Genomic DNA, 55802 nt, shown 5'->3' with positions numbered 1-55802 from the left:
AGAGGTCCGGGTCGTCGGGTGCCCGGTCCGGGTCGAAGACGAGGCTGAGGGTGTGCGGGAAGCGTTCGCAGAGCCGGGCCATGGGGTCGTCGGGGCGGACCGTGTCGGTGAGCGTCGCCTCGACCCAGGCGTCCTCGTGGCGGGCGAGCTCCGGGTCGGCGAGCAGGTCCTCCAGGGTGCCCCTGACGCGGGCGAGCGCGCGCGGCACCGGGCAGTCGACGCGCTCGGCGGTGATGTCCCCTTCGGGGCCGAGGTCGACGAGCCACATGCTCTTGCGGTGGTCGGCTTCGGAGAACGAGTACGGCAGCGGGGATCCGGAGTAGCGCACGCGCGCGTCGAGGGTCTGGCTGCCGTGCAGGTGGCCGAGTGCCGCGTAGTCGACGCCGTCGAAGACCGCGGAGGGCACGGCGGCGACTCCGCCGACCGTGATGTCCCGCTCGCTGTCGCTGGCCCGGCCGCCGGTCACGAACGCGTGCGCCAGTACGACCGAGCGGGTGCCCGGCGCGCGGGTGGCGAGGTCGGCGCGGACGCGCTCCATGGCCGCGCCGAGCACCGCCTCGTGGCCCGCCTTCGTCACCCCGAACTCGTCCTTGACCAGGGCGGGTTCCAGGTAGGGCAGGCCGTAGAACGCCACGTCGCCGTGGGTGTCGGCGAGCACCACGGGCTCGGCGCAGGCCGCGGGGTCGGTGCGCAGGTGGATGCCCGCGCGGTCGATGAGGCCCGCGCCGACGCCGAGGCGCCGCGCGGAGTCGTGGTTGCCGGAGATCATGACCGTCGGGACGCCGAGGTCGGCGAGGCGGTGCAGCGCGTCGTCGAACAGCTCGACGGCCGCGAGCGGCGGCACCGCCCTGTCGTACACGTCGCCGGACACCACGACGGCGTCCACCTCCCGCTCCCGGACGGTGCGGACGAGGTGGCCGATGAACGCGGCTTGGGCATCGAGCAGGTTCACGCGGTGGAGCGATCGCCCCAGATGCCAGTCGGACGTGTGCAGCAGCCTCATGATTCCCGAGACTAACGGGCGGGTCGGACATCACGGGCGGCTACTCCCGTTCCGGCCTGCCTCGCGGCACCACCCGCGACCCGTCCGCGCTCCCAGGCCCCGGTCACACGGCCCCGCTCACGCGTCCCCGTACGCCTCTCCCCCGAGCTCGAACACCGCGCTGCCCGCCGTGGCGTCGGCGAGCCAGCCGCGGAAGGTGTCCACATCGGCGTCGGGCAGTCCGATCTCGATCGTCACCGCTTCCCCGTAGCTGACGTCGCGCACCTCGCGCCCGGCCGAGCGCAGGTCGTTCTGGAGCTTGCCCGCGCGTTGGTGGTCGACCGTGACCGTGGCGAGGCGGAAGCGGCGGCGGGTGACGGTGCCGAGGGTGTCGAGGGCCTCGCCGACCGCTCCTCCGTAGGCGCGGATGAGTCCGCCCGCGCCGAGCTTGACCCCTCCGTAGTAGCGGGTCACGACCGCGGCGACGTAGCGCATGTCGCGGCGCGTGAGCATCTGCAGCATGGGGACGCCCGCGGTGCCGCCGGGTTCGCCGTCGTCGCTCGCCTTCTGGACGGCGGCATCCGCCCCGATGACGTACGCGAAGCAGTTGTGGGACGCGGTCGGGTGCTCCTTGCGGATCCGGGCGACGAAGGCCTGGGCCTCCTGCTCGGTGGCCGCGGGCGCGAGGGCGCACAGGAAGCGCGAGCGGTTGATCTCGATCTCGTGCACGCCCTCGCGGGCCACTGTGCGGTACTCGTCCTGCATCGGGCCAGCGTAGGCGCTCGGGAGGTGTCTCCCCGACCCGGCCCCGGCCCGGGTGCGGTGCGGGCGGACCGCACACCCGCGCGCGGCGCCCGCCGGGTACCGTGATCTCTCGTGACGTCACCCTCGATACCCGTGCGCCAAGTCCCGGACTCCTCGGGCCTCTTGGCAGCCCTGCTCAGCTCCGTGCCCGTCACCGTCGTCGAGACCAGGGTCGACCCGGCCGACGCGGTCCTCTTCCCGGAGGAGGCGGCCGTCGTGGCGAACGCCGTGGCCAAGCGGCGCGACGAGTTCACCACCGTGCGGCACTGTGCGCGAACCGCGCTGGCCCGCATCGGAGTGCCACCCGCGCCGATCCTGCCGGGGCAGCGGGGCGCGCCGCGCTGGCCCGACGGCGTCGTCGGCAGCATGACGCACTGCGCCGGGTACCGCGCCGCGGTGGTGGCGCGGGCGGCCGAGGTCGCCTCGCTCGGCATCGACGCGGAGCCCGCCGAACCGCTGCGCGACCCGGACGTACTGAAGCTGGTCGCCGACGACACGGAGCGCGCCGCGCTCAAGGCGCTCGGCGTCTCGCATCCGGGGACGCCCTGGGACCGGCTGCTCTTCAGCGCGAAGGAGTCCGTCTACAAGACGTGGTTCCCGCTCACCGGGCGGTGGCTCGGCTTCGAGGAGGCCCGGGTCGAGCTGGTTCCCGACGGCACGTTCCGTGCGCGCCTGCTGGTGGCCGGGCCCGTGGTGGAGGGCGTCGAGCTGAAGGTGTTCTCCGGGCAGTGGGCGGTGCGTGACGGGATCGCCGCCACCGCCATCGTGCTGCCGTTCACGGCCGGTCCTGCCGCTCCTCCCGGTACGTAGGGCGGCCGCCGAGCCAGGTGCCGAGCACGCGCGCGTGGCGGATCTCCATCGGGTCCACCACGCGCGGGTCGGCGGAGAGCAGGACCAGATCGGCCGGGGACCCCGGGGCCAGGGTCAGCCGGTCGTCGGCGCCCGCCTGGTGGGCGACGCCCGCCGTCGCCGCCGTCAGCGCCTCTTCGACGGTGAGCCGCTGGTGCGGCAGCCAGCCCGCTTCCGGTTCCCCGGCGAAGGTGCGCCGGGTGACGGCGACCTGGATGCCCTCCAGCGGCACGTGTGAGCTGACGGGCCAGTCGCTGCCGAAGGAGAGACGCACCCCGTCGCGCGCGAGGTGGCCCATCGGGTACTGGAGGGCGGCCCGCTCGGCACCGATCCGGGGGATGGACAGCTCGGTCTGCAAAGGGTCGGGCTGCGCCCACAGGGGCTCGAAGTTGGCGATGACGCCGAGGGCGGCGAAGCGGGGCAGGTCGGCGGGGTCCACGACCTGGACATGGGTGATCACCGGGCGGCGGTCCCAGGCCGGGTTGGTCCCGATCGCCGATTCGACGGCGTCGAGCGCCGCGCGTACGCCCGCGTCGCCGATGGCGTGGATGTGCGTCTGGAAGCCGTCGGCGTCGAAGGCGCGCACGGCCTCGGCGAGCGCCCGCGGCTCCCAGACGGGCATGCCGCAGCTGTGCGGCGCGTCCAGGTAGGGGGCGAGCATCGCGGCGGTGCCGCCCTCGATGACGCCGTCGCTGAAGTACTTCACGGTGCGCGCGCTCAGCAGTTCGCCGCCCTCGGCCGCCACCCGCGCGCGGGTGGCGGCGAACCGCTCCCGCTGCGCGCGCCAGTGGTCGGGGTCCGCGCGCTGGGCCAGGTCCACGCGGAAGCCGAGCGCCCCGCGCCGCGCCGCGGCCAGGTAGGCGTCGGCCATCTCCGGTTCCACCCAGGCGTCCTGGACCCAGGTCAGGCCCGCGCGCGCGTACGCGTGCCCGGCGCGGCGCACCGCTTCGACGAGTTCGTCCTCGGCGCGCGCGGGCACCTGGTCGAGCACGAGGTCGCAGGCGTGCCACTCGCGCAGCGTCCCCAGGGGCGTGCCGTCCGGGCGGCGCACGATCCAGCCGAGACGCGGCTCCTGGGTGGCCGCCGTCACTCCGGCCCTGCGCAGCGCCTCGGTGTTGCACCACACGGTGTGGTAGTCGTCGGCGCGCAGCACGACGGGCCGGTCGGCCACCGCGCCGTCGAGCCAGCGGGCGTCGAACTCCCCGTCGGGCGCGAGCGCGGGATCGTACGAAGCCCCGACGATCCACTCCGCCTCCGGATGCTCCTTCGCCCAACGCCCCACTTCGGAGACGATGTCCTCGACGGAGCCGAGCCCCTTGATCTGTGGTCCGAAGCTCTCCAGGCCCCCGAAGAGCGGGTGCGCGTGGCCGTCTCCGAAGGCGGCCATCAGCAGGCCCTCACCCACCTCGACGACCTCGTCGGCGTCCGCGGCCAGGGCCAGGGCCGCGTCGCCGAGCGCGCGGATCCGGCCGTCGCGCACGGCGAGTGCGGTGGTGTCGTCGCCGGGTTCGGAGCCGGTGCGGATCGTGCCGAGGAAGACGAGGGTCGTCGCCGTCATGCTGTGGTGCTCTCCCTGTTCGTGCCGGTCGGTGTGCGGTGGCCTCACCATCGGGCCCCTCAGACGCGCTTCGTTCAGACGCGCTCCGTGTCCACCGTCGTCAGTCGCTCGTACGCCGCCGGGTCGCGCCGCCGGATCCGCAGGGCCACCGCGACCCCGGCCACGAACAGGAGCGGCAACGGGGCGATCAGGGCCACGTTGACGCCTGTCGAGGCCCCGGTGAGCAGGTCGAGGTTGGCACAGACCAGGACGATCATGACCGCGAGCCCCGCGCAGGCGAGCAGCGGGGCCACGGCCACCCGCCAGAAGGGCATGGCGCGCCGGTTCCCGCGGAAGAAGCCGTGGACGGCGAGCGCGGCGAGCGCCTGCATGAGCATCACGCCGAGGATGCCGGAGCCGCTGCTCCACAGGAAGGTGACGGAGTACGGATCGGCTCCGGCGAGCACGGTGACGACGATCACGGCGAGCGCGACGGCCGACTGCGTGACCACCGCGGTGGCGGGCGCCCGGGTCCTGGCGGAGACGGTGCCGAGGCGGGCGGGCAGCAGGCCCTCCCTGCCGAGCGCGTAGAAGTAGCGGGCCGCGCCGTTGTGGAAGGCGAGGGTGGCGGCGAAGGCACTCGTGATGATCAGCACGTGCATGGAGTCGGCGGCCCACGCCCCCGCGAAGCGTTCGGTGGCCGAGAAGACCATGTCGGCTCCGTCGTCCCCGTTCGCGACGGCCTGGGCGCGGTCCGCTCCGTAGGCGTTGATGATCATCCAGACGGTGAAGGTGTAGAAGAGCGCGAGGAACGCCACGGCTATGTAGGTGGCGCGCGGCACGGTCCTGGCCGGCTGCCGTGCCTCCTCGGCGTAGATCGCGGTCGCCTCGAAGCCCACGAAGGCGCCGATGGCGAGGACGAACATGCCGCCCACGCCCGACTCGCCGAGGTGTGCCGGGGAGAAGGTGCCGGGGTCGAGTCCCTGCGGGCCGCCGCCGTGCGCGAGGACGCCCGCCTCGAACACGAGCAGCACGAGGACTTCGAGCACGAGCGCGACGCCGAGCACCTTGGCGCTGAGCGTCACCTTGAGGTAGCCGAGCGCGCCGATGACGACGAGGCCGCCCAACGCCCAGACCCACCAGGGAACATAAGCACCGGTGAGGTCCTCGAAGCCCGCTTCGGTGAACCAGCCGAAGGCGGCGAGCAGGCCGACCTCGATCGCGTTGTACGCGAAGAGCGCGACGTACGCGGAGCCCGCTCCGGTCGGCAGGCCGAGGCCGCGTCCGATGTAGGCGTAGAAGGCACCGGCGTTGCGCACGAACCGGCTCATCGCGGTGAATCCCGCGGCGAAGACGATGAGGAGCAGTCCCGAGAGGAGGTAGCCGAGCGGTGCCGCGCGGCCCGCCATGCCGATGGCCAGCGGGGCGACGCCCGCCATGACCGTCAGCGGCGCGGCGGCCGCGACCACGAAGAACACCAGGTCGCCGGTGCCGACGGCACCGTCCTTGAGGCCACGGGAGGAGGCTGCGGACTCGGACGCGGACGCGGACTCGGGCGGGGCATCGGCGACAGGCACGGAAGGCGGTACGGAGGAGCGAGGTGCGGTCACGCGCGTACTTCCGGTCTCGGGGTCCCGGAGGGGCCGGGACGGCGGGAACGACGGTGAGGCAACGACGGGGAAGCAACGACGGGGAAGCCCGGAGGACTAGACCCTTGGTCCTGGCTGGAGGACCGTACTCCGCACCCGCCACGGCTGGGAAGACCCTCTTGCGCCAAGGGAGTTGCGCACGCCCGGAGCGATCCGGTGCCGGTCAGCTGCCGGTCAGCGGCCCCGCACCGCCGCGTCACCGTCCGCGAGCGTCTGCCAGAACATCGCCTCGTAGCGCTGCACGAGCCGCCCGTAGCGCAGGTGCACCGCGGTGATCCGGCCGCGGTCGAGCCCCGCCTGCACGGCGGCCAGCGCGTGGCGGTCCAGGTCGGGCGCGGGCTCGGCGAACAGGTCGAAGAATCCGCAGGCCTCGTCCGTGAAGCCGTGGTGGTCGCGCAGCGCCCGGGCGATCGTCGCGCAGTAGCCGCCCCAGGAGGCGAAGTTGGCGGTGAGCGCGAGTGCGACGTCGGCCGGTTCGCCGTTCAGGGCGAGCCAGGCCACGTACGCCGGGTAGGCCTGGCAGCCCGCCTGCGGCTCGTACGTCGCCGTCTCCGTCTCGCTCACCGAACAGGCGTCGAGGAGGGGTGCGAGCCGCTCGTCGGCGAGTGATTCGCCGTCGGCGAGGGCGTCGAAGAAGGCGGTGGACTCCGCGTCCCCGGTCTCGGCGGCGCGCTGGGCGAGATGACGGAAGGAGCGCTGGTCGGCGGGGATGACGTGGCGCTGTTCCAGTGCGAGGACCGCGAGGGTGCGGGGGTGCGCGGTGCCGTCCGCGATGAGGGGGACGAGCGGGTTGGAGTCCGCTTCGGGGGCGAGGCGTTCGGTCGTGGTGCGCAGGAGTTCGTATGCCGTCGGTGTCATCGCACGCGCCTTCCGGTCGGGAACTTCTCGCCCCGACTGCTAGTTTCTACTCTGCTGTAGATATCGGCGAGGCCCCGGACCCGCGCACGGCGGACCGGACCGCGCCGAACACCCCTGATACATCGATTTTTTATGGAGTTCTCCATGGCCCTGTGGGACCGCGTCAAGGAATCCGCATCGACGATGCAGACCCAGCTGATGGCGAAGAAGAACGACCTCAAGAGCGGCGCCTTCCGTGACGCCAGTATGGCGATGTGCGCCCTGGTGGCGGCCGCCGACGGCTCCGTCGACGCCTCCGAGCGCCAGCGCGTGGCCCAGCTCATCGGCACGAACGAGGTGTTGCAGAACTTCGCCGCGGACGACCTGCAGCGCCGTTTCAACGAGTATGTCGACAAGCTGACCGCTGACTTCGCGTTCGGCAAGGTGAGCGTCCTCCAGGAGGTCGCCAAGGCGAAGAAGAAGCCCGCGGAGGCGCGTGCCGTCATCCAGATCGGCATCGTCATCGGCGGCGCCGACGGCGACTTCGACAAGGACGAGCAGGCGGTCGTGCGCGAGGCGTGCTTCGCCCTCGACCTGCCGCCGCACGAGTTCGACCTCTAGGACCTGTCCGGCGGATCACGGCCGTCCCGTGTGGCGACACCGCGCACAGCGGTGTCGCCACACGGCGTCAGAGCGGCGTCGCCGCGCGGAGGATGAGCACCATCGTCACCGCGGAGTTCGCCGAGGACATCGCGGAGACGGCGGTGCCGAACGCGGCGCCCCACATGGCGAGGCCCACGCCGGTGAACACCGAAGGCGGCCGGTTGCGGGCGGCGGGCGCGGGGCCCAGCAGGGCGGCCACGCGGCGCGGCACCGGTCCCGCCGCGGCGAGACCGGCCAGCGAAGGCGCCGGGGTCCCCCGCGAGACCAGCGCGGCCTTGCCGATCGCACGGGCGACGACACGGCGGTCGGCCACCGCGCGGGCCGCCGTCTCGTCCGCCCACCGCTCGGCGGTGTAGGCGACGGAGGTGCGCAGCGGCCGCAGGAACGGATTGGCGCGGGCCGCCAACTGCGTGACCAGCAGGTGCCGGTGATGCCGCCCGGCCAGATGTGCCCGCTCGTGCGCGAACAGCGCCCGCCGCTCCGGGGCCGCGAGTTTGCCGAGCATGCCGGTGGTGACCACGACCCGGCCGCCTTCGCGCGAGGGCAGGGCGTACGCGTACGACGCCTCGTCGGCGAGCACCGCGACGGACGAGCCCGGCAGCCCCTCGACGGCGCGGCGCGCGCCGCGGCGCACCCTGCCGTGCCGCCACAGCGTGTGGACACAGGCCGCGCACACCAGGAGCAGCGCGGGGATCGCGGCCCGGCCCGCGTACTCGTCGAAGGGCACCGCCGCCCGGACCTCGGGGTCGGACCAGGCGTCGGGCAGGGGGTTGCCGGGCAATTGCGCGGTGCCGACGACCATGAGGAGCGCCAGGCAGAGCGTGCTGCACAGGGCCATCACTCCGGCGACCGCGGTGAGCAGCCGGGTCGCGGCGCGCGGATGCAGGTGCTGTTCGGCGAGGCGGGCGATCGGCCACGCGGTCAGCGGCAGGACGAGGGGCAGGAAGACGAAGACGCCCATCAGCGGAGGACTCCCATCAGGCGTCAGTCGTCGGGCTCTGCGTCCGCCCGCCCGAGCAGCCCGCGCAGGAGCTCCTCGTCGCCGGGCGACAGGGTCGTCACGAAGCTGGCGAGCACGGCCCCGCGGTCGCTCTCGCCGTCGAGCACCTTGCGCATGCGGAACGCGGCGAGCCCGGCCTCGTCGGACGCGGACGTCCAGGCGAAGGAACGGCCCGCGCGCTCACGGGTCACCACGTCCTTGGCGAGCAGGCGCGTCAGGATCGTCATCACGGTCGTATAGGCGAGGTCGCCGCCGATTCGTTCCTGCACCCAGGCGGCGCTCACCGGCTCGCGCGCGGACTGCAGCGCGGCGAGCACCTGTGCCTCCAGCTCGCCCTGCGCGCGCCGCCGCAGCCGCGGCTGCGGTTCTTCGCGTTCGTGGTCCGTCATGCCCTGCGCCCCTCCGGCCTCTCGTGTCCCGCGGCCGCTCCGCGGGGGATCCCGCGACGCTCCGCGAGCGCCACATCGTAACGGGCGACCGCCGCCCCACCCTCTTCTACAGTCCTGTAGATTTCACTGTCCCGGCCGCGACCAAGGGCCGGGACGCACCAGACCCCGGAACGCAGGAGGACATCGTGGGAGTTTCCCTGGCCAAGGGCGGCAACGTCTCGCTCAGCAAGGAGGCCCCTGGCCTGACCGCCGTTCTTGTCGGCATCGGCTGGGACGTGCGCACCACGACCGGCACGGACTACGACCTCGACGCGAGCGCGCTGCTGTGCAACGAGTCCGGCAAGGTCGTCTCCGACCAGCACTTCGTCTTCTACAACAACCTCACCAGCCCCGACGGATCCGTCGAACACACCGGTGACAACCTCACCGGTGAGGGCGAGGGCGACGACGAGGCCGTCAAGGTCAACCTCGCGCAGGTGCCCGCCGACATCGCGAAGATCGTCTTCCCGGTCTCGATCCATGACGCGGAGAACCGCGGCCAGAGCTTCGGCCAGGTCCGCAACGCCTTCATCCGCGTGGTGAACCAGTCCGGCGGCGCCGAGATCGCCCGCTACGACCTGTCCGAGGACGCGTCGACGGAGACCGCCATGGTCTTCGGCGAGCTCTACCGGCACGGGGCCGAGTGGAAATTCCGCGCGGTCGGCCAGGGTTATGCCAGCGGGCTGCGCGGCATCGCGTCGGACTTCGGCGTCAACGTCTGAGCCACGCCCGCGAACATCGAGGAGGCAGGTCATGTACGGCGACCAGGAAACGGTGCGCGAGATCCTGACGGAGCTGGGTGACACCTGGGCCGTCGTCGGCCTGTCCAACAACCAGGACCGGGCGGCGTACGGAGTCGCCGCCGTCCTGCGGCGCTTCGGCAAGCGCGTCGTGCCGGTCCACCCCAAGGCCGAGACGGTCCACGGCGAGCAGGGCTATCCGTCCCTGTCCGCCGTGCCGTTCAAGGTCGACGTGGTCGATGTGTTCGTGAACAGCGAGCTCGCGGGCGACGTCGCCGACCAGGCCGTATCGGCCGGGGCGGACGCGGTCTGGTTCCAGCTCGGCGTGGTCGACGAGGCGGCGTACGACCGTACCCGCGCGGCGGGTCTCGCCATGGTGATGAACCGCTGCCCGGCGATCGAGATTCCGCAACTGCCGTAGGGCGCGGGCCCGGGTCCGCAGCGACCCGGGCCCGATCCCTCGCGACGGCTCCCCGGACCGGGGACCCGCCCTCAGAACTCCTTGTCGGGCCAGTCGAGCAGCCGCGCGCCGATCACCGCGGTCTGCAGCGTGTAGCGGTGCACCGGGTCGGCGGGATCGGCGCCGGTGAGCTGGTGGATGCGTTCCAGGCGGTAGGTCAGGGCGCGCACGCTCAGCGTCAGCCTGCGGGCGGCCTCCGCCGCGACACAGCCCGCGTCGAAGAACACCGTCAGTGTCTCCAGGAGCGGCCGCGCGCCGCCGCGGGCCTGGCGCAGCGGGCCGAGCGTGTTGAGCACCAGGTCGGCCATGGCCTGCCGGTCACGCGTGAGGACCGGGTAGACCAGCAGGTCGGCGGCGCGCAGCACGGGCTCGTCGAGCTCCAGGCGCGCCGCGAGGTCGAGGGCGTTGAGCGCTTCTTCGTACGACTGGACGACGCCGCCGGGACCGGGCTGCGGGCGCCCGATGGCGACGCGGCCGCCGTCGGTGGCGGCGTACGCCTGCTTGGCGAAGTAGGCGAGCACCTCATCCTGGTCGCCGGGGGCGATGCACACCAGGCGGCCGTCCTTGGTGGTGACCAGGATGCTGCGGTCACCGAACCTGCCGATCAGGGCGCGCTCGACCTCGCGCGGCACGGCATGCCCCTCCTCGTAGCCGTCGGGCCCCTGGGCGACGGCGACGGCGTGTTCGTAGGAGAGACGAAGCCCGAAGCGCTCCGCGCGCTCCGCGAGCAGGCCGAGGTCGCTGCGTCCGTAGAGCAGGTCGTCGATGAACTCCCGCCGCGCCGCCTCCTCCTGCCGTACGGCTAGCCGCTGGGCCCGCTCGTATCCTTCGGCGAAGGCGTCCACGGCCTGCTCGGCGGCGGCCAGCACGCTGTCGGTGGAGACCGCGTGCGCGGCGGGCCAGTGGGCGCGGGTCGCCGCCAGGTGCGCGCCCACCAGGGCGCGCAGTCCATGACCCGCGTCGGCGGCCCGCTCCCCCAGCACGCGCCGCGATTCCAGCTCGTCGCGGGTCAGCCTGCGCCCGGTCGCGGAGGCGCCGGCGAGGATGCGGGCGTAGCCGTCGAGATACTCCTCGGGTATGCCCTGCCCCGTCATGTTCTGCCCCTGATGTCCTGATGAACCATTGATGCATTTCTAACGCATCGCGGGTCGGCGGGAGCGGGGCGGGTCCCGGTTCCGCGTCGACGGGCGCCGAGCCGCCCGGCGCGGCTTCAGGCCTGCCAGGGAGCCGGCCGGAACGTCCCGCCGTACATGGGCAGCTTGACGCGCTCTCCGTAGCGGGCGAGTTGATCCCACGGCCGGTTGAGCCCGGCGGAGCCGTAGGCGCGCACGCGCGTGACCGTGTCCAGGTCGAGTACGTCGACGAGGACTTCCTCGCCGCCGCCCGCCTGCTGGCGCACGATGCCCTCGGGATCGACGATCACGCTGGCGCCGACGCCCGCGGGGTCGGCCGCGTTGACGTTGACGACGTACACCTGGTTGGTCCAGGCGTTGGCGCGCGCGCAGACGAGTTCCATCTCGCGGTCGCGGGTGGTGGTGAGGGTGGGCTGGATGATCACCTCGGCGCCCAGCCAGGCCAGTTGGCGTGCCGTCTCGGGGAAGGAGCCGTCGTAGCAGATGGCGAGGCCCGCGCGGCCGATGCCCGGCAGGTCGAAGACGACGAACTCGTCGCCCGGCGCGGTCCGTTCGTAGGGCTGCCAGGGGAACACCTTGCGGTACCGGGCCGCGATCTCGCCGTCCGGGGAGATCGCGAGCGCGGTGTTGTGGACACGCCCGTCGGCCGCCTTCTCGTACACGCTGCCGGGGACCAGCCACAGGCCGGTCTCCCGGGCGAGCGCGCGGAGGCGGTCGGTGAGCGGTCCCGGCACGGCGCAGGCCGCCTCGGTCAGCCAGGAGCCGCCGTCCGCCAGGAGCGGGGCCTCGGCGCTGAGCATCAGCTCGGGCACGACGACGAGCTGGACGTGCGGGAAGGTCTGCCGCACGGCGCGGACCCGGCTCGCGAAGCGTTCGAAACTGGCGGGCAGGTCGTGCGGGACGGGGGTGGTCTGGACTGCGGCGATGGCCAAGGTGCGCATGGTGGTTCAGTTCTCCGTGACGGTGAGGCGGGTGACGGCCGTGCGGCCGTGCCGGAAGAAGCCGATGTGACGACCGCGGAGCGCGGTCATGGCGACGGCGCCCACGAGGACCGAGCCGACGCCGAGCAGGAAGACTCCCCCGACGCCGCCGAGGGACGTACTGCCGTACGCCGGGTCGAACATGTCGTAGGCGCTGCGGGCGAAGGCCGCGAGCATCATGAGGCCGCCGAGGACCGGCATGACGCCGCGGACCAGCAGGTCCCGTGCGGAGCCGCGCAGGCGGTGGCGGAAGTGCCAGGCGCAGGCGATTCCGGTCACTCCGTAGTAGAGGGCGATGAGCAGGCCGACGCAGCGGATCGCGTCGCCGAGGAAGTCGGTGGAGACGACGGTCAGCAGGACGAGGACGGCGGCCGCCGCACCGCCGAAGAACAACGTGCCGAAGGCGGGGGTGCGGTGGCGCGGATGGATCCGGGCGAAGGCGCCGGGCAGCGCGCCGTGGGCCGACATCGACAAGGTGGTGCGCGGGGCCGCGGCGGCGCAGGTCAGCAGGGCGCCGACGGCGGAGACTCCGATGGCCAGCTGGACGACCTTGGCGAGCGCGTCACCGAGCACGGCGGGCCCGAGACCGGTGAGGACGTCGCCCGCGACCTTCGCGTTGCCGAGACCGAGGCCCGAACTGCCGGTGCCCGCGAAGGAGATCGCGGCGAACGCCGTGAAGAGGTACGTCACCAGCAGCACGACGGTGGAGATCAGGGCGGCCCTGCCGGGGGTCCTTCCGCTGTCGGCGGTCTCCTCGTTGAAGGTGATGAGCGCGTCCCAGCCCCAGTAGATGTACAGGCACAGCAGGACCGCCTCGGCGAGGGAGCCGAAGCCGTCGAAGCCCAGCGGGTTGAAGAACGCCGGGGAGGGCGTCGCGGCACCGTCCCTGACGAGGGCCGCGACGCCGAACGCGAGCAGCGCGAGGAGTTGGAGGCCGAGCATCGCGTACTGCACCCGGGCCGCGAGCCGCACCCCTCGGTAGGCGACCAGGGCGGTGAGGGCGATCAGCAGGACGGCGGTGGCGGCGACCGCGAGGCTGCTGTCGGCCGCCGCGTCGAGGCCCGCGAAGCCGAGGAGCGCGCCCGCGCCGACCCGCGCCAGCGCCGTCATGGCGAACACGGTGGCGACCAGCGGCGTCCAGCCGCCCGCGAGCCAGCCCGCGGCCGGACCGAAGACCCGGGTGTTCCAGACGAAGGTGGTGCCGCAGTCCGGCATCTCCCGGTTGAGCGCGCGGAACGCGAACGCGGTGAGCAGGATCGGCACGAAGCCGAGCAGCAGGGCCGCGGGCGCCAGGTCCCCGACGACCAGGGTCACCAGGCCGAGGGTGACGGCGAAGCTGTAGGCGGGCGCGACCGAGGCGAGCCCGAGGGCGACGGTGGCGAGCAGCCCGACCGAGTCGCTCCTGAGGCCCTTGTCCTGCGGGGTGTCCGGGGGCGCCCCGGTGGCGTCAGTGGTCATGAGGGCCTCCTCGGGAGAGTGCGGCACTTTCACTAAACGAAGATTTAAGAAAACAGCACTCGCCGCGTCAACCCCGGCGCAGGTATCTTTTAGCCTTGGTTCAAAGAATCCGGCGACAGGGAAGAGAAGAGGGGACGCGGTGGCGCGGCGCAAGGACCAGGAGGCCAGGCGGGCCCAGTTGGGCGAGGCGGCGGAGCGGGCACTGCTCAGTCGCGGCCTGGAGGGGTTGCGCCTGCGGGACGTGGCGCAGGAGGCGGGCGTCACCCCGGCGGCGGTCCTCTACTACTACGAAGACCTCGACGCCCTGATGTACGAGACGTTCCAGCAGGGCATCGAGCGGTTCTGCCGCAGCCGGGAGGAGGCGGCGGCGCGGCACGACGACGCCAGGGAGCAGTTGCTCGACTGCATCCGCCACGGTGTGGCGACAGGGCCGCAGGACCGGCTGCCCCGGCTGATGTTCGAGTACTGGCCGCGCACGCTGCGCGACCCCAAGGCGGCATCGCTCGACAGCGTCCTCGCGGAACGCCAGATCTCCGTCTACCAGGGCATCCTCGTCCTGGGCGAGGCCCAGGGGCACTTCACCCTCGAGGATCCGACACGCCTGGTGGCCGCCAACTTCGTGGCGCTGGAGGACGGTTACCAGATGGACGTCCTCGCGGGGCGCAGGAGCCGTCAGGAGGTGATCACGGCGCTGCACTCCTACGCGCGCGTGGCCACCGGATACCGGCCCGACGCCTGACAGACCCCCGACCGGGTGACATGGAGGAGCGTCGGTTGACACCAGGAACAATCACGGAGCACCCCGCGTTGGACGGGTCATGCCTCTGACTGGAGAGTACGAGCCCGGGACTTGGGACTGGGCGAGCAAGCAGGCCGAGCTGTACGAGAGCTCCGGCGGCACCGAGGGCACGACCATGAAGGACAAGCCCATCATTTTGCTGACCTCGGTCGGCGCCAAGAGCGGCAAGCTCCGCAAGAACCCCCTGATGCGCGTGGAGCACGACGGGGAGTACGCGGTGGTGGCCTCGAAGGGCGGCGACCCGGCGAACCCGTCCTGGTACCACAACCTCGTCGCCCAGCCCCATGTCGAGCTGCAGGACGGCCCGGTGCGCAAGGACTACCGCGCACGCGTCGCCACCGGCGAGGAGCGGCAGGCCTGGTGGGAGCGCGCGGTGGCGGCCTGGCCGGACTACGCGGAGTACCAGAAGAAGACCACCCGGGAGATCCCGGTGTTCGTCCTGACGCCCTTCGACGCCTGATCACACCCCCGGCCGTCGGCGGCGCGGGCGGGCGGGCGCGTCAGTCCGCCCGCTCGCGCCGCCGGGCCCGGTAGGCCCGCAGATTCGCCGCGTTGCCGCAGGTCTTGACGTCGTGCCAGACACCGCTGTTGTTCCGTGAGCGGTCGTAGAAGGCGACGCGGCAGAGCGGGTTGCGGCACGTCTTGAGGCGGCGCCTGGTGTCCACCTGCTGTGCCTCGTGGACCGCGGCGAGAACCAGCGAGACCAAGAGGTGCGCGCCCGTGCCGCGCGGCTCCAGGTGGACGACGCCGTCCGCGCCGAGCCGCAGCCCCGCGTCGGCGCCGGTCCGCGTCTCGGCGACGGTCTCCGCGGCAGCCCCTGCGAGGCCGTCACGGAGGTCCCGGAGTTCGCGCAGTCCGTCGGCGTCGGCGTCGGCGAGGACCACCGTCGGCGTGGGCCGCCCTGTCGCCGACGCCCATGCGGCGACGGCGCCGTCCGTCCACGTCTGCGCGCGCGTGAGGTCGGCCAGGAGGTCCGGCCGCTCGGGCAGGCCCGCGGAGACGGTGTTGAGCAGGTCCTGGACGAGTCCCAGGCCGCCGGGAGCGGGCTCCAGGCGGTAGCGCTCGGTCGCGGACCAGGTCATGACAGCTCACTCTCCGGGGCGTCTACGGGACGGCCCACTCTTTCAGACCAGGGCGTCGAGCAGCGACGCGTCGTACGGCACCGCCTCGTCGAGGCGCCCGGTGAGCGCCTTGGCGGGCCACTCGGGGTCGGCGACGATCGCGCGGGCGACGGCGACGAGGTCGAACTCGTCCCGCTCCATGCGGTCGAGGAGCGGTTCGATGTCGCTGACGCCGGACCGCTGGGTGCGCCCCGGCGCGCCGTTGAACTGCTGGGTCAGGCCGACGGAGCCCACGGTGATCGAGGGCCTGCCGGTGAGCTTCTTCACCCAGCCCGCGAGATTGAGGTCACTGCCCTCGAACTCGGGCAGCCAGTAGCGGCGCGTGGAGGCGTGGAAGGCGTCGACGCCCGCCGCGGCGAGCGGGGCGAGCAGCTGCTCCAACTCCTCGGGCCGTTCGGCGAGCCGCGCGTCGTAGTGGTCGGTCTTCCACTGGGAGAGCCGGAAGAGGACGGGGAATCCGGGCGAGACCGCGGCCCGCACCGCCGCGGCGATCTCGGCGGCGAAACGGGCGCGCGAGGCGAAGTCACCCCCGTAGGCGTCGGACCGGGTGTTGGTGCCGTGCCACAGGAAGGTGTCGATCAAATAGCCGTGCGCGCCGTGCAGTTCGACGCCGTCGAAGCCGATGCGCTCGGCTGTCGCCGCGGCCTCGGCGAAGGAACGGACGACGTCGTCGATGTCGTCGAGCGTCATGGCGCCGCCGTGCGGACGGCCGTCGAGGTCGACGCCGGAAGGACCCTCGGCGGGGGCGCCGGGTGACGCCTCGGCGCGGGCGACGCCGGTGTGCCACAGCTGGGGCATGATCCGGCCACCGGCGGCGTGCACGCGCTCGGCCACCCGCGCCCAGCCCGCAAGGGCCTCATCGCCGTGGAAGTGCGGCACGCGGGTGTAGGCGGCGGCCGCCTCCCGTCCGATGTAGGTGCCCTCCGTGATGACGAGACCGGCGGCGCCCGCCGCGCGCCGGGCGTAGTAGGCGGCGACGTCCTCGCCGGGCACGCCGCCCGGTGAGAAGCGCCGGGTCACCGCGGCCATCGCGATCCGGTTCCGGAGCGTCAGGTCGCCGAGGGTGAGGGGCCTGCCGAGCAGCCGGGCGGCGCGGGCGTCGGTCGAGGGGGTCGCCATGACGGGTTCCTCTGCGTCGTGAGTACGAGATCAACAAAAGAAGCGTAGACCTTTTACCTATGTCATGGAAATAAGTGTCTGCGTTTTACTTCTGTCGATTGCCGGCCTCTCGCCTCTCCCTTACGCTCCGGCCTCCGCTCCCGCCCCCACTTCCCGTACGAGCTCAATCGCCCGCCCCAGCGTGGCCAGCCGCGCCTCCAGCGTCTCGCCCGCCGGATAGAGGCGGACCGTGTCGACGCCCGCCGCACGCCAGACCCGCAGCCGTGCGCGCACCATCTCCTCGGTGCCGATCAGCGTGGTCGCGAGGACCATCTCGTCGGTGACGAGTCCGGCGGCGCCTTCGCGGTCGCCGGACCGCCAGCGCTCGCGGACCTCCCCGGCCACCTCGGACCAGCCCTGCCTGCTGTAGGCGCTGTTGTAGAAGTTCGTGGTGGCGGAGCCCATCCCGCCGAGACTGAAGGCCAGTTCCTTCTTGCGGCTGGCGACCATCGCCCGCAACACGCCCTCGTCGTCGGCGAAGGCGACCTCCGCGCCCTGACAGATGTCGAGATCGGCACGGACCCGGCCCGCCGCGGCGAGTCCCGCGTCCAGATGGTCGAAGTACGCCTCCTTCGCGCCCTCCGGTACGAAACTGGTGCCCAGCCAGCCGTCCGCGACCTCACCGGTCAGGCGGAGCATCTTCGGTGACAGCGTGGCGAGATGGACGGGGATGTCATGCTCCGCGCGCATCGACAGGCGCATGGGGCGCGCGTCGCCGCCGGGCAGCGGGATCACGAACTCCCGCCCCTCGTACGAGATCTTCTCGCCCGCGACCGCCCGTCGGACGATCTCCACGGTCTCCCGCATGCGGGTGAGCGGGCGCGCGAAGGGCACCCCGTGCAGCCCCTCGATCACCTGCGGCCCGGACGGACCGAGGCCCAGCAGGAAGCGCCCCTCGGAGATCTGCGACAGCGTGATCGCCGCGCGAGCGATGGCGACGGGACTCCTGGTCGCGAGCTGGATGATCCCCGAGCCGAGGAGCAGGCGCTCGGTGCGGGCCGCCAAGTAGCCCAGCGGGGAGGGGGCTTCGGAGCCCCACGCCTCGGCCACCCAGCAGATGTCCATGCCGAGCTTCTCCGCCTCGGTGACGAAGTCGACGGTCTCCCGCCAGTTCGCGCCGGATGCCTCGATGGTCGTGGACGTACGCATCAGGCGCCCTCTCCCCGCCGGATCGGCAGCGTCGCCGTGCCCTCGGCGAGACCTTTGATCGCGTCGACCGTGGCGGTCATGCTCCGCTCGAACTCCCGCAGCCGCACGAACACGATCTTCTGTTCCTTCTCCGGCATCCGCTCGATCGCGTAGGAGAGCCCGGAGCGGCCGGGTCCGAGCCGCATCCACTGCGTCAGCTCGGTGCCGCCGCCCTCGCCCGCCGTGAGGGTGAACCGCCAGGTGGCGCTGGGCTGTTCGGGGTCCGACACCGCCCAGGCGAACACCCGTGGCGCCGCGCATTCGACGACGTACGACGTGGTCTCCCACTCCCCGAGCGACGGGTGGCTGCTCCGGCCGGTGAACCGGGCTCCGCGCACCGGCCCGGACGCGCCGTCCAGCCAGGCGACCGACCGCAACTCCGCGCTCAGCGCGGGCATCAGGCCGATGTCGGAGACCAGTTCCCACACCCGTTCCGGCGAGGCGGCGATCCGCCCGCGCACTTCGACCGTCGGCCCTTCCGCGTACCGCACACCCGTCCACTCCATCGTCGACCGCCCTCCGAATCGTCGCTGACCTTGAGAGTTGCGTAGATGGACTCACTCGTCAAGGGTCAGCCACCGCAGCCGTACGAGGGGTGGAGACGGCAGGACCGCGCGGGATGAGGTGCGAAATCAGGCGCCGAACCGCGCCTGTACGTCCGGGCGTTCGGCGAGGCGGGGCGGATAGCCGGGGCCCAGGCGCGGTCGCGTGTTCGCGGCTGTCATCGGCTCCTTGCAGTGCGCGCACACGACTTCGGCGGGGCTCTCGTGGCCGCAGCTGTCGTGGTGGAAGACGACGGGTGCGCCCTCGTCGCCGCTCAGCCAGCGATCGCCCCAGCTGTTCATCGCCGCCAGGACACCGAAGAAGTCCCGGCCCTTCTCCGTGAGCACGTAGTCGTAGCGCACCGGGTCCCGCTGGTAGGGGCGCTTCTCCAGGAGTCCCTCGTCGACCAGGCGGCGCAGCCGGTCGGTCAGGGTGTTCCTGGCGATCCCCAGCTCCTGCTGGAACACGTCGAACCGCTTGATGCCGTAGAACGCCTCCCGCAGGACCAGGGGCGTCCACCAGTCGCCGAGCAGGTCCATCGTGCGGGCGATGGAGCACGGCCAGTTCGCGAAGGAAGTACGCCTCATGGCGCAAGCATACGAAGGTCTCACCATGAGACCCAGCAGTCCGGGCACCGGGTCCGGGGCTATGGCCCCGGCACGTGACGTTCGACGCAAACGGCGTCCGGGTGTTGTGGGGCGCGCCGGGAACTGATCGGGTACGAGGGCCAAAGAGCCCGAGGAACCAGAGGAACCAGGAGAACTCACCCATGACGACCGGGTACTTCACGTCCGTCGACGATGTCGCGGCCCGACTCGCCGAGACCGGGTACCTGGCCTCGCCCGCCGTCGCCACCACCGTGTTCCTCGCCGACCGGCTCGGCAAGCCGCTGCTGGTGGAGGGCCCCGCGGGCGTCGGCAAGACCGAGCTGGCCAAGGCCGTCGCGGAGGTGGCGGACGCGCGCCTGGTGCGGCTCCAGTGCTACGAGGGCGTCGACGAGTCGCGCGCGCTCTACGAGTGGAACCACGCCAAACAGCTCCTGCGCATCACCGCGGGCCGCGACGAGTCCTGGGACGAGACGCGCACGGACATCTTCAGCGAGGAGTTCCTGCTCTCGCGCCCGCTCCTGACCGCGATCCGCGGCGCGCAGCCGAAGGTGCTCCTGATCGACGAGACCGACAAGGCAGACGTCGAGGTCGAGGGCCTGCTGCTCGAAGTGCTCAGCGACTTCCAGGTCACCGTTCCCGAGCTCGGCACCATCAGCGCGGAGCGCCGCCCGTTCGTCGTGCTGACCTCCAACGCGAGCCGCGAACTCTCCGAGGCACTGCGCCGCCGCTGCCTCTTCCTGCACATCGGCTTCCCCGACGAGGAGTTGGAGCGCCGGATCGTCCGGCTCAAGGTGCCGGGACTCGACGAGGCGCTCGCCGCGTCCGTGGTGCGCGTCGTCGGCGCGCTGCGCGCGATGGATCTGCGCAAGGCGCCCTCGGTCGCCGAGACCATCGACTGGGCGCGGACGCTGCTCGCGCTCGGCGCCGACACCCTCGACGAGACCGTCGTACGCGACAGCCTCGGTGTCGTGCTCAAGCACCAGGACGACGTACTCAAGGCGAGCGCCAAGCTGGACCTGGACGCCGTGTGACGGCGCGCCCCGATCACGTCACGGACCGGGTCACGGACCGGGTCACCGGACTGGTCCGCGCCCTGCGCTCGCACGGCATCCGCATCGGCACCGGCGAAACCGTCGACGCCGCGGCCGCCCTCGCCGCACTCGGCCTCGACGACCGGGAGCGGGTACGCGAGGGCCTCGCCGCCGCGCTGCTGCACCAGGAGAGCCAGCGGGCGGTCTTCGACCCCGTCTTCGAGCTGTACTTCCCGCTCGGTGTCGGCGGGCCCGACGGCTCCGACACGCACCGGAAGGCGGCCGGGCGCGGCGCCGACAGGGACGGCCTGCGCGACCGCCTGGCCGACGCGCTCGCCGCCGACGACCAGGCACTCATCGGGCAGCTCGCCGTCGAGGCGGTGGACGGCTTCGGCGGATACGGCTCGTCGCCGGGGTCGGACGGCTGGTCCTCGCACCAGACGCTGGACCGGCTGGCACCCGAGACGCTCCTCGCACGCGTCCTGGCCGCCATCCGCGCGGGATCCGCGGCGCAGGGCGGCGAGTTCACGGAACGGCTGGAGGCCGACGAGATCCGGCGCCGCATCGAAGGGTTCCGCGAGCGGGTCCGCACCGAGGCGCGCCGCAGGGTCGCCGAGCGGCGCGGCGCCGAGGAGATCGCGCGGCGTGCCGTGGCGCCCTCCGCCGAGCGGGTCGACTTCCTCCTCGCGGGCCGGGCACACCTGGACGAACTCCGCCGCGCGGTGCACCCGTTGGCCCGCAAGCTGGCCACCCGGCTCGCCGCGCGGCGCCGACGTGCCGCGCACGGCAGCATCGACCTGCGCCGCACGCTGCGCGGCTCGCTCTCGACCGGCGGCGTGCCGATGCGGCCCGTGCTGCGGCGGCGCAGGCCCGCGCGACCGGAGCTGGTGCTGCTCTGCGACGTGTCGGGCTCTGTCGCGGGCTTCGCCAACTTCACGATGCTCCTCGTCCAGGCTCTGCACGACCAGTTCAGCAAGGTGCGCGTGTTCGCTTTCGTCAACCGTGTCGACGAGGTGACCGGGCTGCTCGCGCACGGCGTCGCGGACCCCGCGGGCCTGGGCGGCCGCATCCTCGGCGAGGCCACGGTCACGGGCTGGCACGGCAGCAGCGACTACGGCACCGCGCTCGGAGAATTCGCCGAGCGCTACCTGGACGCGGTCGGCCCGCGCTCCACGGTATTCATCCTCGGCGACGCCCGCACGAACATGAGCGACCCGAACCTCCCCGCCCTGCGACAGATCTCCGAACGTGCCCGCCAGGTGTACTGGCTCAACCCCGAGCAGCGCGGACAGTGGTCGACGGGCGACTCGGCGGCGGACGCGTACGCGGAGCTGGTGGAGATGCGTGAGTGTCGCAATGCGGTGCAGCTCGGTGGGTTGATCGCGCGGTTGCTGCCGGTGTGAGGTGGCGGCCTCCGGGGGCCTTGCGGGGTGGGTTCGCACGAATCCGTCCACTCACACCGGTGCACCGATCCAGGCTGGTCCAGGCCGGTTCAGGCCGGTTCAGGCCGACCCAGGCCGCAGCGGCTTGCTTCGGGGCCCGCCTCGGCGGGTCGACACGGGTCCGCGCAGGTCACGGCGGCCCCCTCAGGAGCCCGTCTCGGGCAGGTCAACGCAGGACTCCGCACTCCGCAGGCCGCGGTGGCTCCCTCCGGAGTCCGCACGGGGTGAGTCGGCGCGGGTCCGTGCAAGTCCGTCCAGGGCCCCTCAGGCGATCCCACGCCCCGCCCCTTCCGCCCGAGCCCCTCGCCTCACCCTCAACACCAGTTTCAGCAGCACCTCTTGACGTGCCGTCGGGTCGCCCCCACGATGACCCGGCGAGAAAGCGTTTTCTTCCGCGCCCTCGCCGCGCCCTCGCCGCGCTCCGCTCCGGTGGAAGCGGCTCGCCCGAGAGGTGACGTCATGCGAGACCGAGCCCCCGCCCGGCCCCGGCGCCGCGTCGCCGTGGCACTACTCTGTGCCTGCGCCCTGTCGTCCGCGGCCATCCCCGCCGGGGCCGCCTCCGGCTCCGCCGACCCGTCCCTCGTCGACCCCGCAACCCCGTCGGGGGTACAGCCTGTCGGCACCGACGGCCGACGGGCCGATACCCAAGCCCTCGTCTTCAGCGACGAGTTCGACGGCGCCACCGTCAGCACCGCGCGCTGGACCGCCCGCGATCAGGAGCGTTCCGGCGCGGCGGCGGGCGACCGGTGGTGGTACAAGCCCGCCAACGTCCGTACCGACAACAAGGGCGCCCTCGCCATCGACGTGCAGAAGCTCGCCGCGAACCAGTTCTCCGGCGGGCGCATCGACAGCCAGGGCAAGTTCGACTACACGTACGGCACCCTGGAGGCCCGCGTCCACACCCCGGTGAAGACCAACGGGCATCTCGCGGCCGTCTGGCTGCAGGCCGACGCGGGGCTCACCCCGGGCGGCGCGGTCGACGGCACGGCGCGGGACGGCGCCGAGATCGACGTCACGGAGACCAACTACCAGGCCGACAAGTACTCGGCGACCCTGCACTGGGACGGCTACGGAGCGGACCACCAGTCATCGGGGGCTGTCGCCAACGCACCCGGGCTGCACGGCACTTGGTATCACACATTCGGCCTCCAGTGGACGCCCACCCAGCTGCGGTTCCTCTATGACGGCGCCGTCGTGCGCACCGTCACCGACCCCGAACTCATCAGCCAGGTCAAGGAGTTCCCGATCCTGTCACACGAGGTCCTGGACAACTGGGCCGACGGCTCGGTACACGACGAGGTCTTCGACTGGAACTCCACGATGTACGTCGACTACGTCCGCGTCTGGCAGTAGCCGACCGGGCTCACCCGTGCGGGCGAAGGCGAGCCAGGCCGCGCGCACGGCCTTGCCCAGGGCGTCCGTCTCCTCCCAGGACGCGTCGCCGAGCATGGGTGATCCGCGCCAGGCCTCCCGGGTGCCGAAGAGCAGCGGCAGTTCGAGGCAGTGGGTGGCGCCGAAGGGGGATCCGGCGGGGCGCCAGTCGAGGCGGTAGGTGTGGGCCGTGGCCCCGGCCCTGACCAGGCGCGCTCCCAAGTGGGCGAGTGGCTCGTCGTAGGCACGGCGGGTCAGCTCGGCCGTGTCGTCACCCTCGCCGGGGAAGGCCGTCATGTCGTCGGCGTTCCAGCCGTACAGGACGTCGAGGCCGCGCACGTTCTCCTCGAAGGCCGTGTCGGGCCCGCACAGCGGATCGCTGCCCGTGACCGGGATGAACGCGGGTTCCATCGGCCTTCCGGAGCGCCGGAGGTTGACCAGGGCGGTCTCGCGCTGCGCGGCGAGCAGCGCGGGAATCCCTGCCTCGCGCGGATCCGCGCCGAGGGCCTCGGCGAAGGTCCTGCCGATGGCGAGGGAGTCCTCCCGGGGGCGCGCGGTGAACGCGAGCGGGGCGCTCTGCAGGACGGCCCTGCGGAACAGGCCGCGGGCCTCCGGCAGGTCCATCAGAAGCCGGACGGAGATGCCGCCCGCGGACTGGCCCACGACGGTGACGTTGCCGGGGTCCCCGCCGTAGGCGCCGATGTGCGCGCTCACCCAGCGCAGCGCCTCCACCTGGTCGTACAGGCCGAGGTTCCCCTCGCTGACGCCGTCGAGGCAGAGGTATCCGAGCGCCCCGAGCCGGTAGTTCACGGAGACGACGACCACATCGCCCTCGGCGGCGAGGGCCCCGCCGTCGTACCAGTCGAGGAGCCCCGCCCCGCTGCTGAACCCACCGCCGTGGATCCACACGAGCACCGGCCTGGCCCCCGCGTCCCGCGCCGGTGTGATGACCGACAGGTTCAGACAGTCCTCCCCCTGCGGGTGGACGTCGCGCGGCGGGCCCATCACCGCGTCGAGCCTGGAGGGCAGTTGAGGGCTGATCTCGCCGCTCGACGGGCGGCTTTCGCCCGCCGCCGCCACCGGCCGTGGCCTGGCGAAGCGCTCGGCCGTGGCGTAGCGGATCGGTCCGGTGCGGATCAGTTCCGTGCGGATCGGTTCGGTACGGATCGGTTCGGTCATGCCGGTGCACCCTCCGTGGCGATACGGCCGAGCCGGGCGACGCCTCCGCTCACCGGGCGCCGGGGCCTCCGGCGCACAGCGCTCGGTCGATCAGGGCGCTCGCCGTGCTCTCCTGCTCCAGTCTGTGCTCCATAGTGTCGCCGCGTGCCTCGGACATGGAGACCACCGCGCTGCGCCCGCCGTCTTCGGTGACGCCGTTGAGCGTGACGTAGCCGCCGTCCCCTCCCTCATGGCTCCAGTAGGTTCCTCCACAGCTCAGGGGGCGTTCGGCGAGGCCGAGCCCGTATCGGCCGCCGGGCCATGCCTCTTGGAATTCCTTGTTCACGGGGACGGTCTGCTTCATCTTCGCCAGCTGACGCGGCGGGAGCAGGCGGCCCCCGAGCAGCGCGCGGAAGAAGTCGTTCTCGTCCTGGGTGGTCGTGGCCCACGACAGGATCTCCTGGTCCATCGGTATCTGCCGGGTGACGTCCACCCGGGAACCGGGACCGAAGAACTCGTAGGCCTTGGCGTGCGGCTTGGGCAGGGTGGGTGAGAGGCCGGTCCACCGGGTGTGCGTAAGGCCGAGCGGCCGGAGCACGCGGTTCTGGATCTCCTCGTGGGCGGGATTGCCCGTGGCCTTCTGGATGATCATCTGGAGCAGGACGTAACCGGTGTTGGAGTACGCCCAGCCCTTGCCGGGCCGGAAGTCCGGCGCGTGTCTCATGGCGCGGCGGACCAGTTCCTCGGGGCGGTGGACGTCGTCGCGCTGCTCGTAGTACTCCTTCGGCGTCGTGTATCCGGGCAGGTCGTCGTGGATGCCGCTGGTGTGCTGGAGCAGTTGGCGGACGGTGATCCGGCGGCCGTCGTTGCCCTTGCCCCGCACCATTCCCGGCAGCCAGTGCTCGACGGTGTCGTCCAGGGAGAGAACTCCCTCGGTCTCCAGCTGGAGAGCCACGGTGGCGACGAGGGTCTTGGCCGTGCTGGCCATGCGGAAGTAGCCGTCGGAGCGGACCGGACGGCCGGTCTTCAGATCGGCGGTGCCGCTGGTGGCGACGGTCTGCCTGCCGTCGGGGGCGACAGCGCGTGCCTGTACACCGCTGATGCCGAGGGCGTGGATCGCCTCGACGTCCTGGCGTAACCGCTTCGCGGGCGAGGTTTCCGCGGGACGGGCGGCGGCGGTGGTGGCTCCAGCCGTGACGAGCGTGGCGATGCCGAGAGCCAGGGCGAGGCGCTTGCGCGCGGTCCGAGTCATGGCCGCACGCTAGTTTCACCCCTGACCGGGCACGATCCGGCCAGCCCCACGACGATCCGGGGGATATCCCCCGCCCAGAAACCAGAACCCGGCACCAGGCACCCAGCACCCAGCACCCAGCAGCTCAACGGCGGAAGTACAGCCGCACGGCCGACCCCCGCGCACTGATCCGCTCGGTCACCAGATCGCTCAACTGCCGTACGACCCACAGGCCGTGCCCCGAAGCGGCATAGGGGTCGGGCGGCACATGGCCGAGGAAGCCCGCGTCCTCGACGGGCACGGCCCGCGCTCCGCCGCCGTGGTCGGCGACCTCGCAGACCACCCAGTCGGCGTCCTGCCACAGCCGAAGCACTCCGCTCCCGCCGCCGAACCGCACGGCGTTGACCGCCACTTCGTGGACGGCGGCCGCCATGTCCCTCGCGCGACCCTGAGCGAGGCCGCCGCGGCGCGCGAACTCGGCGGCCGCGAGGCGCACGGCCACCGACTCACCCCTCTGGAAGCCGACTTCGCGGACGGAGCCCGCCGGGGCCTCGGGCTCCGGGCCGAGCCTGTCGCACTCGGCGACGAACTCCGCGGGGTCCACGTAACGGCCGCTGGGCCGCTGCTCGCCGGAGCCGACCGCCAGCTCCGGATGAGTGCGCCGGATCCCGGCCACCACGTCGGCGGGCAGCGCGCGCGTGTCGTACGGGCACAGGATCCGGTGTCCGGAGTCCGCGAACGCCACGTTCACCAGCGACTCGTAGCGGATCCACTCACTCGTCTCGAAGGGGGTGCGCCCCGTCCACACCGGTTCGCCGATGACGCGGACGCGCCGGGCGCCGCCGCGGCCGTGCTCGGTGCAGTAGTCGTGGTAGCGGCCGAGGGTGCGTGACGGGAAGCCGTACCAGTCGACGGCGTCTACGTAGTCGACCTCTTTCTCCGCGCCGCCGAGCGCGTCCCGCAGCAGTCCTACGTTGTGCCGGTCGACGACGGCGAGGACCGCGTCGTCGGCCGCCAGGCCCTCGCGGACGAAGTCCACCGTCCCGGCGAGGAACGCGTCGTCCGAGTCGTAGCACAGCGCCTGGTGGACGAAGCCGGTGCACGTCATGAATCCTCGCTCTCCCCGTCGCCGCCCATGTCGAGGCCTGGGATGCGGTCCCAGCCCGTGACCCGCATGACCCGGCGCACGTGCGGCGCGACGCCTTCCAGGACGAGGCCGCCGCCCATCGCGTACAGGCCGAGGCCCGTGAAGACGAGCAGACGCAGCGCGCACACGTCGATGAAGGTCAGATCGCGCAGGTCGAGCCAGGTGCGGTGGGGTGCGTCCCGGCGGTCGGCGGCCCGCCCGGCCTCGCCGCGCAGGGCGCGGGCCACCGCCGTGACGTTGCTGTCGTCCACCTCGCCGCGCAGCGCGAGTCCCGGCGGCGTGAACGTCCTGGTGATGCGCAGGAGTTCGTCCTGCCAGATGTGGTCGGCGACGGCCCTGCCCTGGTGGACGGCGCCGAGCGAGGCCAGTTCGTGCCGGTCGTAGGCGCGCTGGTCGTACTGGCAGAGGCCGAGCACCGGCAGCGACTGGAAGACGGGATCGAGCAGCCGCTCGGCGTCGCACAGGCCCTTGGGGGCGGCGCCCTCGTCCTGGTCGCGCGGCACTTCGAGGGCGACCCGAAGTCCCAGGTAGCCGTCGGCCACCGCCTGTTCCGCCTCGCGGCGCACCAACTCGTCGAGGTCCCACAGGCCACCGGGCGCACCGAGCCGTGCGTTCACCTTCAGCCTGCACGCGGCCAGTTCCTCGGAGACGTCGCAGCCTTCGCGCCGCAGGAAGCCGAGGAGTTCGCCGGGCGGCGCGTCGGACGCGGTGAGGAGCAGGCCGCGATGTCCGTTGGCGAGACCGTCGAGGAGGAAGGCGGCGAGCACCGTCTCGCGTTCCTCGTCCGTGCCGTAGCCGAGGAGCAGATGATCCCCGGGCCGCATCTCCCCCACGACCAGCAAGGCGGGAGCGGTGTCCATCCTCACGCACCTCTCTGCGTACGCCACGTGCCACGCCGCTGCCCGACGTCGCTGGACGACTACACCGTACGCATCCGAAGGCCCCGCCGGAACGGGCTATGGTGATCCGCGTCACATGCGGATCTAGGGGGAGCATGGCGGCCTCAGTGCGCGAGGACCACGCCCGGAGCGGCAACCTTCCGACGGAGGCGAACGTCTTCATCGGGCGCGGCGGTGAACTCGCGCGCATCGCGGGGCTGTTGGAGAGCGCCCGGCTCGTGACCCTGACCGGTCCCGGCGGGGTGGGCAAGTCCCGTCTCGCGCTGCGCGCCGCCCACGAGGCGCAGGGCGGATTTCCCGGCGGCGCCTGGCTGGTGGAGCTCTCCCCGCTCACCGACGCGTCGTTGCTGACCCACGCCGTCATGGAGGCGTTGCGGCACCCCGATCAGACCGTACGCCCTTTGAGGGATGTACTGGTCGAGCAGTTGACGGGCAGTCCTGTGCTGCTGGTGCTCGACACCTGTGAGCACATCCTCCAGCCCTGCGCGCGACTGGTGTCGGAGCTGCTCGCGCGGGTGCCCGGGCTGCGGATCCTGACGACCAGCAGGCAGCCGCTCGCCGTGCCGGGTGAGCAGGTGCTCGCGCTCGGCCCGCTGCCCCTGGAACCGATCGGCGGGGAAGGCGGGGACAGCGGCGACAGTGCCGCGGTGGCGCTGTTCACGGCCAGGGCGAGCGCGGCGGTTCCCGAGTTCAGGGTGACCGGCGCCAACCGGGCGCAGATCGCCGCCATCTGCGCCCGTCTGGACGGCATCCCGCTCGCCATCGAACTGGCCGCCGTACGCCTGCGCGGCATGCCCTTGGTCCGTTTACTGGAGGGTCTTGACTCCCGCTTCGACCTGCTCACCGCCCGTACCGAGCCGCTGCTGGCCCGGCATCAGACGCTGCGGACGGCGATCGGCTGGAGTCATGAACTGTGCACGCCGCTGGAGCGGCTGCTGTGGGCCAGGCTTTCGGTGTTCGCGGGCGGCTGGGACCTGGAGGCGGCCGAGATCGTCTGTCACGGCGGCCCGTTGGCGACCGAGAGCGTCCTCGCGGTGCTCTCCTGCCTCACCGAGAAGTCCGTCGTCGTCCAGGAGGCGGACGGCGCGGGGCTGCGGTTCCGGATGCTCGACACCCTGCGGGACTTCGGCGCCCAGTGGCTCGACGGGCTCGGCGAGACGGAGTCCGTACGCCACCGCCACCGCGACTACTACCGGTGGCTCGCCCGGCGCGGCGAGCACGAGTGGCTCGGCTCCGCGCAGCGCGCCTGGGCCGAGCGGATGCGCGCCGAGCACGCCAATCTGCGGCTCGCCGTGGAGGAGTGCCTCGCCGACCCGGATCCGTCGTGCGCGCTCGAACTCACCGGCACGCTCTGGTTCTTCTGGTTCGCCTGCGGATACGCCGAGGAGGGCCGCGGCTATCTGGCGCGCGCCCTGCGCCGCGGCGAGGGGACCGGCGCCGAGCGGGTCCTCGCGCTGTGGGCCCAGCGCCTGATCACCCTCACCCCCGACGACCTGGACGCGGCCCAACAGGTCGCCGCCGCCTATGCGCGGCTCGCGGCCCGGCGCGGGCTGCCGGACGTCGCCGCGCGGTTGCCGCTGGGCGGCGCGAGCATCGCCGTGCGCGGGGAGTCCGCGCGCTCGGCCATCCTGCACGGCCCCTCGGGCCAGGCGCCGACGGGCGGCGGTGGCGCGGTCTTCTTCCGGCTGACCGCGCTGGCCGTCCAGGCGTATCTGCTCGCGGCCCAGGGCGCCTTCGAGCGGGTGGCCGCCGTCGCGGAACGGCTGAGGGCCGAGTGCGACAAGTGCGGCGAGCTGTGGATGCGGGCCTGGGGCGACTACTTCCTCGCGCTCGCCCGGCTCGGGCAGGGCGACGCGGAGGCCGCGGCCGCGCACGCCCGCGAGGCGCTCACCGCCAAGTGGCGCGTCCACGACCGGCTCGGCACCGCGGCCGCCATGGACCTGCTCAGCGCCGCCGAGGCGGGCCGGGGCAGGACCGAGCGGGCCGCGCGGCTCCTCGGCACGAGCGCGCGGCTGTGGCACGCGGCCGGGCTCCCCGAGCTCGGCCGCGCCACCTCCAGCGGCTTCCGCGACCACCACGAGCGGCTGCTCGGGGAAGCCGTCGGCGAGACCCGCTTCGCCCAACTCCTCACCGAGGGGAGGGCGTTGACCATTGATCAGGCCATCGCGCTGGTCCGTGCCGACCAGCCGCCCGACACGTCGTGGTGAATCGGCGTCCCCGATCCTGTCAGCGGCAGGCCCGAGCCGCCCTGCCGCGCCGCGATGATCTCGGCGGCGATGGACAGGGCCGTCTCCTCCGGCGTACGCGCTCCGAGGTCGAGGCCGATCGGTGAGCGCAGCCTGGCCAGCTCCTCCGGGGTGACACCGGCCTCCCGCAGCTTGCGGCCGCGGTCCTCGTGCGTGCGGCGCGAGCCCATCGCGCCGACGAAGGCGACGGGCAGCCGCAACGCCTCCACGAGCAGCGGCACGTCGAACTTGGCGTCGTGCGTGAGGACGCACAGGACCGTGCGGCTGTCGGTGTCGGTGGCGCGCAGATAGCGGTCGGGCCACTCGACGACGACCTCGTCCGCCTCGGGGAAGCGGGCCCGCGTCGCGAAGACGGGCCTGGCGTCGCACACCGTGACGCGGTAGCCGAGGAACGTGCCGGTGCGGACCAGGGCCGCCGCGAAGTCCACCGCACCGAAGACGATCATCCGGGGCGGCGGCACGCTCGATTCGACGAGGACGGTCAGGGCGCTGTCGCAGCGCGAGCCGTCGGCCGAAACGGCGAACTCGCCGGTGCGGCCCGCCGCGAGGAGCGCGCGGCTCTCCCCCGCCGCCGAGCGGTCGAGGTCCGGGTGTCCGCCGAGACTTCCCTCGTACGTCCCGTCCCCGCCGACCAGGAGCGGCCTGCCGAGCAGCTCGGCCGGGCCCCTGAACACCCGGGCCATGGCCGCCACCTCGCCGCGGGCGGCGGCCGACAGGGCGGTGGCGAACACCGCCCTGTCCGGCGCGTCGACGCCCACCGGAGTGACCAGGACCTCGATCTCGCCGCCGCACGTCAGGCCGACCGCGAAGGCGTCCTCGTCGCTGTAGCCGAACCGCTCGACGGCGGCCTCGCCGTCGTGCAGGGCCTGTACGCACAGCTCGTACACCGCCCCTTCCACGCATCCGCCGGAGACCGATCCGATGACCGTGCCCCCGCCGTCGACGGCGAGCGCGGCGCCGATGCCCCGCGGTGCGCTGCCGCCGACGGAGACGACGGTGGCGACGGCGAAGTCCCTGCCCTCCTCGATCCAGCGGGTCAGCTCATCGGCGATGTCGAGCACGTGGCTCGCCTCCTCATGCGCTCTCCCCCGCCGCCAGGGCCGCCAGCAGGACGCGGTCGGGCCTGATCGGCAGGGCCCGGTGGCGGACGCCCGTCGCGTGCCAGATCGCGTTGGCGATCGCCGCGGCGGCGCCCACGATGCCGATCTCGCCGATGCCCTTGATGCCGACGGGGTCGTTGGGGTCGGGGACGTCCACCCAGTCAGCCTCGATCTCCGGCACGTCGGCGTGCGCGGCGAAGTGGTACCCCGCGAAGTCGGGGTTGGTCAGGGCGCCCGACGCGCGGTCCCTGATCGCCTCCTCGTGCAGGGCCATGGACAGGCCGCCGATCATGCCGCCGACGAACTGGCTGCGCGCGGTCAGCGGGTTGACGATCCGGCCCGCCGAGAAGATGCCGAGCATCCGCCGCACGCGCACCTCACCGGTGCCGACGTCCACGGCGACCTCGGCGAACTGCGCGCCGTGCGAGTGGTGTTCGCGCGCGGCCACCGAGGCGACCTGCTCCGTGGTGTCCGAGCGGACCGTGATCCCCTCGGCGGGGATGTCCGCTCCGGGGACCAGGACCTCGCGCAGCTCGCGCGCCGCGACGATGACCGCCCAGGCCCAGGAGCGGGTACCCATGGAGCCGCCGCCGAGCCAGGCGTTGCCGAAGTCGCTGTCGCCGATCCGCACCCTGACCCGGTCCGGCTCGACCGCCAGGGCGTCGGCGGCGACCTGGGTGAGCGCCGTCCGCGCGCCGGTGCCGACGTCGGACGCGGCGATCCGCACGGTGAAGGTGCCGTCGGGCTCGGCGGTGAGCGCCGCCTGCGAGGGGAAGGCACCGACGAAGAACCCCGACCCCGCGGTGCCGGTCCCGAGCAGCCAGCGGCCTTCGCGGCGGACACCGGGGCGCGGGTCGCGCCCCGCCCAGCCGAACCGGCGCGCGCCCTCACGGAAGCACGGCAGCAGGCCGCGGGCCTCGACGGGCAGGCCCGTGACGGGGCCGAACGCCGGTTCGTTGCGGACCCGCAGTTCGATCGGGTCGAGCCCGCACTTGTGGGCGAGTTCGTCGACCGCGGACTCCAGCGCGAACGATCCCGGCGCCTCGCCGGGCGCCCGCATGAACGTGGGCGTCGGCACGTCGAGCGGCACCACGCTGTTGACCGTGCGGTGCGCGTCCGCGTCGTACATCGAACGCCCGAAGTTGGCGCTCGCCTCGATGAACTCGTCGAGCCTGGACGTACGCGAGAGGGAGTCGTGGTCCAGGACGCGCAGCCGCCCGTCGGCGTCGGCGCCGAGCCTGACCCGCTGGGCCGTCGGGCTGCGGTGGCCGATCAGCGAGAACACCTGACGACGTGTCAGCGCGATCCTGACCGGTCGCCCGATCACGGTCGTCGCCATCACGGCGAGCACGAGGTGCGCGCGCATCTGCCCCTTGGCGCCGAACGCCCCGCCGACGTGTTCGGCGCGCACGCGCACCGACGCCGGGTCCAGGGAGAAGAGCTTCGCGAGGTCGCTCGCCGTCACGAACGTGCCCTGGGAGGAGTCGACGACCTCGAGGCGGCCGTTGTCCCAGCGGGCCATGGCCGCGTGCGGCTCCATCGCGTTGTGGTGCTGTTCGGGAGTGGTGTACCGCTCGTCCACGACGGCGGCGGAGGCGGCGAGTTCGCTCTCGACGTCGCCCTTCTCCGAGGTCGCGGGGCCGACCACCGTCGACTCCGGCGTGTAGCGGTCGGGGTGCTCGGCGGAGAATCCGACGTCGTGCGGCTCGGTCTCGTAGCGGACGACGAGCGCCTCCGCCGCCTCCCTCGCCTGTTCGGAGGTCTCCGCCACGACGACCGCCACCGGCCAGCCCGCGTACGGCACCCGGTCGTGCTGGAGCATCAGCGCGGTCGCGTCGGGCCCGAGCGTCCCCGCGAAGCCCTCCTGGAGCCGCGGCGCGTTCTGGTGGTGCAGGACCTCGATCACTCCGGGCATCCGCCGTACGGGACCGTCCTCGACGGCGAGGACCCGCCCGCGCGCGACGGTGGAGAGGACCACCCAGCCGTGGGCGAGCTCGGCGTGCGGCACCTCTCCTGCGTAGCGGGCCTCTCCGGTGACCTTGGCCACGCCTTCCCGCCGGGTGTGCGCGGTGCCGACGGACCTGGTCGCCGTGGGCACTCCGGTGGTGGTGGTCATCGGGCGGCCTCCTCGGTCAGTTCGGTGAGCACGGCCACCACGAGGTTGCGCAGCAGCGTCACCTTGTAGCCGTTGTGGGACAGCGGCCGCGCGGCGGCCAGTTCCGCGTCCGCGGCGGCGGCGAAGGCCTCGGCGCTCACCGGGCCCCCGGTCAGCGCCCGTTCGGCGACGCGGGCCCGCCACGGCCGCGAGGCGACCGCCCCGAAGGCGATGCGGGCCTCGCGTACGACGCCGTCCTCGACGTCGACGGCGGCCGCGATCGAGCCGATGGCGAACGCGTACGAGGCGCGCTCGCGCACCTTGCGGTAGCGGGAGACGGCCGCGCAGGGCACGGGCGGCAGGACGACGCCGGTGATCAGCGCGCCGGGCGGCAGCGCGGTCTCCAGGTGCGGGGTGTCACCGACCGGCAGGTAGAAGTCGGCGAGCGGCAGCTCGCCAGGACCGTCCACGGTCTCGTAGGTGACGACGGCGTCGAAGGCCGCGAGTGCCACGCCCATGTCCGAGGGGTGGATCGCCACGCAGTGCTCGGTGGCGCCGAGGACGGCGTGGTTGTGGTGCTCGCCCTCGACGGCGGAGCAACCGCTGCCGGGGGTGCGCTTGTTGCACGGCTTGGACAGGTCGGTGAAGTAGCCGCAGCGCGTGCGCTGCAGCAGGTTCCCGCCGACCGTCGCCATGTTGCGCAGCTGTCCTGACGCCCCCGCGAGGACCGCCTGCGCGAGCGCCGGGTAGCGGCGCCGCACTTCGGGGTGGGCCGCGAGGTCGCTGTTGGTGACGGTCGCGCCGATGCGCAGGCCGCCGTCCGGCGTCGACTCGATGTGGTCCAGGGGCAGTTCGCGCACGTCGACGAGGAGTCCCGGACGCTCGACGCCGGACTTCATCAGGTCGACGAGGTTGGTGCCGCCGCCCAGGCAGCGGGCGTCGGGATCGGCGCCGAGCAGCGCGACCGCGCCGGGCACGTCGTGGACCCGCTCGTATCCGAATTCCCTCATGCCACGCCCTCCTCGGTCTTCGCGGCCCGCGCCACGGCCTGCACGATCGACACATAGGCGCCGCAGCGGCAGAGGTTGCCGCTCATCCGCTCGCGGATCTCCTCCGCGCTGAGCTCGGGCACGCCCGCCTCGGGGCGCACGTCGTCGGTGGCGGCGCTCGGCCACCCCGCCGCGTGCTCCGCGATCACTCCGAGGGCCGAACAGATCTGTCCCGGCGTGCAGTAGCCGCACTGGAAGCCGTCGAGGTCGAGGAACGCCTGCTGCACGGGGTGCAGCGTGTCGCCCTGCGCCACGCCCTCGATGGTGGTGATCTCGCGCCCGTCGGCGGCGACCGCGAGCTGCAGGCAGGAGACGGCGCGCCGGCCGTCGATCAGCACCGTGCAGGCGCCGCACTGGCCCTGGTCGCAGCCCTTCTTGGTGCCGGTGAGGTCGAGTCGCTCGCGCAGGGCGTCGAGCAGGGTGGTGCGGTGGTCGACGGACAGTGAGTGCTTCTCGCCGTTGATGTTCAGGATGACGGCACTGGTCGTCGATGGAGCCATGAGCAGCCTTCTTTCGCGAATCGCGTCGAACGAGGCCGTCCCGGCGGGGAGTTCGGGAGGCCTGAGGGGTGGCGAGCGGGAGGTGGCGAGCTGGGGTGGGCGGAGCGCTGAACGGAGTGCTGGATCCGCGCCGAGCTGGGAGTTCGTGGCTCTGTCGGAGGAGGGTGATGCGGTGCGTAGCGAGTGGTGGCACTGTCCCCGGCGGCTTGGGCGCCGCTATGGTGGGATCAAGCGGACAACTGTCCGTTAGCTTCAAAACTTAACGGACAGCTGTCCGCTTAGGCAAGAGCGAAAACCAGCGCGTACCGCTCGGCGGTTCGGGCCGACCGTCCGGGAGGAGAACGAGTGGGGCATCACAAGGACATCCCCCTGCGCTCGGACGCGCAGCGCAACCGCGAGCGCATCCTGGAGGTGGCCCTCACCGAGCTGACCGAGGCCTGCGACACCCCGCTGAGCGTCATCGCGAAGAAGGCGGGCGTCGGACAGGGCACGTTCTACCGCAACTTCCCCCACCGCGAGGCACTCATCCTGGAGGTCTACCGCTACGAGGTCCAGCAAGTCGCCGACTGCGCGGCCCAGTTGCTGTGCACCCGCGCCCCGGACCAGGCGCTGCGCGAATGGATGAGCCGCCTCGCGCAGTACGGCATGGCCAAGGCAGGCCTCGCCGACGCGATCCGCAAGGCCACCAGCGCGCAGGGCAGCCTGGCCGGAATCGGGCACGGCCCGGTGACCGAGGCCGTCACGCTGCTGCTCCAGGCGAACGAGAAGGCGGGCACCATCCGCCCCGGAGTGACTCCCGACGACTTCTTCCTCGCCATCGCGGGCCTGTGGCAGATCGACCCGCACAGCGACTGGCAGGCGCGGGCCGAGTGGCTCATGGACCTGGTCATGGACGGGCTGCGGGCGGGGGCTCCAGGGCGCTGACCGGTTCGGCGACCGGCGCGGGCAGCCGTTCCAGCAGGTGGACCGCCGCGTCGCGCAGCGCCGAGGGGACGCCGGTGCGGTCCCGCAGTCGTACGGACGTGCCCGTCAAGCTCTCGGTCGTGCGCACGGACCCGATCCTGGCGGCGCGCGGCGCCAGCTCCGTGATCAGCTCCTCGGCATCGCGCCACGCCCCGGCGCCGACCAGAGCCCCCAGCAGTTCGGCGGTGAACAGGTCCCGGTAGGCGGGCCCCGGCACCGCGACCGCCTGCCGCAGCAGCTCGATGGCCGGGTCCCAGCGGCGCGTGCGCGCGAGGACCCAGCCCTGGTGACCGAGCAGCTCGGTCTCGTCGATCCACCAGGACCACGCGGGGTCGCGGCGCGAAACGCCGTCCAGGAAGCGGCTCCGGGCGCGCGCGATCACCTCCACGGGCTCGCGGTCACCGCCCAGCAGGGCCACCGCGTGCGCCCTGCGGATCAGTACGAGCGCGTCGACCCTGGCGGGCAGCGCGCCGGGACCACCCGCCACCCGCGCGGCGCTCTCCAGGGCGGCCCGCGCGCGGCCGGTGTGGGCCTGGAGCATGCTGTGGTTCAGGAGGGTGAGGCGGGCCGTCCAGGTGTCGCCGCAGAGTCCGGCGAGGGTGAGCGCCCGGGCGTTCGCGCGGCGCGCACCGGCGTAGCGGCCCGCGTCGAAGAGGATCCAGCCGATGACCTCGCTCAACTCGGCGAGGGCGGCGAGCAGTTCAGGGTCACGGCCGCCCAGGCGCGCGGGTGCGCCGGAGAGCTCGGTCACCCGGCGCACGGCGTCGCGGACCGCGGGCAGCGCGGCGCTCGCGCCGTGCGTCGCGTCGACGGCGAGGAGGTGTTCGAGGGTGCCTACGACGGAGGGCACCGAGGAACCGGTCCGCTCGCGCCTGGCCGCCAATGCCTCTTCCCTCCTCGTCATACTGCTCGGATCACCCGCATGCTTGTCAGAGGCTACGTGGGACTGCGCACGGGCCGTCCCCTGGAGACGAGCTTGGAGATGAGCACCATGTCGAAGATCCTTTACGTCGTGACCGGCGCCGACCACTGGACGCTGGCCGACGGTTCCGCGCACCCCACCGGGTTCTGGGCCGAGGAGGCCGTCGCCCCGTACGAGGCGTTCAAGGACGCGGGACACGAGGTCGTGGTGGCCACGCCCGGCGGTGTCGTGCCCACGCTCGACCGCGGCTCGCTCGCGCCGGAGTTCAACGGGGGCCAGGAGGGCGCGGACCGGGTCGAGGCCGGGCTCGCCGCGTTCACCGAGCTCCAGCACCCCGTGAAGCTGTCCGAGGTGGACCTGGACGATTTCGCGGCGGTCTTCTACCCCGGCGGCCACGGCCCCATGGAGGATCTCTCCGTCTCCGTCGAGTCCGGCGACCTGCTCACCCGCGCGCTCGATTCCGGCAAGCCGCTCGGTGTGGTCTGCCACGCCCCCGCCGCGCTGCTCGCCGCCACCCGGGCCGACGGCGGCAACTCCTTCGCCGGATACCGGGTCACCGCGTTCACCAATGCCGAGGAGGCGCAGGCAGGCTTCGCCGACCGGGCGAAGTGGCTGCTCCAGGACCGCCTCGTCGCGGCGGGCGTCGACTTCCAGGAGGGCGAGCCCTGGGCGCCGCACGTGGTCGTGGACCGCAACCTCGTCACCGGCCAGAACCCCGCGTCCGCCGCCCCGCTCGCCGCCGAGCTCCTGCGGAAGCTGGGCTGAGCCGCCTACGCCTCGCGCTTGAGCCGCCCGGCCGATCCGGGCCCGGGCGGCCCGGCTAATGTGTGCGCCTTCAGGTTCGGGTGCGAGGCGAGGGATGTGGCTGTACATGGGGGGCGGGCGGTCACTGGGGCGGCGCTTCGGCTGGCTGTGGACGGCGTTCGCGATCAGTACGTTCGGCACCTGGCTGGCGTTCGACGCGTTCCCCTTGATCGCGATCCTGGTGCTCGACGCGGGCACGACCCAGGTGTCGCTGCTCGCGGCCACGGGGCTCGCGGTGGGGGCCGTGGTGGCGGTGCCGCTCGGCCCGTGGGTGGAGTTCCGCCGCAAGCGTCCGGTGATGGTCACGATGGACCTGATCCGGTTCGCGGCGCTCCTCAGCGTCCCCCTCGCGTACGCGTTCGACCTGCTCAGCTTCGCCCAGCTGCTGCTCGTCTCGGTGACGGTCGTCGCGGCCGACATCACGTTCAACGCGGCGAGCGGCGCCTTCCTCAAATCGCTCGTGCCGCAGGAGGACCTGCTCGTCGCGAACAGCAGGTTCGAGTCGACCATGTGGACCGCCAGTGTGCTCGGGCCGCCGCTGGGCGGGGCCGCGCTCGGGCTGTTCGGACCGGTCCTCACGGTGACGGCCGACGCACTCAGCTATCTGCTCTCGGCGGCGGGAATCCGTGCGATCGGAGGCAAGGAAGCCCACCCCGAACGCCCCGAACGGGCCGAGGGCGCACCGGGGCTGCGCGCCACGGATCTCCTGGACGGCTGGCGGTACGTCCTGGCCCACCCGGTGCTGCGGCCGCTGTTCCTCAACTCGCTCCTGGTCAACAGCCTGATCATGGCGATCCACCCGCTGCTCGCCGTCCTCATGCTCGGCGACCTGGGGTTCTCCGCGTGGCAGTACGGACTCGCGTTCGCGGTGCCGTGCCTGGGCGGCCTGATCGGCTCACGGCTCGCCCGCCCCCTCGTGGCCCGCTTCGGGCGGCACCGGATCCTGCTCGTCGCCGGTGCGCTGCGCGCGTGCTGGTCCCTCGGCCTGGCGTTCGTCGGCCCCGGTGTCGCCGGTCTCGTGCTCGTCATGGCCGTCGAGTTCGGCCTCATCATCAGCGCGGGTGTCTTCAACCCGGTGCTCGCCACCCTGCGCCTCGAACAGACCCCGAAGGACCGGGTCGCCCGCACCCTGTCCGCCTGGTCGGTCACCGGCAAGCTGAGCACCGCCGCCATGACGGCCCTGTGGGGACTGCTCGCCGCCCTCACCGGGCCCCGTTCCGCGATCGCGATCGCCGGTGTCGCGCTCCTGGCCAGCCCCTTCCTGCTCCCCCGCAAGGAGCACGTGACGCCCGCGCCCGGCGACAGCTACAACGATCCGTTCGCCAAGACGCCGTAGGTCATCGGTCCGTACCGGGCGGTGGGGGCGCTGGTCGCGTAGGCCCAGTAGCGGTCGCCGTACGACCAGTGCCACCACTCCGTGGGGTAGTTGACCAGGCCCGCCGTGGCGAGGGCGGCCGAGAGGGTGCGGCGGTTGCGGCGGGCGGCGGCGGAGACGCGGGCGGCGTCCGTGTAGCAGGCGCCGTCGCTCTCCTCGGGGCTGGCGTTCACCGGGGTGCCCAGGTCGAGTTCGCTGCCCGCCGCGGTGCACAGGGTGACGTCGACGGCGGCGCCCGCGACGTGCGGGCCCACTTCGGGCGGCGACAGGGAGCGGCTCGTCTGCCTGTGGAGATGTTCGTCCGACCAGTGCGGGTGGGCGCATCTGAGTTCGGCGGCGTAGTCCTCGAAGTACTTGATCTGCAGGGACAGCGGCCGATAGCCCTCGGTGACCAGGAGTCGCAGCCCCTCGGGGAGCAGCCGGGCGGCGCGGGCGAGGCGCCAGGCGACGCCCTCGCGCAGCTGCGCATAGGCCCCGGCCTGGTCGGCGAGCCGTTCGTCGACGTCCACGAACGGCAGTTGGCGCAGGTCGACGAGGGGCTCGCCGCACTCGTGGACCGGGATGTCGACGACTCTGGGGTCGTTCATGAGGATGATCGGCGGCAAGCTCGGCTCCTTCGTGACAGGAGTGACGGGCACAGCTCCGGGGGCGGGCTGCGGCCCGCCCCCGGAGTCCCCCTTCTTTGCGGTGGCTCCACGCGAAGTACGGCCCATACGGCCGACTGACTCGGTCGTATGGGCCGTGCGAGGCAACAGTGGCCTATCCCCCGTGATGTCCCCCGTTGCTGTCGGCCTGTTGGCGCCGCCGACTCCTAGAGCGTGCCGCAGGCCGCTGCAAGTTCTCTGCAATTCCACGCCAAGCCGGTCAGGCGTCCGGTTCGTCCCGTTCTCGTGCCTCGTACGCCGTGAAGACCTGCCGCGCCTCCGCGCGCAGTGCCCGCGCGCCCGCCGGGTCGCCCGCGGCCTGCCGGGTGGTGGCGAGGTCGCGCAGGGTGCGGGCGCGCGGCAGCGGCAGTTCCAGGGCCGACCAGCGGGCGGCGGCTTCGGACAGGTGCCGTTCCGCGGCGTCGAGGCGGCCCGCGGCGAGCTCGCACTCGCCGAGGGTGCGCAGCGCGAGCGCCTCGCCGAAGCGGTCGTGATGGGCGCGACAGGTCTCCAGGACGCACCGCAGATCGGCGGCGGCCACGTCCCAACGCCCGAGCCGGAAGCGACACTTGGCCCGCGCCTGGATCGCGTACGCCGCCATCAGCGGGTCCCCGATGGCGCTCAGGAGCCGCACCGCGCGGTCGGAGAACCCCTCCGCGTCGGCGTACGCGCCGAGCGCCCGGTGCACGAGCCCGATCGAGCGCAGCGTGAGTGCCTCGCCACGGCGGCTGCCGAGGTTGCGGTAGGCCCGCAGGGACTCGTCGAGGAGCTCGAACGCCGCCTCGTGCTCGCCGAGTTCGAGGTGGACGGTGCCCGCGAAGCGGCAGGAGAGGCCGAGGCCCGGGTCGTCGCCGAGTGCGCGGAAGTCGTCGACCGCCCGGGTCAGCGCGTCGAGCGCGGCGCGCAGGCCGCCCGCCTCGCGCAGGGCGCTGCCGAGACCGGCGAGGGCGGCGGCCCTGCCGCGCGTGTCGCCGAGTTCGGTGCACAGGCGCGCGGCGAGGCGGAAGTAGTCCTGTGACTCGGCGAAGCGGTCCTGTTCGTAGCGGAGCTGGCCGAGGCCGATGAGCAGCAGGGCCTCGCCGGAGCGGTCCTCGGCGCGGCGGGCGGCGGCCAGGGCGGCGTCGTGGCTGCGCCACCACGCCTCGAAGCGATTGCCGACGGCGTACGCGGACGAGCACAGGGCGGCCGCGGCCTCGCAGGCCAGGGTGTGCAGGTCGTAGGCGGCCGCGCGCTCCACGGCGGCGGCGAACGCGTCGGCCTCCGCCTCGAACCAGGCGGCGGGGTCGGCGAGGGCGCGCCGGGTGGCCTCGGGCCCGACGGGGCGCACGAGGTCGCGCAGCGCGGCGGACGCCGTGCCGACGGGGCCGCCGGAGTCCAGGAAGCCGCGGTGCAGCTCGACCGCGCCGGAGGGGGTGGCGGACGCGACGCGGCCGGTGAGCCAGAGCCCGGCGCCGAGGGCCCGGCCGATGGCCGCGGCGCGTTCGGCGGGCGGGTCCTCGGCCTCCGCGCGTTCGGCGGCGTAGACCCGTACGAGGTCGTGCGGCCCGAACCGGGGCTGCCCGGCCCGGTCGACGCCGGTGCAGTGCAGCAGCTGGGCGTCGATGAGCTGCTCCACGACGCGGTCCGCCGCGGCCTCCGACACGTCGAGCAGCGCGGCGATCACCCAGGCGGCGACGTTGGGCGCGGCGAGCAGCCCGATGCGCTGCAGGGCGGTGCGGGCCGCGGCGTCCAGGGAGCGGAAGCTCAGGCCGAGTCCGGCGCGTACCTCCAGGTCGCCGACGGCGAGTTCGTCCAGGCGGCGGCGTTCGTCGGCGAGCCGCTCGGCGAGCGTCCGCGCGGTCCAGTGTCTGCGCGTGGCGAGCCGGGCACCGGCGATCCTGATGGCCAGCGGCAGGCCGCCGCAGAGCTCGACGATGCGCCGGGCGGCGGCGGGTTCGGCGCGCACCCGCGACTCCCCCGCGACCTTGGCGAGCAGACGGCTGCCCGTCTCGGTCTCCAGGACGTCGAGGTCGGTGCGGTGGGTGCAGGGCAGGCCGCCGAGGCGGGAACGCGCCGTGATCAGCACGGCGCAGGTGGCGCTGCCGGGCAGCAGGGGGCGCACCTGTGACTCGCTGCCCGCGTCGTCGAGTACGAGCAGCATGCGGCGTCCCGCGACCAGGCTGCGGAAGAGGTCGCTGCGTTCGGCGTCCCCCTCGGGCGGGTCCGCGCCGAGTGCGCGCAGCAGCCGCCCGAGGACTTCGCAGGGCGTCACCGGGTCGGTGGCGCCGCGCAGTTCGGCGTAGAGCTGGCCGTCCGGGTAGGCGTCGGCGACCTGATGGGCGGCCGTGACGCCGAGCACGGACTTGCCCACGCCGCCGGGGCCCGAGAGGACGACGACGGGCATGGCGTCGTGCTGCCCCGTCAGCGCGGCGCCGATCTCCCGCACCTGTGCGGCGCGTCCGGTGAAGTCACCGATGGCGGGCGGCAGCAGGGCGGGGGCCAGGGTGGCCGCCGCAGCGGCCGGGCTCGCGCCGTCCTCGGGGGTGGGCAGCAGCCCGTCGTCCGCCCGCAGGATCGCCTCGTACATCCCCTGGAGCCCGGGCCCGGGATCGATCCCCAGCTCGTCGGCGAGTACGTCGCGGCCCTCGGCGTACACCGCGAGCGCGTCCGCTTGGCGGCCCAACCGGTAGAGGGCGAGCATCAGTTGGCCGCGCAGCCGCTCCCGCGTGGGGTGCGTGGCGACCAGGGCGGTGAGTTCGGCGACCAGGTCCGTCTCGCGGCCCGCCTGGGCCAGGTCCGCGGCGATGCGCTCCTCCAGGGCGGCCTGCCGCGCCTCCTCCAGCTGGTCGGCCATGGCGCGCAGCGTCTCGCCGATCCCGCCGAGCGCGGGCCCGCGCCACAGGTCGAGCGCCGCGCCGAGCAGCCGGGCGGCCGCCGCGTGATCGCCGTCGGCGGCCGCCCGGCGGCCCTGGCCCGTCAGGCGCTCGAACGCGGCACGGTCGACGAGGGAGGCGTCCGCGTGGATCAGATAGCCGGGCGGCCGGGTCTCGATGGCGTCGGCGGACAGCGCGCGGCGCAGCGCGGAGACGTACGACTGGATCAGGGAGCGTGCGGTGTCCGGCGGCCGGTCGCCCCAGATGACGTCGATCAGGGTGTCGGCGGACACCACCCGGCCCGGCTGCAGGAGCAGCGCCGCGAGCAGCGCGCGCGGCTTGGGGCCGCCCAGGGTCAGGCGCCGTCCCGCGCGCCACGCCTCGACCGGTCCCAGCAAGCGGTAGTCGGTGTCCCTGTCCACGCCCAGCTCCATGGGTCTTCGCCCCGTGCCGCCCCCGCTCGCCGGCCCCCGCCCCAGGCCGACTGGCATGTTACGTCCGCCGGGACCCAACTGGCGCACCCGGAAAGGGAATCAAGCCACCGGCCAGCGCGCCGCGCCCCGCTCCCGGCCCGGGCGACCCTGATCGCATAGGGTCGGCGGATGGCGAAGTACTTCGACGTACACCCCGAGAACCCCCAGCGGCGCATCATCGGCAACGTGGTGGACAGCATCCGGTCCGGCGCGCTCGTCGCCTATCCGACGGATTCCTGTTTCGCGCTGGGCTGTCAGCTCGGCAACCGCGAGGGGATGGGCCGCATCCGCACGATCCGCGACCTCGACGAGCGGCATCACTTCACGCTGGTCTGCGAGAACTTCGCGCAGCTGGGCCAGTTCGTGTACGTCGACAACGACGTGTTCCGCGCGATCAAGGCCGCGACCCCCGGCAGCTACACGTTCATCCTCCCGGCGACGAAGGAAGTGCCGCGCCAGCTCCTGCACCCGAAGAAGAAGACGGTGGGCGTCCGCATCCCGGACCACACGGTGACCCAGGCGCTCCTCGCCGAGCTGGGCGAGCCGCTCCTGTCCAGCACGCTCCTGCTGCCGGACGAGGACGAGCCGCTGACCCAGGGCTGGGAGATCAAGGAGCGGCTCGATCACGTGGTGGACGCCGTCGTCGACTCGGGCGACTGCGGCACCGAGCCGACGACGGTCATCGACTTCTCCAGCGGCGAGGCCGAGATCGTGCGCAGGGGCGCGGGCGACACCGCTCCGTTCGAGTAGCCGGGCAGCGCGCCCCGGGAACGGACGGAGGCCGCGGCGCGCGGTGCGCGCCACGGCCTCCGGACCGGGTGTGTGGTTACGCGCCGCTCGCGTCGAGCATGTCCGCGCGCTCGACGATCTTCACGCGCTCGCGGCCCTGCGGTTCGCCGAGCGCCTTCTCCGCGGCGTCCAGGCGGTACCAGCCGTCCCACGTGGTGAAACGGACGTTCCGCTCGCCGAGGAAGGCGTCGACGGCCTCCGGAGCGGGCGCCGCGGGGGTGTGCAGGCGGCCGTTCGCGTGGTCGTCGAGAAGGCTGGCGACGGTCTCGTTGGCGTCGCCCTTGGTGTGGCCGATCAGACCCACGGGGCCGCGCCTGATCCAGCCGGTGACGTACGTCGAGGTGAGGTGCTCGCCGGACTCCTCGATCACGCGTCCGGCCTGGTCGGGAACCGTGCCGGAGGCGACGTCCCAGGGCAGCTTCGGCAGTTCGTCCGAGAGGTAGCCGACGGCGCGGTAGACGGCGCCGAGGTCCCAGTCCTTGAATTCGCCCGTGCCCTTGACGTTGCCGGTGCCGTCCAGGGCGGTGCGCTCGGTGCGCAGGCCGACGACCTTGCCGTCCTCGCCGAGGATCTCGGCGGGCGACTCGAAGAAGTGCAGGAAGAGCTTGTGCGGCCGGTCGCCGACGTCGCGGATCGCCCAGTTCTCCAGGGTCTTGGCGACCATGTCGGCCTGCTTGTTGCCGCGCCGGGTGGCGATCGAGCCGTCGTCGTAGTCGATGTCCTCCGGGTCGACGATGACCTCGATGTTCGGGGAGTGGTCGAGCTCCCTGAGCTCCATCGGGCTGAACTTGGCCTGCGCGGGACCACGGCGCCCGAAGACGTGCACCTCGAGGGCCTTGTTGGCCTTGAGGCCCTCGTGGACGTTGGCCGGGATCTCGGTCGGCAGCAGCTCGTCGGCGGTCTTGGCGAGGATGCGCGCGACGTCGAGGGCGACGTTGCCGACGCCGAGGACGGCGACCTTCTCCGCCTCCAGGGGCCAGGTCCGCGGGACGTCCGGGTGCCCGTCGTACCAGGAGACGAAGTCCGCGGCGCCGTACGAACCGGTGAGGTCGATGCCGGGTATGTCCAGCGCCCTGTCGGCGGTCGCACCCGTGGAGAAGATCACTCCGTCGTAGAACTCGCGCAGGTCGTCCAGGCTGATGTCGCCCGGGTAGTCGACGTTGCCGAAGAGGCGGATCTGCGGCTTGTCGAGGACCTGGTGCAGGGCCGTGATGATGCCCTTGATGCGCGGGTGGTCGGGGGCGACACCGTAGCGGATCAGACCGAAGGGGGCAGGCATCCGCTCGAAGAGGTCGATGGAGACACCGGGCTCGACGGCAACTGCGGATTTGAGCAGCGCGTCGGCGGCGTAGATCCCGGCGGGGCCGGCTCCGACAATGGCTACCCGCAGAGGGCGAGGCATGTTCAGGTTCCCTTCGAGCGGTGGCGGTACGCGTCTCGTAGCGGCGGTACTCAGCGGGAAGCCTAAACTAAGGCAAGCCTAAGTCAGTAGGCGGGTCCGATCTATGACCCCATAAGCCTCACTTATGCCCCCTCGCCACGCTCCCGTCACGGGGCCTCCGGCCACCCCTGACCTCCTCCGCTGCCGCATCCGTCCCGTCCCTCGCGGGCGTGGACGGTTTATGCAGGTGCCGGATGAGGGCACGCTCGCGGGGCTGACGCTGGCTGTTTACCCGTGTATTCATGTCATGCACGTCGGGAGTCACCGAGGAAACACTGATCCCTTATCGGAATGAAGCAACAAGAAGGAGATCTCAACCGTGCTTCACGTGACGCTGCGCACGTCAACTTCCGTCGCGGATTTCATGGCCACCCCGCCCTTGAAAAGGACGGCCACCGCAAGGGTCGCACCGGGCCCCGGCGAATCGGATACCACGGGCTGGGACTGATCGTCTTCTCATGGTGGAAGGACCGGAATCCCGTTGACTGGAGGGGCTGTGCAGTCGCGCTGGAAGGAAAACGAGTTCGGATCCATTCTGCAGTTCTATCGGACCTGGCGGGGGCTTACCCAGCAGCAGCTGGCCGACCTTTCCGTCCTGAGCGTACGGGCGTTGCGGGACCTGGAGCACGGCCGGGCCAAGCGGCCCCGGCGGGAAACCGTCCGACTCCTTGCCGACGCGCTCAGGCTCGATGCCGAGAGGCGCGAAGTCTTCGAGCAGGCGGCTCGCCCGACACCGGTCGGCGGTGCCGAACTGTCCGGCATCCCCTTCATGGGCGACGTATATGAATACGCCACGGTGCCCCTGGACTCCCCGACCGCCGAATATCCGCAGGGCGGCTGGGCCGAGGCACTGAACGACCTGGCGAAGCAGTCCTGGCGGCTGGTCACCGTCGATCGCGGCGTGGCATTTCTGGAGCGCCAGCTCTGCCCCAGGGCCGACGCCTAGGGTCGGACAGGCCCTGGCGGCCGGTCCCGGACGGGCGGTGGTCACCGCCGGACTCTTCCCCGCGGCGGTGACCTCGTCATTCGTCTCCCGACAGCCATCCTCGCGCCCCCGCCCGCACCCCGGCCTGGAACCGGCTGCGGGCGCCGAGAAGGGCCATCACGTTGGCGGCGATACGGCGTGCGGTGCGCGGCGAGACCCCGAGCCTCGCGGCCACGGCCTCGTCGGTGAGGCCCTGCCCGAGCAGCCGCAGCGCCTCGGTCTCCTGGGCGGTCAGCCCCGACTCGTCGCGGCCCCGCACCTTCGCGCCGAGCGGCACCGCCGTCTCCCAGCACCGTTCGAACAGCGCGCAGAGCGCGGCGAGCGTGCCGTCGTCCCTGAGCACCAGGGCCCCTACCGCGCTGTCCTTGTCGTCGGTCGCGAGGACCGCCGTCGCGTGGTCGAGGATCATCAGCCGGATGGGGAGCGACACCGCGGTGCGCACCTCGCCGCCGAACTCCGTGAGCCACTGGGCGTATTCCATGGTGGCGGGGCTCTTGCGGCAGCTGTCGAGGTAGAGGGTGCGCATCCGGATGCCCCTGCGCAGCAGTTCGCGGTCCTGCGGCTTGGCGCGCTCCAGGCTCGCCTCGCTCTGGGCGCCGCCCGGGGCGAAGGTCATCACGGCGCCGGTCACGGACTTGACGAGCGTGCCGATCCGGTCGCGGATGGCCTCGATGCCGTGGAGCTGTTCGACTCCGTCGGGGTATCCGTGGGGCCGGGCGCCGTTCACCACGTCGGAGGTCAACTCGGCGGCGAGCAGCTGGATCTGGGCGACGCGGCGCTGCTCGGCCGCGATCCGCTCCTGGTGGTGGGCGATGAGCATGTGGGCGGCCACGTTGGGATCGACGGCGCGATAGTGCTCCGGCGCATCGAGCGTGGCGCGTATCAACGACAGCTCACTGAGTCGTGCCAGGATCTCGCGCAACCGGTTCCGCGAAATGTCGAGCCGGGAGGAGAGTCCCGCGATGTCCGCGCCGAAATCGGCAAGGATGGCCTTGTAGACCGCCTTGCCCTCCTCGTCCAACTGCAACGCGTCAAAAGACGCAAATCCGGATTGATGTCCCTGCGGGGTATGTAGGTTCATCCAGGGTTCCCTCAGCCTCAGTCATGGTGGGGCTTAGCTGAGCGCATGGCGAATTGCATCGAGCGATGCCCTCGCGGCGTACGGGTGAGCACACCGACGGGGCGTACAGAATACGGATCCGCCCCTCCGGGACGGCGAACAGACGGCGAACTACGGAAACATCGAGCCGGAATGACCCGAACCGGCTGCCGTCCACCGACACCAAACCCCATGGCCGATGTGGCTCATTTCCCTACCTCCGCACTCCCCGCAGTGAGTGGACTGGCCGAAAATCTTGGTGAATCTTGGCCAACCTAGCCGACGCGGAACAGCTGCACACCTCTGACGAAGCGTCAACGAACATTTATCGGACAGCCGACAGATACCGCCACGAACTGGTTCGGCACACGTCTGAACTGGCCATTCGAGGGGACGCACTCATCGCATTTCAACCATCGTGCGAAGCAGGAAGTGGCCGAGATGCTGCGGGAGATCGTCTTCCGCTGCGGCTCCCGCATGCGCCGGTGAAAGACGGGCCCGTGGGCGACGGGGCATTCCAGCCAGACGGCATATGAACAACGCGCCGTCAACACGCCCTCGACACACCGCCCACACACGGATGGCCCGGGCGGCCCGGCACCGGGGCGATGTGTTCGCCTCGATTGCCGACGGGCCGCCCGGGCCGCTGGATCCGGGCCGGATTACCGCTTCACGCTACGGTCACATTCAGCCGGTAGTCGCTCCAGCCGAGCCGCAGCGGGACCTTCTCCCCCGCGGTGACCGGGACGGGCAGCTCGAAGGGGACCAGGGCCTGCATCCAGTGCGAGTCCTTGCTGTCGGGGCCGTTGCACAAGGTCGTCGCGCCGAGATCGAGTTCGAACCAGACGACGAGCGCGTGGGCGAGCCCGTCGGTGTCGGCGGCCACCGGCAGGGTCCGCGCGCCAGGGCCCAGGATCCCCTTCGCCAGATCGAATTCGACGAGCGGAAAGGCGCCGGAGAGCATCTGATGCGGCCAGGTGTTGAGGCGCACCGGGAAGTGCCCCGGCGTGGCGAGGGTGTTCATCAGCGAGACGTCGAACCCGCTCGCCATGTCGACGCGGTTGAGCCGGGCCATGGACTCGCTCTGCACCAGTTGTCCGTACAGCCTGGCCGCGGCGGGCAGCATGATGCCGTCGGGCGCGAGCAGGTGTTCGCGGGCATGGCGGATGGAGGGCAGCAGTCCCTCGCCGATCAGTCCGCAGTCGACGATCTCGGAGACCAGGACGTCCGCGCGCGCGTCGATGTCCTTGCCGACCTCAAGTTCCGTCGACGGCTTCCCGATGACGGTGATGGTGTCGGACATGCCGTGCGCGTCGATGATCTGCCGCGCGACCTCCGCGAGGAGCGGGTTGAGTTCGCACGTGGTCACGCGTCCCGCACCGGCCCGTACGGCCGCCATGGCGAGCAGCCCGGTCCCCGATCCGATGTCCAGCACGTGCGCGCCGGGCGGCACGTTGCCCTCCAGGGCCGAGACCAGTGCGCTGTTGCGCTCGGTGTCGTTCAGCATCGCGAAGTGCCAGCGGGGCACGGACGCGAGGGCGATGTCGGACAGCGCGCCCGACCCCGCGCCCAGGTGCGCCGCCGGGTCCCGCAGCGTCGCCTGCGCCCGCTCGGCCAGGTCCTTGATGTCCTGGGCCAGCGTCTGCAACGAGGCGACCGCCAGGCGGTACGCGCTGTCGGGCGAGGTCGGCGCCGAACCGCTTTCGGTGTCGTCAGGCGTGGTGAGCGGACGGCGCACCCTGGTGGTCGTACTGGTCTCGCTCTCCTGCAGAAACATTCTCGCTCCTGATGTCGGAAGCCTGCTCGGAAGGCTGATCGGCGGCCTGAGGTGTGGGCGGCTCAGCCCACGGGCCGTGCCGCGGAGCGCAGGGCCTCCTCCGTACGGCTCCCGTGGCGCCTGCGGAAGCGGACGCGCAGGGCGCCGTCGGCGGGCTCGACCTTGAGAGTGCGGTCCATCATTCCGCCGGTCATGCGGAACTCGCCCTCGCCGATGTGGACCAGCGACGCGGTGGGGACGTCGCCGACGTCGAGGACGAGCCGGTCCCCGTCGAGCCGCAGACGGCCTTCGAGGTCGGGAGTACCCGGGTCGTCGAGTTCGTCGATCTCGCCGTAGAGGAATTGCCCGGGAAGCGCGAATTCGGCGAGCATGGAATGCAGTTCGGCCTTGCCGAGCGGCATTTCCGGACGGTCCACAAGGACGTCCGACCAGCGCATGGATTCCCGGAAGTCCGCGGGGAAGAGCTCCAGGAGTTCCCGGCTCACATAACTGTCGATGACGAGGTGGACACGGCGCTCGGAGCCGCCGTTGCGCACCGAGTGGAGCCGGTTGAAGTCACCGAACCACAGGGTGCCGGGCGGCCAGGTGTAGTCGACGCCGTCCAGTGTGAGAACGGCTTCCGCATTGGTGATCAGCGGTATGTGCAGCCGCACCCAACCGGCCGGAAGACCGTAGGGATAGTCACGGTGTTCGGACACTTCGGCGCCGGGGCCGAGTGCCATGAGGCGCACCGCGCGCACGTCGGTCGGCAGCGCGTCCACGATGGACGCGATGTAGGGGGCCTGCTCCATCCAGGGCGTGGAGGCGTAATCGACCAGGCCCATGCCGCCGGGGTCCGTCCGGTCGACGCGGCCCTCGGGGCTGCGCAGCGGCAGGACCCGCCAGTCGGCCTCGGTCTCCTCCGTGGGTTCCAGGCTCTCTCCGAAGGTGCGCTGCTTCGCCCATTGCGTGGCTTCCAGATGAACGAGCTCGGCCACGAGCCGGTCCACGTCAAATTCGCCCTCGAGCTGCGCAGCGCCGAACATGGCATTCGACATGATGACGTCTCTATTCCGTGAGTTGAGTACATGGAGTTGCGTACGTGGGAGTTGAGTACGTGATCCGGATTGCGGGAGACCCGGCAGTTCTCGGACTTCATGTCTTCCGCAGTTCGTAAACTACCGTCATGCGACGTGCCGGGGCCGGAAGTTGTGGAGGCAATTGAGGCGGCAGAATCCGGTGATCCGCGCGGGCTACACGGTCTCCTTGTGTGGTTCCGGCTCCTCTGGTTGCTGCGGCCGGGAATCCAGTTCGCGCCAGTGCGGGAAGAGCGGTGGTATCACGGTGCAGAACAGATAGATCGCGCCACAGCCGAGCAGGACGGGTGCCAGGCCCGTGAACGACACGGCGACACCGGCCAGGATCGGGCCGAGCGGAATCCCCGCCGTGCCGACGGAGTCGGTGAGCGCGGAGACGCGGCCGAGCAAGTGGCGCGGGATGCGCTCCATCTGGACGGCGTTGATGATCGGGTTGATGAAGCCGATGGCGAGGCCGTCCGCCACCGCGGTCACCACGACCACCCACAGCGGTACGTCCAGGGCCATGACGACGAACCGGGGCGGTCCCCCGACCAGGAAGGCGATGACGTACGTACGGCGGCGGCGCAGCTTGTGCGAGAACGCCGTGGCCAGCAGGGATCCCGCGACGGCCGCGATGCCGAAGGCCGAGCCGAGCGCGCCGATGGCGGCCGGACCGCCGCCGGTCTCCTTGGCCCAGACCGGGATGAGCAGGGAGCCGTAGGCCGCGTCGATGAGGTTGGTGACGCTGAGCATGATGGCGATGGAGCGCAGCAGCCGGTTACGGGCCAGGAAGCGGGCGCCCGCCTTGAGCCGCTCCACGTAACTCTCTTCGGGGGCCTGGTCCTTGGCGAGAAGCTCCTCGGCGGGAGCCTCCTCGGCGGGGATCTCCTCCGCGACCTGGCCCTTCCTGGAGGGCTGCCGGGCCGACCGCAGGGCGCCGATGGAGATGAGCCCCGCGGAGAGCACGAAGCAGAACGAGTTGCCGACCATGGCCCACAGCGGGCTCAGGAGGGCGACGAGCGCGCCGGCCGCGGCGGGCCCCGCCGCGCCCGCGATCCGCTCGACCGTGCCCATCATTCCGCTGGCCCGTTCCAGCGAGATCCCGGCGTCCTCGGCGACCGTCGGGATCAGGGTGCGCTTGGCCACGTCACCGGGGCCGCGGGCCAGGCCGATCGCGGCGGCCAGGACCATCAGGACCCCGAAGGGCAGGATGTCCAGCCAGTAGCAGAGCGGGACCAGCATGACCACGACGGCACTGATCAGGTCGGCGGCGACGCTGAAGCTCCGCCCGCCCATCCGGTCGATCAGAGGCCCTGACAACGCCTTGCCGACGACCAGTGGCACCGCCTCGCAGAACACGATGAGGCCCGTACGGATGGGGCTGTCACTCGTGTCGAGCACCAGCCAGGGCAGCGCGATCATGCTGAGCCTGGTGCCGAAGAGCGAGACCGTGAAGGAGGCGAGCAGGCCGGTCATGGGCCTGCGGGAGGGCGCTGGGGAGGGTATCGGGGAGGGCGTTGAGGAGCCGCTCGCGTGGGACATGGACCGTCCTTCCGTCATTCAGGTTCGTGCGGCTCGCTCCCGGTCAGCGTGCCGGGCCGGGGGAACGCCTGGATCTGGAGGGTGACCGGCGCCGTGTGTGCGGCGTCGTCCGCCGTCCGGCCGCCTTCGGCGCGGTACCGCTCGACGGTGTGGAAGATCTCCTCGACCAGGGACTTCAACTGATCGGCTGAAAGGCGTAGTTCGAAGTCGCTGGTGGTGCTCGCCGCGCGCCACTCGGCGGGCAGCTGGGGCAGTTCGTCGATGGCGCGCTGGGTCTGCTCCGCGTACAGGGCCGTGACGCCGCGCAGATAGGTGTCGGCGAGCGCGCCGACCTCATCGCTGCCGACGAGGTCTGCGGGCCGCACCCGGGTGGTCCGGTGCACCGCCTTCCACCAGCGCTCGCGTCCGCCGCCCGACCGCGCCTGCTCCTCCACGAAGCCGTACTGGGCGAGTTGGCGGACGTGGTAGCTGGCGGACGCCGAGCTCACTCCCGTGCGGTCCGCGAGTCTGGTCACGGTGGCCGGGCCCTCGGTGCGCAGCAGGTCCAGGAATTTGACCCGGAGCGGGTGCGCGAGGCCCCGCAACGAGCTCGCGTCCAGCGTGACTTCGGTGTCCCGCGGGGTGCGTCCGTCGTCCTGGCTTCCGTGGGGTGCTCCGCCGTTCGTGCTCATGTCCCGACTGTAGGAGTCCCAAGACTTGTTTGCCAAGGTCTCTTGGCAAACAAGTCTTGGGACGGTTCAGTGCGCCGGGACTCCCTCGGCCCTCGGCTCCGCCGAGCTGCGCGGTGCCCGCTCCGGCGCCGCCGGGTCCCACAGGTCTTCAGGACCCAGCTCGCCCACCCGGTACTTGCCCATCGCGCTGACCAGCAGCCGCAGTTCGAGGGCGAGCGCCCGCACGAGGTGTTCGAGGCCCGCGTCGCCGTCCTCGTCGACGGCGAGGAGCGCCGCCCTGCCCAGGCCCACGGCGGCGGCCCCGGCCGCCAGCGCCTTGGCGGCCCGGGTGCCTTCCCACATCCGGCCGCTGACGAGCAGGCAGTCCCCGGGGCGCGGCGCGAGCCTGCGCAGGCACTCCCCGAGGGGCAGGCCCACCGAGTCGAGGAAGGCGGTCGGCGCCCAGCCGGAACCGCCCTCCGCGCCGTCCACGGTGACCGCGTGGGCGCCTGCCTCCCAGGCGGTGGCCGCGGCCTCGCGCACGTCGCGGGAGGGCGGCAGCTTCACCCAGACCTTGGCGCGCGGGTAGTTGTTCCGCATCAGCCGTACCTGGTGGGCGAGGATCTCGTCGGTGAAGGTGCCCGGGGTGCCGCAGCGCAGGGCGAGGCCGCTGCCCTCGTCGAGGATCCGCTCCACCGCGTACTGCTCTTCCAGTCGGTGCGCGGACTCCTCGCCGATCACCGTCATCCCGCCGAGGCCGGGCTTCGCGCCCTGGCCCACCTTCAGCTCGAAGGCGAGTCGGCCCGAGTCGAGGAGCGGCCGCGCGGAGACGTCGCTGTAGACGAGGTTCCACATCTCGGCGTCGGCGTCCTCGGTGGACTGCTGGACCGCGACGCCGCCCCCTTCGCCCTCCAGCGCGTCGCCGTACGCGGCGATCCGGCCGAGGAGGGTCCGGCCCGCCCGCTCGTCGAGGCGCCCGGTGCCGTTGACCGGACCGATGTTCTCGCCGACGACCATCGGTATGCCGAGCCGGGCCGCCTGCCGTCCCACCGCGGTGCCCAGGTCACGGCTGGCCACCTCGGTGGAGCCGAACGCCGAGACGTACACGGGCAGCGCCGCGGCGAAGCCGCCGATCACGGTCGTCAGGTCCACGTCCCCGTGCAGCGGTTCGCGGGCCAGCTCGATGAGCTTCTCCAGGCGGCGCGGCATGAAGGCGGGCGGCACCAGCCGCGTCCGGTCGAGGGCATCGGCCGGGTCCTGCCCGCGCGGTCCTTCCTGCCCGTGCGGCGGGTGTCCCCCGGCGCCGAACAGCTCACGCCCGTAGGAGGCGGCGGGCGGAAAGAGCCGGGCGGCTCCCTCGCGGGCCCGCGCCCGTACTTCCGCCTCGGGAAAGCCCGCGGCTCGCAGTGCGTTCACGTCACATCGCCCCGTCACGTCACATCGCCCCGTCTCGGATCGGATACGGTTCCCCGCTCGGCGCCCGTGTGAGCTCGCCGAGGTCCAGTCGTGCCGCCATGTGGTGCAGGGCCTCCAGGAGTCCGCCGCTGGTCAGGGCCGCCGCCGGGCGAGCCGTGGCGACGTGTCCGAGGGGCATCGAGCCGATCGAGCTCCAGGCCAGCCTGCCGCGCTCGTCGATGAAGCTGGCGCTGCGCGACGCGTTGTCGGGGTGCAGGCAGTAGGGCACGTCGAGCCAGCCGCGCCGGAACGCCGTGAGCAGGGCGTCGCCCAGATCGGAGCCGAGGTTCAGGACGGCGTCGATCAGGGCGCGCGACTCGGCGTACACCTCCGACCCCCCGTCGTCCCGCGCTGCGGCGCCGGGCTCGGTGTGCCGCGCGGTGACGGCGCAGTCCTCCAATGCCGCCACGTTCTGGGCGATCGTCGGGATCCGGTGGGCCTCCGCGGTGGTCTTCACGATGAGCCGCTCGGCGCCGGTGCGCACGGCGAGCCGGACGGCCGCCTCTTGCAGGGCGCGGGCGCCGGAGCGCGTGGCCGGGTGGACGCCCATGTAGGTGTAGATGACGATGTGCCGGTCGACGCCGGGAAGCAGTTCGGCGGCGAGGGCGCGCAGCGCCCGCACCGCCTCGGCGTCCTGCTCGGGGTCGATCTGCTGGGCGTAGCTGAGCGAGACGCTGCGCACCCCGTGCTGGGCGAAGAACATGCCTTCGAGCAGCGAGAGCGCGACGAGGAGTCCCGGCGGGCACAGCTGTCCCAGCATGCAGCCGCCGAAGCTCTCCAGATGCGGCTCGGCGCCGTCGCCGACGCCGTCGGTCAGCAGGCGGCAGGACTCCGCCCAGTTGCGTACGGACTCCTTGAGCGGCGTACGGCCGTAGGGCAGGCAGTACGAGACGGGACCGCCCTCCGTGGCGTGCAGTCCCGCCGCGGTGAGGGCCCGCACGATGTCCTGCGGGGCCGCGGAGCCGTGCCGCACCTGGACGGGGAAGTCCGGCCCGTGCACGCCGTCGAGCATCTCGCGAGTGCGCCGGGGGCCGTGCGTGACGAGGGGGAAGCCGTTGAGGTCCACCCCCTCGTCGAGGGCGCGCCGCGCCGCGGGCAGATCACCGACCCTGGTGTAGCTGTCGATGGTCAGCGTCCCGACGGTGGTGGCGTCGGCGGCACGGGTGGCATCGAGGCCCCTGCGCATCCGCTCCGGGGAGCTGAAGCCCATGCGGGGCTGGACGACCAGCTCCCCGGCGGCGCGTACGAATCCGCCGAAGCTCGTGGGCGCGAGGCCACGGGTGCTCTGCGCCATCAGCAGCGCGCCTCGGCTCGCAGCTTCTCCAGGAAGCCGTGGAACTCGAGGACGCCGACGCTGTCGTCGAACACCGCGTCGTAGCCCGCCTCGCGCAGTCGCGGCCCCCAGGCGGCCGAGCCGTCGCCGAGGGTGCCGAGCTTGCCGCCGATCACCACCGGGGTCGACGCGAGTTCGGCGCTCTCCCGGATGGCGGCGATCAGCCGCAGTCCGTCGTTGGCGCCGTGTCCGTTGACGCTGCTGACGACGATGAGGTCGGGGACCCGCGCCGTGCAGCGTTCCAGGAGCAGCGCGTCGGGGACGCAGGGCCCCAGGTTGGTCACCCGGTTCCCCCACTCGGTGAGCAGCAGTTCCAGGTAGATCAGGTTCCAGGTGTGCGCGTCCGACGAGGTGCCGGTCACCACGACGTCCAGGCGTCCTGCCGCCTCGCGCGCGGCGACGCCGCGCGGGGCGTCGTCGCGGGGCACGACACCGGGGCTCCCCAGTCCGGTCATCGGCCGCTGCGCACGGCTGTGCCGTACGCGGAGGTCGTGGCGCCGACCGTCTCGCCGCCGTCGATGATCAGTTCCTGTCCGGTGAGGAACGCCGCCTCGTCGGAGGCGAGGTAGTGGAACGCCGAGGCGATCTCGGACGGGTCCGCGTGCCTGCCCGCCGGGATCTGGGCGTTGGTCTCCTTGAGCATCTCGTCGGTGTACTCGGCGAGTTGCATGGGGGTGAGCACCGCGCCGGGGCTGACGCAGGCGGCCCTGACGCGCGGGCTCAGTTCGAGCGCGAACGTACGGACGAGGGCGAGGATGCCCGCCTTGCTGGCGTTGTAGTCGGCGTAGTGCGGGTAGCCCCGGGTGCCGTTGACGGACGCCGTGGCCAGCAAGGTGCCGTGCCCCTGCTCGACCATGATCCGGGCGGCCTGCTGCCACAGGGCGAGTACGCCGAAGAGGTTGACCTCGACAAGGCGCCGGACGTCGCTCTCGCGCATGTCGAGGACGCCGTGCCGGGTGCTGATGCCCGCGTTGGCGATGACGACGTCGAGCCGCCCGGTCTCCCGGTGGGCCCCGGCCACCGCCTCCTGCACCGCTGTCCAGTCGGCGACGTCGACCTCGGTCCAGGTCCCGGCGGGCTCGCCGCCCGGGTCCGGGGCTTTGACGTCGAGATTCACCACGTGGTCGCCCGCCGCGGCGAACCGCTCGGCGGTGGCGCGGCCGATCCCGCTGGACGCTCCTGATATGACGATGGTGCGCACGTTCGACTCCTCGTGATCAGAGTGGTTTTCACGGATGCCGGAAGCTCAGAACAGGACCCGGCGGCTGTCCGGGAGGATGCTCGCGCTGGCCTTGCGCAGATCGCGGCTGACGATCATCCGCTTCAGCCAGCGGTCCCTGCCGTCGTACTTGGGCCGGAACGGCTTGCGGCCGTGCACGGCGAGGTAGTTGTCGATGATCAGCAGGGTGCCCTGGTCGATGACCACGGCCTGCT

52 protein-coding genes (2 of these 52 cut by a window edge) are annotated in these 55802 nt (G+C 72.4%); 15 read left to right on the top strand and 37 right to left on the bottom strand.

Features of this window, described 5'->3' with window-relative positions:
* Both CP970_RS40485 and CP970_RS40480 read right to left on the bottom strand, forming a co-directional pair.
* Window positions 1-1003: the 5' portion of an exonuclease SbcCD subunit D gene (locus CP970_RS40485; RefSeq protein ID WP_055544450.1), read on the bottom strand. Its footprint begins 161 nt before the window's first position; the window shows 1003 of its 1164 coding nt (coding positions 1-1003); its start codon is at window positions 1001-1003; its stop codon lies beyond the left edge, outside the window.
* 117 nt (window positions 1004-1120) lie between these two features.
* Window positions 1121-1747 (bottom strand): YigZ family protein, encoded by a 627-nt coding sequence (locus tag CP970_RS40480; RefSeq protein WP_055544451.1) that lies wholly within the window; start codon window positions 1745-1747, stop codon window positions 1121-1123.
* A 162-nt stretch (window positions 1748-1909) separates the two neighbouring features.
* Here CP970_RS40480 and CP970_RS40475 point away from each other — a divergent pair, with 162 nt between their 5' ends.
* The gene (locus CP970_RS40475; RefSeq protein ID WP_079043222.1) at window positions 1910-2596 is read left to right on the top strand and encodes a 4'-phosphopantetheinyl transferase family protein; all 687 of its coding nucleotides are present in this window, start codon (window positions 1910-1912) and stop codon (window positions 2594-2596) included.
* On the opposite strand, the gene CP970_RS40470 is transcribed toward CP970_RS40475, so the two are convergent.
* From CP970_RS40470 to CP970_RS40460, 3 genes are all read right to left on the bottom strand, one after another.
* Complete coding sequence (locus CP970_RS40470) at window positions 2562-4193, bottom strand: amidohydrolase (RefSeq protein WP_055544497.1); 1632 nt, start codon at window positions 4191-4193, stop codon at window positions 2562-2564. The two genes, CP970_RS40475 and CP970_RS40470, sit on opposite strands and share 35 nt — an antisense overlap.
* Before the next feature lie 74 nt (window positions 4194-4267).
* Window positions 4268-5782: an APC family permease gene (locus tag CP970_RS40465; protein WP_055544452.1), complete on the bottom strand. Its 1515-nt coding sequence runs from the start codon at window positions 5780-5782 to the stop codon at window positions 4268-4270.
* 213 nt (window positions 5783-5995) lie between these two features.
* Window positions 5996-6679, bottom strand: a complete 684-nt coding sequence (locus CP970_RS40460) for a hypothetical protein (protein ID WP_055544453.1) — start codon at window positions 6677-6679, stop codon at window positions 5996-5998.
* A gap of 144 nt (window positions 6680-6823) precedes the next feature.
* Between CP970_RS40460 and CP970_RS40455 the strand changes: the two genes are divergently transcribed.
* Window positions 6824-7279: a tellurite resistance TerB family protein gene (locus CP970_RS40455; RefSeq protein ID WP_055544498.1), complete on the top strand. Its 456-nt coding sequence runs from the start codon at window positions 6824-6826 to the stop codon at window positions 7277-7279.
* A gap of 67 nt (window positions 7280-7346) precedes the next feature.
* Here CP970_RS40455 and CP970_RS40450 read toward each other — a convergent pair whose 3' ends face one another.
* Together CP970_RS40450 and CP970_RS40445 are read right to left on the bottom strand one after the other, a co-directional pair.
* Window positions 7347-8282 (bottom strand): M56 family metallopeptidase, encoded by a 936-nt coding sequence (locus CP970_RS40450; protein ID WP_055544454.1) that lies wholly within the window; start codon window positions 8280-8282, stop codon window positions 7347-7349.
* 23 nt (window positions 8283-8305) lie between these two features.
* Entirely contained in the window at window positions 8306-8710 is a 405-nt protein-coding gene (locus tag CP970_RS40445; RefSeq protein WP_055544455.1) for a BlaI/MecI/CopY family transcriptional regulator, read from the bottom strand.
* A gap of 185 nt (window positions 8711-8895) precedes the next feature.
* On the opposite strand from CP970_RS40445, the gene CP970_RS40440 reads away from it, so the two are divergent.
* Both CP970_RS40440 and CP970_RS40435 read left to right on the top strand, forming a co-directional pair.
* Window positions 8896-9471 (top strand): TerD family protein, encoded by a 576-nt coding sequence (locus CP970_RS40440; protein WP_055544456.1) that lies wholly within the window; start codon window positions 8896-8898, stop codon window positions 9469-9471.
* A 31-nt stretch (window positions 9472-9502) separates the two neighbouring features.
* Complete coding sequence (locus tag CP970_RS40435; RefSeq protein WP_055544457.1) at window positions 9503-9910, top strand: CoA-binding protein; 408 nt, start codon at window positions 9503-9505, stop codon at window positions 9908-9910.
* A 71-nt stretch (window positions 9911-9981) separates the two neighbouring features.
* Here CP970_RS40435 and CP970_RS40430 read toward each other — a convergent pair whose 3' ends face one another.
* From CP970_RS40430 to CP970_RS40420, 3 genes are all read right to left on the bottom strand, one after another.
* The gene (locus tag CP970_RS40430; protein WP_055544458.1) at window positions 9982-11043 is read right to left on the bottom strand and encodes a PucR family transcriptional regulator; all 1062 of its coding nucleotides are present in this window, start codon (window positions 11041-11043) and stop codon (window positions 9982-9984) included.
* 116 nt (window positions 11044-11159) lie between these two features.
* Entirely contained in the window at window positions 11160-12023 is an 864-nt protein-coding gene (locus CP970_RS40425; RefSeq protein WP_055544459.1) for a carbon-nitrogen hydrolase family protein, read from the bottom strand.
* 6 nt (window positions 12024-12029) lie between these two features.
* Window positions 12030-13520 carry an APC family permease gene (locus CP970_RS40420; RefSeq protein WP_055544460.1) on the bottom strand — a complete coding sequence of 497 codons (1491 nt, stop codon included), beginning with the start codon at window positions 13518-13520 and terminating at the stop codon, window positions 12030-12032.
* Window positions 13521-13659: 139 nt separating this feature from the next.
* Here CP970_RS40420 and CP970_RS40415 point away from each other — a divergent pair, with 139 nt between their 5' ends.
* Both CP970_RS40415 and CP970_RS40410 read left to right on the top strand, forming a co-directional pair.
* On the top strand, window positions 13660-14259 hold the full coding sequence (locus tag CP970_RS40415; protein WP_055544461.1) for a TetR/AcrR family transcriptional regulator: 600 nt from the start codon (window positions 13660-13662) through the stop codon (window positions 14257-14259).
* 79 nt (window positions 14260-14338) lie between these two features.
* The gene (locus CP970_RS40410) at window positions 14339-14779 is read left to right on the top strand and encodes a nitroreductase family deazaflavin-dependent oxidoreductase (protein ID WP_055544462.1); all 441 of its coding nucleotides are present in this window, start codon (window positions 14339-14341) and stop codon (window positions 14777-14779) included.
* Window positions 14780-14819: 40 nt separating this feature from the next.
* Here the strand turns inward: CP970_RS40410 and CP970_RS40405 are convergent, their stop codons facing one another.
* The 5 genes from CP970_RS40405 to CP970_RS40385 form a co-directional block, all read right to left on the bottom strand.
* Entirely contained in the window at window positions 14820-15401 is a 582-nt protein-coding gene (locus CP970_RS40405; protein ID WP_055544463.1) for a CGNR zinc finger domain-containing protein, read from the bottom strand.
* Between the two features lie 42 nt (window positions 15402-15443).
* Entirely contained in the window at window positions 15444-16559 is a 1116-nt protein-coding gene (locus tag CP970_RS40400) for an oxidoreductase (protein WP_055544464.1), read from the bottom strand.
* A gap of 120 nt (window positions 16560-16679) precedes the next feature.
* Window positions 16680-17747, bottom strand: a complete 1068-nt coding sequence (locus CP970_RS40395) for an LLM class flavin-dependent oxidoreductase (protein WP_055544465.1) — start codon at window positions 17745-17747, stop codon at window positions 16680-16682.
* Complete coding sequence (locus CP970_RS40390; protein WP_055544466.1) at window positions 17747-18292, bottom strand: SRPBCC family protein; 546 nt, start codon at window positions 18290-18292, stop codon at window positions 17747-17749. The genes CP970_RS40395 and CP970_RS40390 overlap by 1 nt, the downstream gene beginning before the upstream one ends.
* 126 nt (window positions 18293-18418) lie before the next feature.
* Complete coding sequence (locus CP970_RS40385) at window positions 18419-18916, bottom strand: winged helix-turn-helix transcriptional regulator (protein WP_055544467.1); 498 nt, start codon at window positions 18914-18916, stop codon at window positions 18419-18421.
* A gap of 182 nt (window positions 18917-19098) precedes the next feature.
* Here CP970_RS40385 and CP970_RS40380 point away from each other — a divergent pair, with 182 nt between their 5' ends.
* The 3 genes from CP970_RS40380 (at window position 19099) to CP970_RS40370 (ending at window position 22763) form a co-directional block, all read left to right on the top strand.
* Window positions 19099-19968, top strand: coding sequence for an AAA family ATPase (locus CP970_RS40380; protein ID WP_055544468.1), 870 nt, complete (start codon window positions 19099-19101; stop codon window positions 19966-19968).
* Window positions 19965-21371 (top strand): VWA domain-containing protein, encoded by a 1407-nt coding sequence (locus tag CP970_RS40375; RefSeq protein ID WP_055544469.1) that lies wholly within the window; start codon window positions 19965-19967, stop codon window positions 21369-21371. The genes CP970_RS40380 and CP970_RS40375 overlap by 4 nt, the downstream gene beginning before the upstream one ends.
* A 498-nt stretch (window positions 21372-21869) precedes the next feature.
* On the top strand, window positions 21870-22763 hold the full coding sequence (locus CP970_RS40370; RefSeq protein WP_157877660.1) for a glycoside hydrolase family 16 protein: 894 nt from the start codon (window positions 21870-21872) through the stop codon (window positions 22761-22763).
* Here CP970_RS40370 and CP970_RS40365 read toward each other — a convergent pair.
* The 4 genes from CP970_RS40365 to CP970_RS40350 form a co-directional block, all read right to left on the bottom strand.
* On the bottom strand, window positions 22662-23960 hold the full coding sequence (locus tag CP970_RS40365; RefSeq protein ID WP_079043224.1) for a carboxylesterase family protein: 1299 nt from the start codon (window positions 23958-23960) through the stop codon (window positions 22662-22664). The genes CP970_RS40370 and CP970_RS40365 overlap by 102 nt on opposite strands.
* Window positions 23961-24009: 49 nt before the next feature.
* Window positions 24010-25191 carry a serine hydrolase domain-containing protein gene (locus CP970_RS40360; protein ID WP_055544471.1) on the bottom strand — a complete coding sequence of 394 codons (1182 nt, stop codon included), beginning with the start codon at window positions 25189-25191 and terminating at the stop codon, window positions 24010-24012.
* Between the two features lie 124 nt (window positions 25192-25315).
* Entirely contained in the window at window positions 25316-26278 is a 963-nt protein-coding gene (locus tag CP970_RS40355; protein ID WP_055544472.1) for a sensor histidine kinase, read from the bottom strand.
* Entirely contained in the window at window positions 26275-27177 is a 903-nt protein-coding gene (locus tag CP970_RS40350) for an MEDS domain-containing protein (protein WP_055544473.1), read from the bottom strand. The genes CP970_RS40355 and CP970_RS40350 overlap by 4 nt, the downstream gene beginning before the upstream one ends.
* Before the next feature lie 134 nt (window positions 27178-27311).
* Between CP970_RS40350 and CP970_RS40345 the strand changes: the two genes are divergently transcribed.
* On the top strand, window positions 27312-29423 hold the full coding sequence (locus tag CP970_RS40345) for an ATP-binding protein (protein ID WP_055544474.1): 2112 nt from the start codon (window positions 27312-27314) through the stop codon (window positions 29421-29423).
* On the opposite strand, the gene CP970_RS40340 is transcribed toward CP970_RS40345, so the two are convergent.
* The 4 genes from CP970_RS40340 to CP970_RS40325 are packed head-to-tail and all read right to left on the bottom strand — an operon-like array spanning window position 29372 to window position 34206.
* Window positions 29372-30523, bottom strand: coding sequence for an XdhC family protein (locus CP970_RS40340; RefSeq protein WP_055544475.1), 1152 nt, complete (start codon window positions 30521-30523; stop codon window positions 29372-29374). The two genes, CP970_RS40345 and CP970_RS40340, sit on opposite strands and share 52 nt — an antisense overlap.
* A 13-nt stretch (window positions 30524-30536) precedes the next feature.
* Window positions 30537-32678 carry a xanthine dehydrogenase family protein molybdopterin-binding subunit gene (locus CP970_RS40335; protein WP_055544476.1) on the bottom strand — a complete coding sequence of 714 codons (2142 nt, stop codon included), beginning with the start codon at window positions 32676-32678 and terminating at the stop codon, window positions 30537-30539.
* Window positions 32675-33667 carry an FAD binding domain-containing protein gene (locus CP970_RS40330; RefSeq protein WP_055544477.1) on the bottom strand — a complete coding sequence of 331 codons (993 nt, stop codon included), beginning with the start codon at window positions 33665-33667 and terminating at the stop codon, window positions 32675-32677. The genes CP970_RS40335 and CP970_RS40330 overlap by 4 nt, the downstream gene beginning before the upstream one ends.
* Window positions 33664-34206, bottom strand: a complete 543-nt coding sequence (locus tag CP970_RS40325; RefSeq protein WP_055544478.1) for a (2Fe-2S)-binding protein — start codon at window positions 34204-34206, stop codon at window positions 33664-33666. Before CP970_RS40325 ends, CP970_RS40330 begins: the two co-directional genes overlap by 4 nt.
* Window positions 34207-34551: 345 nt before the next feature.
* Between CP970_RS40325 and CP970_RS40320 the strand changes: the two genes are divergently transcribed.
* Entirely contained in the window at window positions 34552-35130 is a 579-nt protein-coding gene (locus tag CP970_RS40320; protein WP_055544479.1) for a TetR/AcrR family transcriptional regulator, read from the top strand.
* Here the strand turns inward: CP970_RS40320 and CP970_RS40315 are convergent.
* Complete coding sequence (locus CP970_RS40315; protein WP_055544480.1) at window positions 35093-36073, bottom strand: tetratricopeptide repeat protein; 981 nt, start codon at window positions 36071-36073, stop codon at window positions 35093-35095. The two genes, CP970_RS40320 and CP970_RS40315, sit on opposite strands and share 38 nt — an antisense overlap.
* A gap of 87 nt (window positions 36074-36160) precedes the next feature.
* On the opposite strand from CP970_RS40315, the gene CP970_RS40310 reads away from it, so the two are divergent.
* On the top strand, window positions 36161-36856 hold the full coding sequence (locus tag CP970_RS40310) for a type 1 glutamine amidotransferase domain-containing protein (RefSeq protein WP_055544499.1): 696 nt from the start codon (window positions 36161-36163) through the stop codon (window positions 36854-36856).
* A 106-nt stretch (window positions 36857-36962) separates the two neighbouring features.
* Window positions 36963-38231: an MFS transporter gene (locus CP970_RS40305; protein WP_055544500.1), complete on the top strand. Its 1269-nt coding sequence runs from the start codon at window positions 36963-36965 to the stop codon at window positions 38229-38231.
* On the opposite strand, the gene CP970_RS40300 is transcribed toward CP970_RS40305, so the two are convergent.
* Together CP970_RS40300 and CP970_RS40295 are read right to left on the bottom strand one after the other, a co-directional pair.
* Window positions 38201-38875 (bottom strand): M15 family metallopeptidase, encoded by a 675-nt coding sequence (locus tag CP970_RS40300; RefSeq protein WP_107098833.1) that lies wholly within the window; start codon window positions 38873-38875, stop codon window positions 38201-38203. The two genes, CP970_RS40305 and CP970_RS40300, sit on opposite strands and share 31 nt — an antisense overlap.
* A 259-nt stretch (window positions 38876-39134) precedes the next feature.
* Window positions 39135-42188 carry an AfsR/SARP family transcriptional regulator gene (locus CP970_RS40295; RefSeq protein ID WP_224058979.1) on the bottom strand — a complete coding sequence of 1018 codons (3054 nt, stop codon included), beginning with the start codon at window positions 42186-42188 and terminating at the stop codon, window positions 39135-39137.
* A gap of 180 nt (window positions 42189-42368) precedes the next feature.
* Here CP970_RS40295 and CP970_RS40290 point away from each other — a divergent pair, with 180 nt between their 5' ends.
* A complete protein-coding gene (locus CP970_RS40290) occupies window positions 42369-42989 on the top strand; it encodes an L-threonylcarbamoyladenylate synthase (protein ID WP_055544482.1) in 621 nt (206 codons plus the stop codon).
* Between the two features lie 76 nt (window positions 42990-43065).
* Here the strand turns inward: CP970_RS40290 and CP970_RS40285 are convergent, their stop codons facing one another.
* The gene (locus CP970_RS40285) at window positions 43066-44430 is read right to left on the bottom strand and encodes an FAD-dependent oxidoreductase (protein WP_055544483.1); all 1365 of its coding nucleotides are present in this window, start codon (window positions 44428-44430) and stop codon (window positions 43066-43068) included.
* A 535-nt stretch (window positions 44431-44965) separates the two neighbouring features.
* Here CP970_RS40285 and CP970_RS46080 point away from each other — a divergent pair.
* Window positions 44966-45415, top strand: a complete 450-nt coding sequence (locus tag CP970_RS46080; RefSeq protein WP_055544484.1) for a helix-turn-helix domain-containing protein — start codon at window positions 44966-44968, stop codon at window positions 45413-45415.
* Between the two features lie 76 nt (window positions 45416-45491).
* Here the strand turns inward: CP970_RS46080 and CP970_RS40275 are convergent, their stop codons facing one another.
* The 10 genes from CP970_RS40275 to gntD all read right to left on the bottom strand — a co-directional run.
* Complete coding sequence (locus CP970_RS40275; RefSeq protein WP_063806009.1) at window positions 45492-46481, bottom strand: helix-turn-helix transcriptional regulator; 990 nt, start codon at window positions 46479-46481, stop codon at window positions 45492-45494.
* Between the two features lie 742 nt (window positions 46482-47223).
* Complete coding sequence (locus tag CP970_RS40270) at window positions 47224-48330, bottom strand: 50S ribosomal protein L11 methyltransferase (RefSeq protein WP_079043225.1); 1107 nt, start codon at window positions 48328-48330, stop codon at window positions 47224-47226.
* A 62-nt stretch (window positions 48331-48392) separates the two neighbouring features.
* On the bottom strand, window positions 48393-49367 hold the full coding sequence (locus tag CP970_RS40265) for an aspartyl/asparaginyl beta-hydroxylase domain-containing protein (protein ID WP_055544486.1): 975 nt from the start codon (window positions 49365-49367) through the stop codon (window positions 48393-48395).
* 195 nt (window positions 49368-49562) lie between these two features.
* Window positions 49563-50864, bottom strand: a complete 1302-nt coding sequence (locus tag CP970_RS40260; protein ID WP_224058977.1) for an MFS transporter — start codon at window positions 50862-50864, stop codon at window positions 49563-49565.
* An 80-nt stretch (window positions 50865-50944) separates the two neighbouring features.
* Window positions 50945-51601 (bottom strand): helix-turn-helix domain-containing protein, encoded by a 657-nt coding sequence (locus CP970_RS40255; RefSeq protein WP_063806011.1) that lies wholly within the window; start codon window positions 51599-51601, stop codon window positions 50945-50947.
* A gap of 66 nt (window positions 51602-51667) precedes the next feature.
* Window positions 51668-52996, bottom strand: a complete 1329-nt coding sequence (locus CP970_RS40250; protein ID WP_055544505.1) for a glutamate synthase-related protein — start codon at window positions 52994-52996, stop codon at window positions 51668-51670.
* A gap of 19 nt (window positions 52997-53015) precedes the next feature.
* Window positions 53016-54329 carry a methylaspartate mutase gene (locus CP970_RS40245; RefSeq protein ID WP_055544487.1) on the bottom strand — a complete coding sequence of 438 codons (1314 nt, stop codon included), beginning with the start codon at window positions 54327-54329 and terminating at the stop codon, window positions 53016-53018.
* On the bottom strand, window positions 54329-54823 hold the full coding sequence (locus CP970_RS40240; RefSeq protein WP_107098834.1) for a cobalamin B12-binding domain-containing protein: 495 nt from the start codon (window positions 54821-54823) through the stop codon (window positions 54329-54331). Before CP970_RS40240 ends, CP970_RS40245 begins: the two co-directional genes overlap by 1 nt.
* Window positions 54820-55569, bottom strand: coding sequence for an SDR family NAD(P)-dependent oxidoreductase (locus CP970_RS40235; protein ID WP_055544488.1), 750 nt, complete (start codon window positions 55567-55569; stop codon window positions 54820-54822). Before CP970_RS40235 ends, CP970_RS40240 begins: the two co-directional genes overlap by 4 nt.
* 45 nt (window positions 55570-55614) lie before the next feature.
* Window positions 55615-55802, bottom strand: the end of a protein-coding gene (gntD, locus tag CP970_RS40230) for a guanitoxin biosynthesis L-enduracididine beta-hydroxylase GntD (protein WP_055544489.1). It continues 832 nt past the right edge of the window; the window shows 188 of its 1020 coding nt (coding positions 833-1020); its start codon lies off the right edge, out of view; it ends in the stop codon at window positions 55615-55617.

It is taken from the genome of Streptomyces kanamyceticus, from assembly GCF_008704495.1.
GTDB lineage: Bacteria > Actinomycetota > Actinomycetes > Streptomycetales > Streptomycetaceae > Streptomyces > Streptomyces kanamyceticus.
Note: the sequence above shows the minus strand (reverse complement) of the source record. Positions and strands in the feature narration are given on the sequence as shown.

Coding starts and splice junctions, on each gene's coding strand:
- CP970_RS40480 (WP_055544451.1), bottom strand. CDS start 1,747: ATGCAGGACGAGTACCGCACAGTGGCCCGCGAGGGCGTGCACGAGATC.
- CP970_RS40470 (WP_055544497.1), bottom strand. CDS start 4,193: ATGACGGCGACGACCCTCGTCTTCCTCGGCACGATCCGCACCGGCTCC.
- CP970_RS40460 (WP_055544453.1), bottom strand. CDS start 6,679: ATGACACCGACGGCATACGAACTCCTGCGCACCACGACCGAACGCCTC.
- CP970_RS40455 (WP_055544498.1), top strand. CDS start 6,824: ATGGCCCTGTGGGACCGCGTCAAGGAATCCGCATCGACGATGCAGACC.
- CP970_RS40450 (WP_055544454.1), bottom strand. CDS start 8,282: ATGGGCGTCTTCGTCTTCCTGCCCCTCGTCCTGCCGCTGACCGCGTGG.
- CP970_RS40445 (WP_055544455.1), bottom strand. CDS start 8,710: ATGACGGACCACGAACGCGAAGAACCGCAGCCGCGGCTGCGGCGGCGC.
- CP970_RS40435 (WP_055544457.1), top strand. CDS start 9,503: ATGTACGGCGACCAGGAAACGGTGCGCGAGATCCTGACGGAGCTGGGT.
- CP970_RS40430 (WP_055544458.1), bottom strand. CDS start 11,043: ATGACGGGGCAGGGCATACCCGAGGAGTATCTCGACGGCTACGCCCGC.
- CP970_RS40425 (WP_055544459.1), bottom strand. CDS start 12,023: ATGCGCACCTTGGCCATCGCCGCAGTCCAGACCACCCCCGTCCCGCAC.
- CP970_RS40420 (WP_055544460.1), bottom strand. CDS start 13,520: ATGACCACTGACGCCACCGGGGCGCCCCCGGACACCCCGCAGGACAAG.
- CP970_RS40410 (WP_055544462.1), top strand. CDS start 14,339: ATGCCTCTGACTGGAGAGTACGAGCCCGGGACTTGGGACTGGGCGAGC.
- CP970_RS40405 (WP_055544463.1), bottom strand. CDS start 15,401: ATGACCTGGTCCGCGACCGAGCGCTACCGCCTGGAGCCCGCTCCCGGC.
- CP970_RS40400 (WP_055544464.1), bottom strand. CDS start 16,559: ATGGCGACCCCCTCGACCGACGCCCGCGCCGCCCGGCTGCTCGGCAGG.
- CP970_RS40395 (WP_055544465.1), bottom strand. CDS start 17,747: ATGCGTACGTCCACGACCATCGAGGCATCCGGCGCGAACTGGCGGGAG.
- CP970_RS40390 (WP_055544466.1), bottom strand. CDS start 18,292: ATGGAGTGGACGGGTGTGCGGTACGCGGAAGGGCCGACGGTCGAAGTG.
- CP970_RS40385 (WP_055544467.1), bottom strand. CDS start 18,916: ATGAGGCGTACTTCCTTCGCGAACTGGCCGTGCTCCATCGCCCGCACG.
- CP970_RS40380 (WP_055544468.1), top strand. CDS start 19,099: ATGACGACCGGGTACTTCACGTCCGTCGACGATGTCGCGGCCCGACTC.
- CP970_RS40370 (WP_157877660.1), top strand. CDS start 21,870: ATGCGAGACCGAGCCCCCGCCCGGCCCCGGCGCCGCGTCGCCGTGGCA.
- CP970_RS40365 (WP_079043224.1), bottom strand. CDS start 23,960: ATGACCGAACCGATCCGTACCGAACCGATCCGCACGGAACTGATCCGC.
- CP970_RS40360 (WP_055544471.1), bottom strand. CDS start 25,191: ATGACTCGGACCGCGCGCAAGCGCCTCGCCCTGGCTCTCGGCATCGCC.
- CP970_RS40355 (WP_055544472.1), bottom strand. CDS start 26,278: ATGACGTGCACCGGCTTCGTCCACCAGGCGCTGTGCTACGACTCGGAC.
- CP970_RS40350 (WP_055544473.1), bottom strand. CDS start 27,177: ATGGACACCGCTCCCGCCTTGCTGGTCGTGGGGGAGATGCGGCCCGGG.
- CP970_RS40345 (WP_055544474.1), top strand. CDS start 27,312: ATGGCGGCCTCAGTGCGCGAGGACCACGCCCGGAGCGGCAACCTTCCG.
- CP970_RS40335 (WP_055544476.1), bottom strand. CDS start 32,678: ATGACCACCACCACCGGAGTGCCCACGGCGACCAGGTCCGTCGGCACC.
- CP970_RS40330 (WP_055544477.1), bottom strand. CDS start 33,667: ATGAGGGAATTCGGATACGAGCGGGTCCACGACGTGCCCGGCGCGGTC.
- CP970_RS40325 (WP_055544478.1), bottom strand. CDS start 34,206: ATGGCTCCATCGACGACCAGTGCCGTCATCCTGAACATCAACGGCGAG.
- CP970_RS40315 (WP_055544480.1), bottom strand. CDS start 36,073: ATGACGAGGAGGGAAGAGGCATTGGCGGCCAGGCGCGAGCGGACCGGT.
- CP970_RS40310 (WP_055544499.1), top strand. CDS start 36,161: ATGTCGAAGATCCTTTACGTCGTGACCGGCGCCGACCACTGGACGCTG.
- CP970_RS40305 (WP_055544500.1), top strand. CDS start 36,963: ATGGGGGGCGGGCGGTCACTGGGGCGGCGCTTCGGCTGGCTGTGGACG.
- CP970_RS40290 (WP_055544482.1), top strand. CDS start 42,369: ATGGCGAAGTACTTCGACGTACACCCCGAGAACCCCCAGCGGCGCATC.
- CP970_RS40285 (WP_055544483.1), bottom strand. CDS start 44,430: ATGCCTCGCCCTCTGCGGGTAGCCATTGTCGGAGCCGGCCCCGCCGGG.
- CP970_RS40270 (WP_079043225.1), bottom strand. CDS start 48,330: ATGTTTCTGCAGGAGAGCGAGACCAGTACGACCACCAGGGTGCGCCGT.
- CP970_RS40265 (WP_055544486.1), bottom strand. CDS start 49,367: ATGTCGAATGCCATGTTCGGCGCTGCGCAGCTCGAGGGCGAATTTGAC.
- CP970_RS40260 (WP_224058977.1), bottom strand. CDS start 50,864: ATGACCGGCCTGCTCGCCTCCTTCACGGTCTCGCTCTTCGGCACCAGG.
- CP970_RS40255 (WP_063806011.1), bottom strand. CDS start 51,601: ATGAGCACGAACGGCGGAGCACCCCACGGAAGCCAGGACGACGGACGC.
- CP970_RS40245 (WP_055544487.1), bottom strand. CDS start 54,329: ATGGCGCAGAGCACCCGTGGCCTCGCGCCCACGAGCTTCGGCGGATTC.
- CP970_RS40240 (WP_107098834.1), bottom strand. CDS start 54,823: ATGACCGGACTGGGGAGCCCCGGTGTCGTGCCCCGCGACGACGCCCCG.